General features: G+C 53.4%; 52 protein-coding genes, 1 tRNA gene and 2 pseudogenes (1 of these 55 running past the window's edge). 23 read left to right on the top strand and 32 right to left on the bottom strand.

The window, feature by feature from the left end:
- Both GSQ70_RS10065 and sodA read left to right on the top strand, forming a co-directional pair.
- Positions 1 to 909, top strand: partial view of an aspartate aminotransferase family protein gene (locus GSQ70_RS10065; protein ID WP_158782400.1) — the 3' portion only. It extends 432 nt beyond the left edge of the window; 909 of the gene's 1341 nt are visible here — the last part of the coding sequence; its start codon lies beyond the left edge, outside the window; it ends in the stop codon at positions 907 to 909.
- Positions 910 to 1294: 385 nt separating this feature from the next.
- Positions 1295 to 1912 carry a superoxide dismutase [Mn] gene (gene sodA, locus GSQ70_RS10060; RefSeq protein WP_158782399.1) on the top strand — a complete coding sequence of 206 codons (618 nt, stop codon included), beginning with the start codon at positions 1295 to 1297 and terminating at the stop codon, positions 1910 to 1912.
- Between the two features lie 135 nt (positions 1913 to 2047).
- Here sodA and GSQ70_RS10055 read toward each other — a convergent pair whose 3' ends face one another.
- Positions 2048 to 2296, bottom strand: a complete 249-nt coding sequence (locus GSQ70_RS10055) for a M20/M25/M40 family metallo-hydrolase (protein ID WP_199257251.1) — start codon at positions 2294 to 2296, stop codon at positions 2048 to 2050.
- A gap of 515 nt (positions 2297 to 2811) precedes the next feature.
- On the opposite strand from GSQ70_RS10055, the gene GSQ70_RS10050 reads away from it, so the two are divergent.
- From GSQ70_RS10050 to GSQ70_RS10040, 3 genes are read left to right on the top strand one after another with little or no spacing between them, the layout of a single operon-like run.
- Positions 2812 to 4317: a sugar ABC transporter ATP-binding protein gene (locus tag GSQ70_RS10050; protein ID WP_158782397.1), complete on the top strand. Its 1506-nt coding sequence runs from the start codon at positions 2812 to 2814 to the stop codon at positions 4315 to 4317.
- Positions 4314 to 5309, top strand: coding sequence for an ABC transporter permease (locus GSQ70_RS10045; protein ID WP_158782396.1), 996 nt, complete (start codon positions 4314 to 4316; stop codon positions 5307 to 5309). Before GSQ70_RS10050 ends, GSQ70_RS10045 begins: the two co-directional genes overlap by 4 nt.
- 34 nt (positions 5310 to 5343) lie before the next feature.
- On the top strand, positions 5344 to 6411 hold the full coding sequence (locus tag GSQ70_RS10040; protein WP_158782395.1) for a sugar ABC transporter substrate-binding protein: 1068 nt from the start codon (positions 5344 to 5346) through the stop codon (positions 6409 to 6411).
- Between the two features lie 61 nt (positions 6412 to 6472).
- On the opposite strand, the gene GSQ70_RS10035 is transcribed toward GSQ70_RS10040, so the two are convergent.
- The 12 genes from GSQ70_RS10035 to yihU form a co-directional block, all read right to left on the bottom strand.
- Positions 6473 to 6835: a YibL family ribosome-associated protein gene (locus GSQ70_RS10035; RefSeq protein ID WP_158782394.1), complete on the bottom strand. Its 363-nt coding sequence runs from the start codon at positions 6833 to 6835 to the stop codon at positions 6473 to 6475.
- 72 nt (positions 6836 to 6907) lie between these two features.
- On the bottom strand, positions 6908 to 7444 hold the full coding sequence (gene mtlR / locus GSQ70_RS10030) for a mannitol operon repressor MtlR (RefSeq protein ID WP_158782393.1): 537 nt from the start codon (positions 7442 to 7444) through the stop codon (positions 6908 to 6910).
- A 91-nt stretch (positions 7445 to 7535) separates the two neighbouring features.
- Entirely contained in the window at positions 7536 to 8684 is a 1149-nt protein-coding gene (gene mtlD, locus GSQ70_RS10025) for a mannitol-1-phosphate 5-dehydrogenase (protein ID WP_158782392.1), read from the bottom strand.
- Between the two features lie 99 nt (positions 8685 to 8783).
- Positions 8784 to 10712: a PTS mannitol transporter subunit IICBA gene (locus GSQ70_RS10020; RefSeq protein WP_158782391.1), complete on the bottom strand. Its 1929-nt coding sequence runs from the start codon at positions 10710 to 10712 to the stop codon at positions 8784 to 8786.
- Between the two features lie 598 nt (positions 10713 to 11310).
- Positions 11311 to 12027 carry a DUF3053 domain-containing protein gene (locus GSQ70_RS10015; protein ID WP_158782390.1) on the bottom strand — a complete coding sequence of 239 codons (717 nt, stop codon included), beginning with the start codon at positions 12025 to 12027 and terminating at the stop codon, positions 11311 to 11313.
- A gap of 171 nt (positions 12028 to 12198) precedes the next feature.
- Entirely contained in the window at positions 12199 to 13065 is an 867-nt protein-coding gene (locus tag GSQ70_RS10010) for a class II fructose-bisphosphate aldolase (RefSeq protein ID WP_158782389.1), read from the bottom strand.
- A 16-nt stretch (positions 13066 to 13081) separates the two neighbouring features.
- Positions 13082 to 13975 (bottom strand): PfkB family carbohydrate kinase, encoded by an 894-nt coding sequence (locus GSQ70_RS10005; protein ID WP_158782388.1) that lies wholly within the window; start codon positions 13973 to 13975, stop codon positions 13082 to 13084.
- Positions 13976 to 14003: 28 nt separating this feature from the next.
- The gene (locus tag GSQ70_RS10000) at positions 14004 to 14915 is read right to left on the bottom strand and encodes an aldose 1-epimerase (protein ID WP_158782387.1); all 912 of its coding nucleotides are present in this window, start codon (positions 14913 to 14915) and stop codon (positions 14004 to 14006) included.
- A 2-nt stretch (positions 14916 to 14917) separates the two neighbouring features.
- Positions 14918 to 16327, bottom strand: coding sequence for an MFS transporter (locus GSQ70_RS09995; RefSeq protein ID WP_158782386.1), 1410 nt, complete (start codon positions 16325 to 16327; stop codon positions 14918 to 14920).
- 15 nt (positions 16328 to 16342) lie between these two features.
- Positions 16343 to 17773, bottom strand: a complete 1431-nt coding sequence (locus tag GSQ70_RS09990) for an MFS transporter (protein WP_158782385.1) — start codon at positions 17771 to 17773, stop codon at positions 16343 to 16345.
- 96 nt (positions 17774 to 17869) lie between these two features.
- Positions 17870 to 18877 carry a zinc-binding dehydrogenase gene (locus GSQ70_RS09985; RefSeq protein WP_158782384.1) on the bottom strand — a complete coding sequence of 336 codons (1008 nt, stop codon included), beginning with the start codon at positions 18875 to 18877 and terminating at the stop codon, positions 17870 to 17872.
- 60 nt (positions 18878 to 18937) lie between these two features.
- Complete coding sequence (yihU, locus tag GSQ70_RS09980) at positions 18938 to 19831, bottom strand: sulfolactaldehyde 3-reductase (protein WP_158782383.1); 894 nt, start codon at positions 19829 to 19831, stop codon at positions 18938 to 18940.
- Positions 19832 to 20070: 239 nt separating this feature from the next.
- Between yihU and GSQ70_RS09975 the strand changes: the two genes are divergently transcribed.
- Both GSQ70_RS09975 and GSQ70_RS09970 read left to right on the top strand, forming a co-directional pair.
- The gene (locus GSQ70_RS09975) at positions 20071 to 20853 is read left to right on the top strand and encodes a DeoR/GlpR family DNA-binding transcription regulator (protein WP_158782382.1); all 783 of its coding nucleotides are present in this window, start codon (positions 20071 to 20073) and stop codon (positions 20851 to 20853) included.
- A gap of 203 nt (positions 20854 to 21056) precedes the next feature.
- Positions 21057 to 21350: an HTH-type transcriptional regulator gene (locus GSQ70_RS09970; protein WP_158782381.1), complete on the top strand. Its 294-nt coding sequence runs from the start codon at positions 21057 to 21059 to the stop codon at positions 21348 to 21350.
- A gap of 51 nt (positions 21351 to 21401) precedes the next feature.
- On the opposite strand, the gene GSQ70_RS09965 is transcribed toward GSQ70_RS09970, so the two are convergent.
- Positions 21402 to 22454 (bottom strand): LacI family DNA-binding transcriptional regulator, encoded by a 1053-nt coding sequence (locus GSQ70_RS09965; protein WP_158782380.1) that lies wholly within the window; start codon positions 22452 to 22454, stop codon positions 21402 to 21404.
- A gap of 208 nt (positions 22455 to 22662) precedes the next feature.
- On the opposite strand from GSQ70_RS09965, the gene GSQ70_RS09960 reads away from it, so the two are divergent.
- The 4 genes from GSQ70_RS09960 to GSQ70_RS09945 are packed head-to-tail and all read left to right on the top strand — an operon-like array spanning position 22663 to position 26099.
- Positions 22663 to 23562 (top strand): CoA transferase subunit A, encoded by a 900-nt coding sequence (locus GSQ70_RS09960; protein ID WP_158782379.1) that lies wholly within the window; start codon positions 22663 to 22665, stop codon positions 23560 to 23562.
- A complete protein-coding gene (locus GSQ70_RS09955) occupies positions 23559 to 24386 on the top strand; it encodes a CoA-transferase subunit beta (protein WP_158782378.1) in 828 nt (275 codons plus the stop codon). Before GSQ70_RS09960 ends, GSQ70_RS09955 begins: the two co-directional genes overlap by 4 nt.
- 8 nt (positions 24387 to 24394) lie before the next feature.
- Complete coding sequence (locus tag GSQ70_RS09950; protein ID WP_158782377.1) at positions 24395 to 25279, top strand: CoA transferase subunit A; 885 nt, start codon at positions 24395 to 24397, stop codon at positions 25277 to 25279.
- A 4-nt stretch (positions 25280 to 25283) separates the two neighbouring features.
- Positions 25284 to 26099, top strand: coding sequence for a CoA-transferase subunit beta (locus GSQ70_RS09945; RefSeq protein ID WP_158782376.1), 816 nt, complete (start codon positions 25284 to 25286; stop codon positions 26097 to 26099).
- Between the two features lie 17 nt (positions 26100 to 26116).
- Here GSQ70_RS09945 and GSQ70_RS09940 read toward each other — a convergent pair whose 3' ends face one another.
- The 9 genes from GSQ70_RS09940 to glyQ all read right to left on the bottom strand — a co-directional run bounded on the left by GSQ70_RS09940 (position 26117) and on the right by glyQ (position 37689).
- Positions 26117 to 27124: a LacI family DNA-binding transcriptional regulator gene (locus GSQ70_RS09940; RefSeq protein WP_158782375.1), complete on the bottom strand. Its 1008-nt coding sequence runs from the start codon at positions 27122 to 27124 to the stop codon at positions 26117 to 26119.
- 211 nt (positions 27125 to 27335) lie between these two features.
- Complete coding sequence (locus tag GSQ70_RS09935; RefSeq protein WP_158782374.1) at positions 27336 to 28718, bottom strand: MFS transporter; 1383 nt, start codon at positions 28716 to 28718, stop codon at positions 27336 to 27338.
- Positions 28719 to 28851: 133 nt separating this feature from the next.
- Complete coding sequence (locus tag GSQ70_RS09930; protein WP_199257249.1) at positions 28852 to 29778, bottom strand: MaoC family dehydratase; 927 nt, start codon at positions 29776 to 29778, stop codon at positions 28852 to 28854.
- 19 nt (positions 29779 to 29797) lie between these two features.
- Positions 29798 to 30958 carry a CaiB/BaiF CoA-transferase family protein gene (locus tag GSQ70_RS09925; protein WP_158782372.1) on the bottom strand — a complete coding sequence of 387 codons (1161 nt, stop codon included), beginning with the start codon at positions 30956 to 30958 and terminating at the stop codon, positions 29798 to 29800.
- Positions 30958 to 31590, bottom strand: a complete 633-nt coding sequence (locus GSQ70_RS09920; protein WP_158782371.1) for a dihydroxyacetone kinase subunit L — start codon at positions 31588 to 31590, stop codon at positions 30958 to 30960. Before GSQ70_RS09920 ends, GSQ70_RS09925 begins: the two co-directional genes overlap by 1 nt.
- Positions 31590 to 32594, bottom strand: coding sequence for a dihydroxyacetone kinase subunit DhaK (locus GSQ70_RS09915; protein WP_158782370.1), 1005 nt, complete (start codon positions 32592 to 32594; stop codon positions 31590 to 31592). Before GSQ70_RS09915 ends, GSQ70_RS09920 begins: the two co-directional genes overlap by 1 nt.
- A 15-nt stretch (positions 32595 to 32609) precedes the next feature.
- Positions 32610 to 34349 (bottom strand): acetolactate synthase catalytic subunit, encoded by a 1740-nt coding sequence (locus GSQ70_RS09910; RefSeq protein ID WP_199257248.1) that lies wholly within the window; start codon positions 34347 to 34349, stop codon positions 32610 to 32612.
- A gap of 349 nt (positions 34350 to 34698) precedes the next feature.
- Positions 34699 to 36768, bottom strand: a complete 2070-nt coding sequence (glyS, locus tag GSQ70_RS09905; protein ID WP_158782368.1) for a glycine--tRNA ligase subunit beta — start codon at positions 36766 to 36768, stop codon at positions 34699 to 34701.
- Between the two features lie 9 nt (positions 36769 to 36777).
- Positions 36778 to 37689, bottom strand: coding sequence for a glycine--tRNA ligase subunit alpha (glyQ, locus tag GSQ70_RS09900; protein ID WP_158782367.1), 912 nt, complete (start codon positions 37687 to 37689; stop codon positions 36778 to 36780).
- Between the two features lie 260 nt (positions 37690 to 37949).
- Here glyQ and GSQ70_RS09895 point away from each other — a divergent pair, with 260 nt between their 5' ends.
- The 3 genes from GSQ70_RS09895 to GSQ70_RS09885 are packed head-to-tail and all read left to right on the top strand — an operon-like array spanning position 37950 to position 41237.
- Positions 37950 to 39218 carry a nucleoside permease gene (locus tag GSQ70_RS09895; RefSeq protein ID WP_158782366.1) on the top strand — a complete coding sequence of 423 codons (1269 nt, stop codon included), beginning with the start codon at positions 37950 to 37952 and terminating at the stop codon, positions 39216 to 39218.
- Between the two features lie 29 nt (positions 39219 to 39247).
- A complete protein-coding gene (locus GSQ70_RS09890; RefSeq protein WP_158782365.1) occupies positions 39248 to 40273 on the top strand; it encodes an ADP-ribosylglycohydrolase family protein in 1026 nt (341 codons plus the stop codon).
- Positions 40260 to 41237, top strand: coding sequence for a PfkB family carbohydrate kinase (locus GSQ70_RS09885; RefSeq protein WP_158782364.1), 978 nt, complete (start codon positions 40260 to 40262; stop codon positions 41235 to 41237). The genes GSQ70_RS09890 and GSQ70_RS09885 overlap by 14 nt, the downstream gene beginning before the upstream one ends.
- Here GSQ70_RS09885 and GSQ70_RS09880 read toward each other — a convergent pair.
- Positions 41224 to 41964 (bottom strand): GntR family transcriptional regulator, encoded by a 741-nt coding sequence (locus tag GSQ70_RS09880; RefSeq protein WP_158782363.1) that lies wholly within the window; start codon positions 41962 to 41964, stop codon positions 41224 to 41226. The genes GSQ70_RS09885 and GSQ70_RS09880 overlap by 14 nt on opposite strands.
- A gap of 95 nt (positions 41965 to 42059) precedes the next feature.
- Here GSQ70_RS09880 and GSQ70_RS09875 point away from each other — a divergent pair, with 95 nt between their 5' ends.
- The 4 genes from GSQ70_RS09875 to GSQ70_RS09860 all read left to right on the top strand — a co-directional run bounded on the left by GSQ70_RS09875 (position 42060) and on the right by GSQ70_RS09860 (position 45277).
- Positions 42060 to 42446, top strand: a complete 387-nt coding sequence (locus tag GSQ70_RS09875) for an enolase C-terminal domain-like protein (protein WP_370521108.1) — start codon at positions 42060 to 42062, stop codon at positions 42444 to 42446.
- Positions 42447 to 43258: 812 nt separating this feature from the next.
- Positions 43259 to 43429: a hypothetical protein gene (locus GSQ70_RS09870; protein WP_158782362.1), complete on the top strand. Its 171-nt coding sequence runs from the start codon at positions 43259 to 43261 to the stop codon at positions 43427 to 43429.
- A 91-nt stretch (positions 43430 to 43520) separates the two neighbouring features.
- The gene (locus GSQ70_RS09865; protein WP_158782361.1) at positions 43521 to 43985 is read left to right on the top strand and encodes a CaiF/GrlA family transcriptional regulator; all 465 of its coding nucleotides are present in this window, start codon (positions 43521 to 43523) and stop codon (positions 43983 to 43985) included.
- A 296-nt stretch (positions 43986 to 44281) separates the two neighbouring features.
- A complete protein-coding gene (locus tag GSQ70_RS09860; protein WP_158782360.1) occupies positions 44282 to 45277 on the top strand; it encodes an acyltransferase in 996 nt (331 codons plus the stop codon).
- Positions 45278 to 45280: 3 nt separating this feature from the next.
- Here the strand turns inward: GSQ70_RS09860 and GSQ70_RS09855 are convergent, their stop codons facing one another.
- The 8 genes and pseudogenes from GSQ70_RS09855 to GSQ70_RS09820 form a co-directional block, all read right to left on the bottom strand.
- Complete coding sequence (locus GSQ70_RS09855; RefSeq protein WP_158782359.1) at positions 45281 to 46201, bottom strand: GlxA family transcriptional regulator; 921 nt, start codon at positions 46199 to 46201, stop codon at positions 45281 to 45283.
- A 1-nt stretch (position 46202) separates the two neighbouring features.
- Entirely contained in the window at positions 46203 to 46745 is a 543-nt protein-coding gene (locus GSQ70_RS09850; RefSeq protein ID WP_158782358.1) for a cysteine hydrolase family protein, read from the bottom strand.
- Positions 46746 to 46839: 94 nt separating this feature from the next.
- Positions 46840 to 47562: a fimbrial assembly chaperone gene (locus GSQ70_RS09845; protein ID WP_158782357.1), complete on the bottom strand. Its 723-nt coding sequence runs from the start codon at positions 47560 to 47562 to the stop codon at positions 46840 to 46842.
- The gene (stbD, locus tag GSQ70_RS09840) at positions 47528 to 48862 is read right to left on the bottom strand and encodes a fimbrial usher protein StbD (protein ID WP_158782356.1); all 1335 of its coding nucleotides are present in this window, start codon (positions 48860 to 48862) and stop codon (positions 47528 to 47530) included. The genes GSQ70_RS09845 and stbD overlap by 35 nt, the downstream gene beginning before the upstream one ends.
- A gap of 4 nt (positions 48863 to 48866) precedes the next feature.
- Positions 48867 to 51431: a fimbrial outer membrane usher protein gene (locus GSQ70_RS09835; protein WP_158782355.1), complete on the bottom strand. Its 2565-nt coding sequence runs from the start codon at positions 51429 to 51431 to the stop codon at positions 48867 to 48869.
- On the bottom strand, positions 51412 to 52170 hold the full coding sequence (locus GSQ70_RS09830) for a fimbria/pilus periplasmic chaperone (protein WP_158782354.1): 759 nt from the start codon (positions 52168 to 52170) through the stop codon (positions 51412 to 51414). Before GSQ70_RS09830 ends, GSQ70_RS09835 begins: the two co-directional genes overlap by 20 nt.
- A gap of 57 nt (positions 52171 to 52227) precedes the next feature.
- Positions 52228 to 52518: pseudogene (locus tag GSQ70_RS09825) on the bottom strand (fimbrial protein); the annotation flags it as partial.
- Positions 52519 to 52917: 399 nt separating this feature from the next.
- A complete protein-coding gene (locus GSQ70_RS09820) occupies positions 52918 to 53802 on the bottom strand; it encodes a winged helix-turn-helix domain-containing protein (RefSeq protein ID WP_158782353.1) in 885 nt (294 codons plus the stop codon).
- A 329-nt stretch (positions 53803 to 54131) separates the two neighbouring features.
- Here GSQ70_RS09820 and GSQ70_RS09815 point away from each other — a divergent pair.
- The 5 genes and pseudogenes from GSQ70_RS09815 to GSQ70_RS09795 all read left to right on the top strand — a co-directional run bounded on the left by GSQ70_RS09815 (position 54132) and on the right by GSQ70_RS09795 (position 56747).
- Positions 54132 to 54226, top strand: a tRNA-Sec gene (locus GSQ70_RS09815).
- 197 nt (positions 54227 to 54423) lie between these two features.
- A pseudogene (locus GSQ70_RS26380) lies at positions 54424 to 54588 on the top strand (hypothetical protein); the annotation flags it as partial.
- Between the two features lie 239 nt (positions 54589 to 54827).
- Positions 54828 to 55649, top strand: a complete 822-nt coding sequence (locus GSQ70_RS09805) for an RNase A-like domain-containing protein (protein ID WP_158782352.1) — start codon at positions 54828 to 54830, stop codon at positions 55647 to 55649.
- An 8-nt stretch (positions 55650 to 55657) separates the two neighbouring features.
- Positions 55658 to 55954: a contact-dependent growth inhibition system immunity protein gene (locus GSQ70_RS09800; RefSeq protein WP_158782351.1), complete on the top strand. Its 297-nt coding sequence runs from the start codon at positions 55658 to 55660 to the stop codon at positions 55952 to 55954.
- A gap of 247 nt (positions 55955 to 56201) precedes the next feature.
- Positions 56202 to 56747 (top strand): NUDIX domain-containing protein, encoded by a 546-nt coding sequence (locus tag GSQ70_RS09795; protein WP_158782350.1) that lies wholly within the window; start codon positions 56202 to 56204, stop codon positions 56745 to 56747.
- Positions 56748 to 57196 lie beyond the last annotated feature (449 nt).

Raw genomic sequence — 57196 nt, 5'->3', positions numbered from 1 at the left:
GGTGGTACAGGTATTATCGTCAGTCAGGAAGCCTATCACGGCACCAGCGACCTGACTTCCGGCGTATCACCGGCTTTAGGGACCGGCCAGCCACTGGCGGTCACAACCCGCCTGGTCTCTCCGCCGGATCGCTATCGCGTTAACGCACCGGATCTGGGCGACTGGTTTGCCAACGAAATCCAGAAGCAAATCGACGATATGGCCCTGGCTGGCATCAAGTTCGCCGGTTTTCTTGCTGACTCTATTTTCTCGTCAGATGGTGTGTTGCCTGGACCAAAAGGCTTTCTGAAAAAAGCCGTGGATGTCGTCCATAAAAACGGCGGCATTTTTATTGCCGATGAAGTACAGCCAGGCTTTGCCCGCACCGGTGATGCGTTCTGGGGCTTTGCCCGCCACGGTGTGGTACCGGACGTTGTTACCACTGGTAAGCCAATGGGCAACGGTATCCCTGTTTCCGCGCTACTGGCGAAAAGCGATGTGCTGGCGGCATTCAGTGATGACATTCCTTACTTCAACACCTTCGGTGGCAACCCGGTTGCCATGGCTGCAGCGCAGGCGGTGCTGAAAGTGATTAAAGAAGAGGGATTGCAGGAGCACAGCCGCGTGGTGGGTGAAAAACTGCTGGCTGAACTCTCAACGCTGAAAGATAAATATGAGTGCGTGGGTGATGTGCGCGGTGCCGGTTTGTTTATCGGCTTTGAGCTGGTAACCGATAAGTCCAGCAAGACGCCGGATAAGCAGCTGGCGCTGGATGTCACCGAAAGACTACGTGATAACCACGTACTGACTTCTGTAGCAGGTCCGTATGGTAACGTGCTGAAGCTGCGTCCACCGTTGGCGTTCCAGGAGAGCGATATCGACTGGCTGGTCGGTGCGCTGGATAAATCTCTGGCATCGTTGGGCAAATAATCACCAAACAGCATTACCGCAAGGGCTGAACTTTATTTCAGCCCTTTTTGCTGTGTTTATCCGTTCTCATTATGAAGAGAAGTAAAGAGTCTGAATCAGTCGGGTGATCAGGTGCAGCTGGTTGAAATTAAAAATAAAAAAGTGCAATGTTGGTGAAGTTCACCGATCAGGACGTGCCTGACCAGACGAGGGTTTAGATCGTTTTGTCACCCCCGGTGATGAAAGCGTTATAAAGCAGGGTTGATGCCTGCTGGCAATTATACCCCTATAAACGTCGGGGCATTGATAACCCTTTTACGGATCGTTTATTTAACTATAATGATCCGACTGCTTACGCGGTGCTAACAGAAACGGCGCCGCCCACCATTAAATGGAGATGATGAACATGAGTTATTCACTGCCATCCCTGCCTTACGCTTACGACGCACTGGAACCGCACTTCGACAAGCAGACGATGGAAATCCATCACACTAAACACCACCAGACCTATGTCAACAACGCGAATGCCGCGCTGGAAGGCACCGAGTTTGCCAGCCTGCCGGTGGAAGAACTGATCACCAAACTGGATCAGGTTCCTGCCGACAAGAAAACCGTTCTGCGTAACAACGCGGGCGGCCATGCTAACCACAGCTTCTTCTGGAAAGGCCTGAAAACCGGCACCACCCTGAGCGGCGACCTGAAAGCAGCTATCGAGAAAGACTTCGGCAGCATTGATGCGTTCAAAGCAGAATTCGAAAAAGCGGCAGCGACCCGTTTCGGTTCTGGCTGGGCATGGCTGGTCAAAAAAGGTGACAAGCTGGCGGTCGTCTCTACTGCTAACCAGGACAGCCCGCTGATGGGCGAAGCGATTTCCGGTGTTTCCGGTACGCCAGTCGTGGGTCTGGACGTGTGGGAACACGCATACTACCTGAAATATCAGAACAAACGTCCTGATTACATCAAGGCATTCTGGGAAGTGGTTAACTGGGATGAAGCCGCAGCTCGCTTCTCTGCAGCAAAATAATTTCCCCTCACGGTAAATCATGATGATAAACCGACGGAGTTCGCTTCGTCGGTTTTTTTATCGGAGTACCACCACTCTTTTCAGTACGTTCGCCTGAGTCATGCCTGCCCGGACAGGGTATTGCCCTGCTGTTTGTCACAAATTATCCTGCATAACGTATTTAAAGAGCGTTTTATTCAGCACTGCTGTTGCGTCATTAAAATCTCTTAATTCAATGGCTTCGTGCGGATTATGACTGCCATTCTGATTACGGATAAACAGCATTGCACTGGGTATGCCGCTGCTGGGAAATTGCACGCAGTCATGGCCGGCCCCGCTGGGGAGGATACGGTAAGAAACGTTGATTTCACGGGCGGCCTGTTGCAGATATTGGTTCTGTCGCATTAACGCCATCTGGTTATCAAACCCTTATCGATTCGGTGGTTCGTCGCAATATCCGTCTGCTCTGGAAACGGGCACAGGGTTTTTCACCCGCTGCCGCTGCGCTGGTGGCGTCGCTGAAAACCTGCATCAGCAATGGCGAGATGCAACGTTTTTTCCCAGAAGTCGAATGGGACGACAGCGCTTTAGATATCAATGCATTTAATTAATTGTCTCCTTGTGACAACGCGCCTGAATGAATATCTGTGCCTCGTTGGCAACCATACCGAGTGAAATCCTGGTCATTGTTTTTATACCCCATTTTTATGCTGCCTGAATGCGATTACGAGGCTGGAGATGCTTAAATGTCTGGGTGTCTGGGTGTCTGGGTGTCTGGGTGTCTGGGTGTCTGGGTGTCTGGGTGTCTGGATGGCTAATATCATTTTGTGTTAGCTTATGTGCTTTCGTTCGTTGCCCACCGTGAAAATTCAATAAAAAATACGGCAACACAGTCAGTTAATAACCAGAGAAAGATTCTCATGACCGCGTCTAATCGCTTAGAAATGCGTCAAATCTCCATCGCTTTTGGCGGTTTCTCAGCGCTGACCAGCGTGGATTTTAGTCTTGCAGGCCATTCCGTGCATGCTCTGACCGGGGCCAACGGTGCGGGTAAGTCAACGCTGATGGCTGTTCTGTCTGGCGCTTACGATCACTACAGCGGCGACATCCTGCTGGACGGGCAGCCCGTATCGATTCGTTCGCCCCGCGATGCCAAACAGCTGGGCATTCACCTGGTGCAGCAGGAGGTGGATGTGGCGCTGGTGCCAACTCTGAGCGTGGCGGAAAACATTATGCTGGACCGCCTGGCTGAGGGTGGACAGGTCTGGCGCTGGGGTGAAATTCGCCAGCAGGCTAAAGCCTTACTGGCCCAGCTGGATGTCTCGCTTGACGTTCGTCGCCGTATTGATCGGTGCACGCTGGCAGAGAAACAGCAAATTCTGCTGGCCCGGGCACTGTCACATCACTGCCGTTTCCTGATCCTTGATGAGCCCACCGCACCGCTTGATCAGCATGAAAGTGAGCGCCTGTTTGCCGTGGTTCGTCGCCTGCAAAGCAGTGGGATTGGCGTGGTGTTTATTTCCCACCGCATCCACGAACTGCGTGCCATCTGCGACCGGCTGACGGTGTTGCGCGATGGCCGCCTGATTGAAAGCGGCCCGATGGCCGAGCTGAGCGGCGAGCAGATCGTCGAGAAGATGCTGGGTCATCAGCTCGATGACATCTATCCTCCACGCCGTCCGCCGTTCAGTGATGAAACCCTGCTGAAAGTGGAAGGGCTGCATGATGATTTGCTGCTGCACAATATCTCGCTGACGCTGCGCAAAGGCGAAATTCTTGGCATTGCTGGTCTGGCCGGGGCCGGAAAAACCGAGCTGTGCAAGGCGCTGTTTGGTGCCAGCAACAGCCGCATCACCAAAGGTAAACTGCACGGTAAACCGTGGAAGCCAACCTCGCCGCATGCCGCAGTGGAAAACCGCATGGCGCTGATCCCGGAAGAACGCCGCAGAGAGGGCATCTTTATCGACGAGCCGGTGGTGATGAACCTCAGCGTCACCGCCGATAGCAGCTTTTCGCGCTGGAGCCTGTTTGGTCATCGGCAGGCATGGCGCTGGGCGGAAGAGGTGATCCAGAAACTGGGCGTGCGCACCACCGGCCCTCAGCAGATTTTACGGCGCCTGTCGGGCGGCAATCAGCAGAAAGTGGCAATTGGTAAATGGCTGCGTAACGACGCGGACGTGCTGATTTTTGATGAGCCGACCAAAGGGGTCGATATCAAAGCGAAAACCGATCTGTTTGAACTGATTGACGGGCTGGCCCGGCAGGGAAAAGGGGTGATTTACGCCTCGGGCGAATTTGCCGAGCTGGTTGGTCTGTGCGATCGCATATGCGTGCTCTGGGACGGGCGCATCGTGGCAGAAATGGATGCAAAGCTCGCTGATGAAGAAACACTTTTACTTTATTCCACCGGAGGAACGCCTGCGTGAGCAGCAAAGAACTTTCCCTGAAGGCGACGCCCCTGCGTCACCAGCTGTTTGAATTTCTCTATAAATGGGGGATGTTGCTGACGGTGGTGGCGCTGATCGCCGCTTTTGGTCTGGCTTCGGACAGCTTCCTTGAGCCTGCCAATATCATCAACATCCTGCGTTCGATTGCCATTGTTACGGTGATTGCCGTCGGCGTGTCGATTTCCCTGACCATCGGCGGTTTTGACCTGTCGGTTGGTTCTACGGCCTCGCTGGCAAACTCGCTGGTGATTTCATTGTTCGTCTGGTACGGCTACGGATCGACAGCGGCGATTGCCCTCACTTTATTGCTGTGCACGCTGGTGGGACTTTTTAACGCTTTTCTTATCGTTATTCTGCGCATTCCTGACATGTTAGCCACATTAGCCAGCCTGTTTGTCGTTCAGGGTGTGGCGATGACCTACAGCTTTGGCGGCTCAATCACGGAAAATATGGTGATGCCGAGCGGTGATATGGCGGAAGGCACTATTCCGGCCAATTTTTCGCTGCTGGGGCAGGTGCCGACCATTGTGATCATTATGCTGGTGGTCACTGCATTCGCTCAGTTGGGTCTGTCGCTGACCAGGCATGGTCGCCGGATGTATGCCATTGGCGGCAACCCGGAAGCGGCGCGCCTTTCCGGCATCCGTACCCATCGCTACCGTGTACTGGCCTATGTGCTGGCTTCACTGCTCGCGGGGCTGGGCGGCATCCTGCTGGCATCGCGCATTGGATCTTCTCAGGTCAATGCGGGCGGAGGCTATCTGATGGATGCGGTTGCCGCCGCGTGGATCGGTTTCTCTCTGGCGGGTTCGGGCAAGCCCAATGCGCTGGGAACGCTGGTAGGCGCCATTATTCTTGGCGTGCTGCAGAACGGGCTGGTGATGCTTTCCGTTCCCTACTATGCGATGGATATTATCAAAGGCCTGGTGCTGGCTGTTGCGCTGGCTATTACTTACATCCAGCGCCGCTGAGCGCTTAACACCGTCTGACAGGGTATTAATAATAATGAATAAACTGACCACATCGCTGCTGGCTATCAGTCTGCTGACCGCCATGCCTGCTTTTGCCGATACCGCTGCAGTTCCGGCGGCCATCGCTAACCATAATGGCCCGGTGCGCATCGCCGTTATCCGTAACCTGGGTTCCGATGACAACACTACTCAGTTCGTTGCCGGTGCTATCCAGCAGGGCCGCAAATTGGGCTTCAAAGTCAGCACTTTTCTGAGCAATGGCGACGACGCGCGTTTCCAGGATTTTGTTAATCAGGCTATCAGTCAGAAATATGACGGCATTATCTTGTCACACGGTAAAGACCCGTATTCCACAGCGCTGGTGAAGCGTATTGCGGATGCGGGTATCAAAGTCTCTGTATTCGACACGCCGGTAAACCAGCCTGTTGAAGGCGTAACCGTTACTGCTCAGGACGATGCTTCTCTGGCACAGCACTCCCTTGATCAGCTGCTTAAGGACACCAACGGCAAGGCGAATATCGTCAAGCTCTGGGTGGCTGGCTTCCCGGCGATGGAACGTCGCCAGGTAGTTTATGAAAAAGTTTTGAAGGCGAATCCTGGCATTCATCAGCTGGAGTCGATAGGTGCGGTCTCTTCTGATGTGCAGGGTGATACAGCCAATAAGATTGGCGCCATCCTCGCGAAATACCCGAAAGGTCAGATTGACGCGATCTGGGGAGCCTGGGATGCCTTCGCGCAGGGAGCTTATAAAGCCCTGCAGGAGAATGGCCGTACTGAAATCAAACTGTACAGCATCGACGTGTCCAACCAGGACCTGCAACTGATGCAGGAGAAGAACAGCCCGTGGAAACAGACTGTGGCGGTGGACAGCAAACTGATTGGCGCAACCAATATGCGTCTGGTGGCGAACAAAATCGGCGGGGAGCCAACGCCGGCAACTTACCAGTTTAAAGCCGCGGCGATCTCTCAGGCCCAGCTGGCAGGGCAGTCCGCGCCGGTCAACGTTGCCAATCTGAATAAAATCATCCCTGGCTGGGGAGAATCCACTGACTTCGTGGCACCGTGGTTCGCCACGCTGGAAGCGAAATACGCGAAGAAGTGAAGGTGTTCTGAGACTAAAATGCCCGCATCTGCGGGCATTATGCTACAAAAAGCGGTAAAACTTAAAAAGCCGTTTTCGCGAAGCCGGTCATCTCTTTCAGGCCCATCTCGCGACCCAGCGCGGTCATCGGGTGCACCACCACAATGCCATGCACGCTTTTTTTCAGCGCGCCCATATTGGCCTGCTCTTTTTTAGTGATCGTGCGGCTGAACGGCATCTGCTTCAATTTTTGTGCTTCTTTGCTCAGCTTCTCTTCGCGTACGCCGCGCAGACGCTCCAGCTCTTGAACCACTTTCTCTTTTTCTTTCAGCAGCTCGCCCAACTTTTCTGCATTGCCGGATTCCAGCAGCAGCGGCTCCTTGCGCGTCAGGGCATCCAGCTTGTCGCTGAGGTTTTTAATTTCTGCCTGAACTTGTTCTTTCATTGTCATTAACCGTGATGTGATTCATTGCCGCAAGGATACACGAAAGCGACGGCAAGAGGGAAAGGGCGTTGGCTACTTTTTGAAAGCCTGCTTGAGGCTGATGCGGGAAATCAGTTCGGTCAGCGACAGCACCATCGTGGAGCGAACCACCTGCTGATAACGCTGCTGCAGCATGGCGCGCAGCTCGGCATCATCACTGGAGAGGTCGGGACGGGGAGGCAGGGCAGTCACACAGTGCAGCTCGCCAAACGGGCCCAGCAGCTCGTCGTCGGTAAAGCGATACTCGGTGCCGTCATCGTTCAGGGCTTCACGCAGTGCCATCAGCAGCTCGGCATCTTCGTATTCAGTGCGGCTGATCACTCCCAGGCCGTAGATCAGCTTCAGCCTGACCGACAGTTCACCCAGCGGGCCATCACCCAGTAACAGAGGCTCTACCGCATATTTTACGGCGTAATCATCCTTGCGAAAGACCTGAATGACCAGCAGGTTTACCGCTTCGGCCAGCAGTTCCACCGTCGCGATCAAAAAGCTTCTGACCGTTCTTCCGGCGTTCAGGCGCTCAAGCACCCGATTCTCAAAAGCCTGTGGTTTTTCCATGAGAGCCTGCATATCGTACTAAAACCTCGCGGTTCCACCGCCGTGAAGGGCACGACCAGGTCGTGCCCTGTCCGTTCATCCGTTGAAGCCGGAAGCAATGGCATTATGCCATAGCGTTGTAAGCCTTCACTACGGCTGCCACTACCTCGCTGTCAGCTTCCAGACCAGAAACCTGCGCCAGAGTGGCCTGCACGCCGAGGCGGGACAGCAGATCGACCAGCTCCTGCGCCTGCGGGTCCTGGTCGCTGCGGTAATGCATAGCAGCGGCGATACCGGTCACCAGATTGTTGTGTGGCAAACCATACTCCAGCGTACCCAATGTTGGTTTGATCAGACGATCGCCGGCGCTCAGTTTACGCAGCGGCTGACGGCCTACGCGCTCAACATCATCCTTCAGGTACGGGTTTTCGAAACGTCCGAGGATTTTCTGAATATAAGCCGCATGCTTGTCGGCTTCAAAGCCGTAACGTTTAATCAGCACCGTGCCGCTCTCTTCCATCGCGCCTTTCACCACCGCGCGGACTTTCTCATCGAGGATCGCATCACGGATAGTTTTGTGACCCGCCAGCTGGCCCAGATAGGCGGTAATTGCATGACCGGTGTTCAGGGTGAACAGCTTGCGTTCCACGAAGGCCATCAGATTATCGGTCAGTTCCATGCCCGGAATGGCAGGCAGATCGCCTTTGAACTGCGTTTTATCCACGATCCACTCGCTGAAGGTTTCCACGGTGACTTCCAGCGGATCGGTGGTACCGGCTTCAGAAGGCGGCACGATGCGGTCTACGGCAGAATCGACAAAGCCCACGTTGGCTTCAGCCCAGGCGTGATATTGCTCAGGCAGCGCTTTCATCACGTGGCCTTTCAGCTGCGTGGTACCGCGCACCATATTTTCACAGGCGATGATATTAAGAGGACGGGTATTACCGCTATCACTGCGTTTGGCCAGACCCTTCGCGATACCACCGGCAATGCGCTCGAGGATCTGCGGACCAACCGCCGTGGTAACGATATCAACCTCAGCGATCAGCGGGATGATGTCATCGCTGGCACTGTTAACGGCATTCACGCCCCTGACGATATCGACCTGAGCCTGCTCGCCAACCACGTGGACCGGGTACTCGTGACGGGCATTCAGCGCATCCAGAACCACCTGATTAACGTCGGCAAACGTCAGCTGAATACCGGCGTCAGCCAGCAATTTACCAATAAAACCGCGGCCAATATTACCGGCACCAAAATGAAGAGCTTTCATAATTTTTCCCGTATTAACGATGAGGCCGGACAAACCCGGCCCGAAGAAAGAGCCGGGCATGCCCGGCCCTGGGGTGTAATACTTGCAATTCCTGAAGGCTTACGCTGGCTGTTTGCCAGACAGCAGGTCCAGGACTTCCTGCACGTCAGTGGTGCTGGCCAGTCTGGCGATGACGCTGTCATCATCCAGCGCGTTGGTCAGGCTGGTAATCACCTGGATGTGCTCATTGTTGCGAGCGGCGATACCGATAACCAGACGGGCAATGTCATCTTCTTCTTCACCGAAGCGAACGCCTTCCGGATACTGGCAGAACACCACACCGGTCTGCAGTACGCGGTCTTTCGCTTCAATGGTGCCGTGTGGCACGGCGATGGACTCACCCAGATAGGTTGGGGTCAGTTTTTCACGATCCAGCATCGCCTGAACGTATTCTGGCTCAACGTAACCGCCGCGCACCAGCTGCTCACCAGCAAAACGGATAGCCTGCTCTTTATCCGTAGCCTGGTTGCCCAGGAAGATATTGCGGGCGCTCAGTTTGAACAGGTGTTCCTGGCTGTTATCGTAGCTGTCGCTCAGCGTGGCGCTGACTTTATCACGGTGACCGGCAGTGCGGTTTGCATCAACCAGGCGCGAAGTCAGGTCTGTGTACAGGCCACTGTCGAGGAAGTTAGTCAGCGAAATATGCTGGGCATGAGGAGCCTGGCGCATTGCACGTTCGGTCAGATCGCGGTGAGTAATCACCAGATCCACATCGCCCGGCAGGTTGTTAATCGCGGTATTGGTGACGGAAATATTGGTCAGGCCCGCATCGTTAACCTTTTTACGCAGCACGCCTGCGCCCATGGCGCTGGAGCCCATACCGGCATCACAGGCCACGATGATTTTACGTACGTGGCTCAGATCGCCGTTCATGCCATCAGCTGCTGCTGCAGTACCGGTCTGGCCTTTAGACTGGGCTTTCATTTCGCTGACGCGACGGGCCGCAGCCTCGATATCGTCATCTTCTTTCACTTTGCTGGTTTTCAGCAGGATTGCAGAAACCACGAAGGAGACGGCGAAGGCGGCAATTATCGCTGCGATGTTAGCGAAATATGCACCTTTCGGGGTCATTGCCAGTACCGCCAGGATTGAACCCGGGGAGGCCGGAGAAACCAGGCCACCGTTCAGCAGAGTCAGGGTGAACACGCCAGTCATACCGCCAAGAATAACGGCGATGATCAGACGTGGGTTCATCAGCACATACGGGAAGTAAATCTCGTGGATGCCGCCCAGGAAGTGGATGATTGCCGCGCCGCCCGCAGACTGCTTGGCGTTACCACGACCAAAGAACATGTAAGCCATCAGTACGCCCATACCCGGGCCCGGATTCGCTTCGATCAGGAAGAAGATCGACTTACCGGCTTCGCTGGCCTGCTGGATACCCAGTGGCGAGAAGATACCGTGGTTAATGGCGTTATTCAGGAACAGGATTTTCGCCGGTTCCACGAAGATGGAGGTGAGTGGCAGCAGGTTATTCTGCACCATCAGGTTCACGCCAGCGGCGAGAATGTGGGACAGACCTTCAACCAGCGGGCCGATAGCCAGGAAAGCGAGGATCGCCAACAGCATACCGATGATACCGGCAGAGAAGTTGTTGACCAGCATTTCGAAGCCGCTTTTGATTTTACCGTCAACCATGCGGTCGAAGCGTTTTATCGCCCAGCCGCCCAGAGGACCGGCAATCATTGAGCCGAGGAACATTGGCATATCTGCACCCACGATCACGCCCATGGTGGTGATCGCACCCACCACGCCGCCGCGATCGCCACCGACCAGACGACCACCGGTATAACCGATCAGCAGTGGCAGCAGGTAGGTAATCATAGGGCCGACCAGTTTGGCCATCGTTTCGTTCGGTAGCCAGCCAGTAGGAATAAACAGTGCGGTGATGATACCCCAGGCGATAAACGCCCCGATATTTGGCATCACCATGTTGCTCAGAAAGCGACCAAAGTTCTGGACCTTGATCTTGATATCTGATGAGGACATAAAAACACACCCCTTATTGGTACGCGCTGACAAATAAGAGAGCGCGTTGATTTTTGTTTAGGATAGTACGGCGGGGAGCCGTCAGTATCACTGTATGCAGGCGGACTCTATCACGCGAATATGACGCTGCGTAGTCATCGGGTAAAGTGTGATGTAAATCACTAAGTTAGGGGATAGTGAGGGCTGTTTTTAGTGATGTTGATCACAATTATTCGCTGTAAAAAAAACACGCTGGCGAATAAATACGCAAAATGGCGAATTTTGTGTGATTTTCATCACGAACTGATCCAGTGACTTTCTGTTTAATGCGTGATGCATATCACAATTTATTTTTGGCCGAAAATGAGGCCGATCACACCAGGCGGTTCCCTTAAATCAAATGGTTATCGGATGTAAGAAAATTACGGGTTTCTGGAATGAGTAAGGCCAGGCTGGCTGGCGAAACGACGGAAGCCAGATCGACGCAGATTTAAGGTACGTAAGGGGTGGATTGCTCTGATACGACTGGTGGCAATCTTTGGATCGGGCGGGATCGTCCCCGCCCCGGTAATTGTGTATATCTCACCCGAAAGGGGGGATCAGACCCGCTGGCAATAGCTTACTGGAACCCGCTCTGCAGGGCACTCTGCGCCTGGCTCAGTGCCTGGGCATTGGCCGACAGGTTGCTCATCAGCGCATTGTACTGTGTGGCCTGCTGCTGGCTTGGGAACTGTATCGTCGTGCCGTTAAACGTCACCTGCGCACCCTGCTGCTGCAGGAAATCTCCGGCCTGCACCGCATTCTGGCTCAGCGTCTGCAGAGCTGGCAGCAACGGCTGCAGTGAGTTAGCTGGCAACGTCACCACTTTGTTGTAAACATTGTCGTAAACCGTTTTCAGATCGGATGGCTGTTTCAGTGCGGCTTTGCTGGTGTCTGCCTGAGTTTTGGACGCCTGAATTTGCTGGGTCAGCACGCCCAGCGAACCGCTGGCCTGACGCAGTGAATCACGGCGGGTCAGATAATCCTGCGGTGTACGGATCGCACTCAGCTCATCCACCACCGGCTTCATTCCGGAGTCCACCGCACGGTTCACCTGCTGTGAGAAACCATAAATGATCGCGTAATCGTTAACGTAGTTACCGAATTTCTGCTTCTGATCTTCGCTCAGGCTGGGCAGGTGTTCACCACTGCGCATCACGGTGTTCTGCAGGAAATCGATAAAGGCTTTGCGCTGGTCGGCTTCTTTGTCGCCGCAACCGGTCAGCTGAAAGACCAGAAACAGCGCGGCAAAAGGCACTAACAGTCGCGTCCAGATGCGTGAAATTCCTGTCGTCATGGGAAAGTAACTCCTGTAATAGAAGGGCTTGCAAGTAATGAGGGCGGTCAGTTCCGCGCCTAAAGAATAGTCTAAGTCTGTCAGGGAGGATACGGGAATCCGTGCCGGAAGGGTGAAGAAATTTCACCCTTCCACGGGTCTTGCCTGACAGGCTGCTTTTACCGGAGGATATTACGCTCGTTGAGCACTGCCAAAAATTCCCATCAGACGGGCGACATGCTTTTGCGTTTCATTGACGATTAACAGCTGAATCTCATGGTAGTAGGGCTCTTCGGTGGCATTAACCGCCTCTTTGATCAGCTCTCCCAGCGACTGCGACAGCAGCGTAAAGTAGTTAAGCTTGCGGATACCACAAGCTATCGCCTCCTTATACGCTTCGTCACCCAGCCCGGAGCCACCGTGCATCACCAGAGGCACATCCACGGTTTTCTGAATCTCACGCAGGCGATCAAATTCCAGCTTTGGCGTTTCGCGGTAAATACCGTGCCCGGTGCCAAAAGCTACCGCTAATGCATCCACTTCAGTCGCCTGCCAAAACTGCAGGGCCTGCTCTGGCGTGGTCAGAAACTGCTCATCTGCAGCCAGCTCCACGTGATCGCCAGGCAGGTCGCCGGTTTCAGCATTAGAAACATGGCCGACTTCGCCTTCAATCGACACGCGATGCTGACGCGCCAGCGCCACGGCCTTGCGGGTACTGGCCATGTTTTCCGCCATGGAGAGCTGGGAACCGTCATACATAATCGAAGAGTAGCCCGCCCGGATCGCCCGCTCACAAACATCAAACTGTTTGCCGTGATCGAGGTGGATCACCACCGGAACGCTGGCCTCCCGCGCAAGCTGCACCAGAGAAGGCCCCATAATTTCTGGCGGGGTAAATCGAAACTGCCCCTGCCCCTGACTGATAATGACGGGTGACTGGCGCTGCATGGCGGCGGCAATCACCCCTCTGGCCATATTGATATCGATAACGTTAAACGCACCGACTGCATACCGATGGCTGACGGCGTCAGCGAGAACTTCTCGTAATGTAACCAGCATAGAACTTCCTTATCAGTTAGTGTTGCGCAAGAAATTGCGCGAGTTGCTGTCGGTCCGGGATGCCTTTACGTCCCCCTTCACGGGTGCATTTCAACGCGGCAACAGCATTGGCGAAGCGGATTGCTTCAAAAGTGGGGCGTTGTTCAGCGATGGCGACGGCCAGCGCCCCGTGGAAGACATCGCCCGCGCCGGTGGTATCGACGCACAGCACCGGGAATGAGGGCACATGCCGGACTTCCTCGCCGTCCAGCCAGTAACAGCCTTCGGCACCACAGGTGACGTAAACGGTGCCCTGCGTTTTTTTCTGCGCCGCTTTCAGCGCATCAGCGATATTGTGCTGTTGGGTAAACAGGCGCAGCCCCGGCAGGGAAAACGCCAGGTGATCGCCGTGGGCAACCAGCTCTGCCATCCGGCTGGCCCCCAGATCCAGGTCCAGCACGGCAGGAATGTGACGCTTTTTCGCCTCGGCCATCAGCCACAGCGCGCCTTCCGGCCAGCTGGTATCGCACAGCAGGCAGTCCACCCCCTCCAGCATGTCGGCGCTTAACCAGTCGGTGCTGGTGGGACATCTGCCGTCACGGAAGACGGTAATTTGTCGCTCACCTTCCGAATCGACGTGGATCACCGCATGCGAAGACTGCACACCCGCAAAGGTATGCATCCCGCTGACGTCCACGTCCCACTGCGCCAGCTCGTTGCGGATCAGCTCACCATTACTGTCATCGCCCAGGCGGCTGATTAATTGGGCATGAGCGCCCAGTCTGACGCAGGCCACAGCGGCAGTGGCGGCAATGCCACCCCCATTCTCGAAGTATCCCCTGGCGAAGTATTTGGTTGGCTGCTGTGGGATCTGTTCCATTTCAAACACGCGGTCCCACACTGCGTTACCCAGACACACTATGTTGCTCATCGTTATTGTTCCTTTCAGGAAGACAGGGCTACAGCCCTGGGGGCTGGAGTTTCGCGACCTGCCAGCGGGTGGTAATGGTCAGAGGCTTATCCTTGCTGACCAGGGAGGGGGCGGTATTGATGCTGTTGGGTGGCCCGGAGAGTGGCTCGACGCAGGTGGCATCGGGCTGCTTGTCGAATACCACCAGCGTGTTGCTGTTGGCGGTCATCGTAAGCTGAATTTTTCCCGGCCAGGTCAGGGTCACCGCCAGGTTATCCCGGAAGCCGAACGTGTCATCCCACGGGGCTGGCTGGGGCGGAATACGCTTACCGTCTGGCAGCTCATCCGCGCCGGTTCTTTCCTGCCAGTCGGCGTCAAATGCCAGTTGCAGGCTCTCTTCCGGTGCGCCTTCATCTGCCTGACCGCACCATTTTTTAAACCACGGATGCCAGCCCGCCGCAGCCGGAAAATCATGCTGTTCCGTCTCCACGGTCAGGCTGAGCACCAGCGCGTTCGGTTCCAGTGTGAAGCGCTGGATCACCCTTCCACGCCACGGCCACAGCTCATCAAGCGGGAAGATAAACTTCGCGTGAGTTGGTGAGTGCTCACTGAAATGCCATGGAGCGAAACAGGCCATGCCATGCAGGGCAAACGGCGGCTTGTTGGCCTGCATGGCATGGCTCTGGTTGTTGAAGGTAAACGTTGCGCCATCCATGCGGCCCACCCAGGGAATCATCGGGAAGCTGCCGTACTGAAAGGCGCGTCGTTCGGGATGCCATTGACGCAGTAGCTCCTGACCAAAAGCGGTCAGCGAGGTGATCCGGCAACCGTCTTCAGGGTGGATAACCACCTGCAGGTTGGCGTTTCGCAGCAGAATACCGTCGGCCCGGGGACCGGGCCATGGCGTATCGAAGGCCTGACGAATCGCGTTGTAATGAGCATTTTTGGCGAGAGTGTTCATGTTTATCCTCCTGATCTTTCAGGTTCAGAAACGGTGCTTCCCGGCACCGTTTTTGGGGGGAGCTGCGTGTTAACTGGCCTGATCACCCTGACGCAGAACAGGGAAAGTGCGGCGATGACGATAAGGTAGGTAGCGACATACCACGGGCTACCTTCGCCCAGCGCCATCAGCACCGATGCGATTAGCGGCGTCATACCGCCGAGAATCGCAGAAATCTGGTAGGCCAGTGACAGCCCGGTGTAGCGTACCCGGGTGTCGAACATGCGGGCGTACATGGTGGGCTGAACGGCAAACATCATGGTGGGACCGAAGTTATAACCCACAACCATTGCCAGCACGATCAGTCCGGGATTTTGCGTATTCAGCAGCAGGAAGAAAGGCATTGCGTAGAGGAGGCAGAACGCCGATCCCCACATGTATATCCTGCGCTGGCCGATCCGATCCGATAACCAGCCGAAGAACGGGCAGGAGATCAGGCCGAGTGCGGAAGCGATCAGCATGCCGGTCAACGGGATCTGCTTGTTCATCGCCAGCTGGGTGGCAAGGTAAGCAATACCAAAAGCATTAATGATATTGGATGAGACGGCTTCCACTAATCGGGTGCCAAGCGCCAGGAAGATCTCCCGTTTGTAACTGCGGAAAATCTGCACCAGCGGGATAGCTTCTTCGGTCTTCAGCCCTGTGGCATGACGTTCCTGCATCGGCACCTGAAGCAGGGCCTGCTTCTGGCGCATCGCCTGCTTTCTGGCATCTTTAAAGTCATCCGTTTCCTGAATATGCAGACGGATATACATGCCGACGACCAGCATTGCCGCTGAAAGCAGGAAGGGGATGCGCCATCCCCAGTTCATAAATTGATCCGGAGTCAGCAAGCGGTGGCAGAGGGCGAACACGCCAGTTGCCAGCATAATCCCGGCGCAGGAGGCCATCTGGGGAAGGGAGCCGAAAAATCCCCGGCGATGGTCTGGTACTGATTCAAAGGTCATCAGTGCCGCGCCGCCATACTCACCACCCAGTCCAAATCCCTGGATCAGGCGCAGTAATACCAGCAGGAGCGGTGCTGCAATCCCAATCTGTCCGTAGGTGGGCAGCACACCGATCAGAAAGGTGGAGATACCCACGATCAGCAGAGTCCAGATCAGCATAGCTTTGCGGCCGATCAGGTCGCCATAGTGGCCAAACACGATGCCACCCAGCGGGCGGGCGAAAAAACCGATACCAAACGCCGCGAATGAGGCGATGGTGCCCAGCACGGGGCTCTCTTCCGGAAAGAAAAGTGGGCCAAACACCAGGCCGGCTGCGGTGCCAAAGATAAAGAAGTCATACCATTCCAGTAATGCACCGGCAAAGCTGGCGATAATCACTCTTCTGCGAGCGACGCTTTCCGCGTCTGTGTGGGACAAGGCATCCATAATTGAATCCTCTTGTTATCCCTGCCGCTGGCCTGGCTGCTGCAGGACTTCCTCATCTTCTGCGTCAACGTTACTGCCCACCGGCTCCCACTTGATCAGCTTGCAGACCAGGCTGCCAATGAAGGGGATAACTGCCAGCAGAAAGAAGGCGTCGGTATTCAGCGCGCCCCACAGCATTGGCCAGAAGATTAAGCCGGCGATCCCACCCAGCCGCATTACGCCCCGCACGAAGCCGATGCCCGCAAGACGAATGGAGGGAGGATACGAGAGGGTGGCGATGGTCATGCCCAGGCCACCCGGCCCGGCAGAATGGAAAAAGATAATCGTGCCAAGCAGGAACAGCGACAGCCAGGAGCTGACCTGCGGCCAGAAGCCCAGCGCAATCAGCGCCACGGTGACCACCGCAAAGCCGACCATTGAGAGATAGCGTGCGCCAAAGCGAGTGAGAATGATCGAGCCGATAGCGCCGCCGCTGATGCCGCAAAAGGCATTCACTGCAGCAGATCCCGCCAGTGCGCCCGACAGACCGCCCTGTAAAATAGTGGCCAGCGTCAGCGGCAGATAGAGCCCCACTGCGCCGTACTGCCAGGCCTGCATTACGGAAACCACACTGCCAATAAGGGTGCGCTGGCGGTATTTTTTGCTGAAAATCATCCGGTAAGCGCCTTTGACGCTCTTCTTCGGCTCGAGGGTCTGTGCGGTCTGCTGATGACCAGGCAGGGCCTTCACACCATATCGTTCAGCGAGGATTTTGCACGCCAGGGAATACTTGCCGACTCGAGCCGCCCAGACGGCGGACTCGCCGATAAAGATCAGGCGTAGCGCGATCACCACCATCGCCACTATCGCGCCGATGAAAATGCCGTAGCGCCACAGTTGTTCATCGACGATGTGGGAGAAGTGCAGGGCAATCAGGACCAGGTAAACCAGAGTGGTGCTGATGTACCATACCATTTGCCACAGGTTGACCGAGGTTCCTGACTTTTTCGATGCCGTACCGCGAAATTCAGCAATCGCGCTGGCCGCCAGCGGGAAATCAATCCCCAGCCCCAAGCCCATTACGATACGGCAGACCAGTAGCCACCAGATATCGGGGATAAAACTGACCGCCACCGATGCCAGGCTGCACATGCCCAGCCCAACCACAAAAGCGAAGCGCTGGCCGAAGAGGTTAATCACCCGGTTTGACAGCAGACCGCCAAACAGCGCCGCGACAATTACCGAGGCGTTGACCGTGGCCGTCAGACCTGGTGACAAACCAAATTCAGCAGCGATATATTTGTTACCGAAACCGATCATCGCCGACTGATAGGCATCAATCAGTACACCACCCAGCGATATCATCACAAGCATCCCCGATCGGGCCAGCGGATTCTGGCTGATTAAATTAATAACATCCTGCGGGGAAGTAATCTCAACAGGTGGATCTTCCGTGACATGGCTCATTATTAAACCTCAATTTATTCTCTTCAGAGAAGAAGAGGGAATATAATATCCGGTGCTTATTTATTTCATTCAGCACCGGGAGGATATTAATAAAACTCAGGCTTCTCTGAATTTAATCAGCACTTTTATTGAATCGACTTCCTGGGCCCGAATATAAGCCTCTGCCGCTCGCTCTATCGGGAACACATCGGTGATGAGGTCTTTGGTATCAAACAGCCCTTCAGCCAGCCACTGGATGGCCACATCAAAGTCATCTGGCAGGTACATACCGGAGAAAATCAGGTCACGTTCAAAGCGCTGCATATGCGGCAGAGGAATTTCCACGTTGCCGCCCGGCACGCCCATACACATCACTGTTCCACCCGGTTTTACCTTGAGGCAGGATTCCATAATGGTCGCCTGGTTGCTGACCACATCGATCACGCCGGTAAAGCTCTCATCGCCCAACTCGCCTGGTTTCAGCGTGCGGCTGGCACCGAATTTTTTCGCCAGTTTACTTTTGTTCTCATCCGGCTCAACCACGGTGATTCTGTTGGCTCCCATGATTTGCAGCGCCTGAACAATCGACAGGCCAATGGTCCCTGCGCCAATGACCAGCACGTCTTCCAGCGTATGTTTCGGCATACGGTTGACGCAGTGACGTGCGCAGGTTGCTGGTTCAGCAAAGGCCAGCACTTCCCAGGAGAGCGATGCTGGCGCAGGGTGCAGATTGCGGGCAGGCAGCACCTGTGAGGAGCGGGCCACTCCCGGCGCACGGAAACCGGCAACGTAAGGCGGAATGCACAAGTTAAAGCGGCCGGATTGGCAGGCCGGACATGTCATACAGGCCATAATAGGATCGACCACCACATGATCGCCCACTTTTACGTTAGTGACATCGGCCCCGACTTCAGTGACCAGCGCGGCAATTTCATGGCCGGGAACGATGGGCGGTTTACCCACCGGATGGTGGCCTTTTAATACGTGCAAATCAGAGCCACAAATACCGACATAAACAGCCGAAATACGGGCTTCATGTCCTTTTAGTGGTTCGGTTTTAATTTCTTTTTTTTCGGTAATAATTTTATTGACTTTCGGGAACAGAATATTGGTCACGACATTCATCTGGTTATTCTCCATTTTTTTAATTTAAGGATGATTTAATTTCCATTCTTGCGTTACTTTTTATTCAGCGAGCGGCCTCAGGCCGGAAAGCGTTCTGACGTGGGCTAATAAAGCGGTCCAGTCCTGTTTGCCGCGTCCGGCGGCGCGGGCCTGACTGTAAACTTCTCTGGCGGCGGCTCCTAACGGCACCGAAGCGTTTAGCTGACCGGCCACATCCAGCGCGATGTTCAGATCCTTGTGCGCCAGATCGATCATAAAGGCGGGAGAGAGATCGCCTGCCAGTACCTTGCCAGGCCAGCTGGTGGTGAAATGCCCTTTTCCTGCTACCGTGCCGGACATCACCTGGATGGCTTTTTCCAGTGGCAGATCCATCGCTTCGCACAGTACGGCGGCTTCGGCTGAGAGGGCATTCAGGGCGATGCTCATGAAATTATTGACAATTTTGACTTTGATCCCGTTACCCGGTTCACCACAGCGGATCAGTTCAGAACCCAGACACATCAGCAGATGTTCTGCCCGATCAATTTGCTGGTCCGTACCACCGGCCAGGATGGTCAGCGTGCCGGTCACGGCGTGGTCGGACGTTTTCCCTACAGGCGCATCCATATAGCTGAAGCCAGCTTGTGCCATGTCATAATGTAATCTTTCGCTCTCCATGGGATGGATGGTTGACATATCGATGACAAGTGCGCTGTTTTTGAGTGCTTCTGTAATGCCGTTTTTGCCAAAAAGAACCTGCCTGACCAGCGTGCCGTTGGGTAACATGGTAATGATAAAGTCGGCTTCTGCCACAGCCTGAGCCGGATTTTTTGCCGACTTCGCGCCCTCTTTAACCAGCTTTTCCATTGCTGAACTGCTGACGTCATACACTGTCAAAACATGACCTTTTGCGATCAGCCTGGACGCCATCGGCGCCCCCATCTGCCCTAAACCGATAAATGCAACCGCTGACATAGGATCCCCTTGAGCATTTGATTACAAAAAAAGCTGTTGATGGCGATACTATGTGTTGTTTTATGTAATTAAAGTGAAATGAATCACAAAACGAACGCAGTTATGGAATTTGATGTAATTGTTTGTAATGTTTTGATCTTTTGACCGAACCGGGCACAGAATGGGAGGGACTTTTGCAGTGACTCCCGTACAATAAGTCATCTTTCTGACAACCCTGACTGAAGTCGTAAGGAGCAGCGATGGACCCTCAAAAGTTAACCGGTAACCCACGCCACGATCGGCTGATCTCGCTGGTTCATGAGCGCGGGTATATGAATCACGACGAGCTGGCGGATATTCTCGGGGTATCTGTTCAGACCGTGCGCAGAGACATCCGCAAGCTGAGTGATTTGGGGGTAGTCTCCCGTCATCATGGTGGCGTGGGCCGCCCGGCGTCCAGTGTCACCAATATGGCATTTGAGCAGCGTGAAGCGACCTATGTACATGAAAAAGCGATGATTGCGCGGCGGATCGTGGATTACATTCCCAATGGCAGCACCCTTTTTATCACCATCGGAACCAGCGTGGAGCACGTGGCCAGAGTGTTGGTAGAACGCCAGGATTTGCGCATTATTACTAACAGCCTGCGCGTGGCGAGTCTGTTATATAAAAACACCTCGTTTGAAGTGGTGATGCCAGGTGGCACGTTGCGTCCGGTGAATGGCGGTATTGTCGGGCCGGATACCATTTCATTTGTGGAAGGTTTTCGGGTGGATTATCTGATCACCAGTGTGGGGGCGGTAGAGAATGATGGCAGCCTGCTGGAGTATTACATCAATGAAGCTGCGGTTACCCGGGCAATGATGGCGCACTCCCGCCATATTTTACTGGCGACAGACCACTCAAAATTTGCCAGTTCGGCCGCGGTTAAAATCGGCAACATTACGCCTGCCATGACGGTGTTTACCGATCGTCCATTACCCGATCCCCTGTCACAATTATTACAGCAGCAGCAGGTCGAAGTGATTATTGCGACCGGATGAGTGGGTAACCGGAAACGCAAGGTTGAAAAATAGTCAAAAAATATGACGCAAATCGGCTGTTTTGATCTAATACTTTAAATCCTGGCGTTTCCCTGCACTGCCTCCCACGAGCTCTCAGGCTGTTGTCCGCCAGCATTGTGAGCCTGAGATTCAGGCTCTTCCCCTCTGGTCGTTCACATTAGTGATTTTATGAGGAGTGCTCTATGGAATATAAAGATCCAATGGTCGAGTTGTTGTCCAGTCTTGAGCATATTGTGTTAACACGTGAAGTTATCCAGGCCGCTCCCGCTTTAAAGGGTGAAGTGTCGATACCCGAACCAAAACGCATACGCGAGATTACCGGCATGGAGATTGATGAGTTTGCCCTGGCGATGGGCGTCAGTGTTTCTTCGGTTAAGAGTTGGGAAGCTAAGCGCAGCAAACCTTCGCGCAGTGCTCAAAAATTGATGCAGTTGATTCAGTCGAATCCTTGTCTCAGCCGTGAGTTGCTGGGGTAGTATGAGAAACCCGCCAGATGGCGGGTTTTATGTTTTATTCCGCTGAATCCCTCACTTTTTTGCCGGACCGGTAGTCTCCCTGACTTTCAGTGTGGTCGGTAAAATTTTCTCAGAAACAGGTAACAGTGGGTTGGCTATGCGTTTAAGCAATGCTTCGCCCGCCAACCTGCCCAGCTCTCTTTTGGGTTGGTCGATGCTGGTCAGTCCCTGATTTCTCAGAGCGTTAAGTCCATCGAAGGCGGGCTTGAACGTGTCGTCAAAGCCTGTCACCGAAATATCTTCCGGAACCCGCATACCACGCTGATGCAGGAAGGCGATGGTATCAAGTGCCACAAAATCATTGGCAGCCAGAATCGCGGTAGGCGGCAAATCGCAGGCCAGCAGCGCCGCAGCGCCGCTTCGCCCGCTGTCGCTGTGATAAGAACCTTCGATAATAAATGTTGGGGGGATCTTGCAGCCCAGCCGCTGCATTTCCCGTTGGAAACAGCGCTGACGTTCGCGGGCGGTGGATGAGGTCTGAGGCCCGCCCATATAGGCAATCCGGCGATGACCCAGCCCATAGAGATGCTCAAGCAGTTGTCGCACGCCCTGGTCGTTATCCGGACCAATATAATCTCCCGGTAGTTGCTCCGGCTGACGATTAACGAACACGCACGGTGGACCATCCTGCAGCAGTGCCAGCGTCTCCTCACTGATTGACTGCGATACCAGAATCAGGCCATCCACCTGCCGTTCCAGCAACGAGCGCACAATATTCTGCTGCTTTTGTTGGTTCTCATCGGTATTGCACAGGAACAGCGTATTGCCTGCTGCCGTAAGCACCTCATCAATTCCTTTGACTATTTCCGGAAAAATAGGATTGGTGATATCAGCAATCAGCACGCCGACGGTGGCGGTTTTTTGCGTGCGTAAAGCCCGGGCAATGGTAGAAATCCGGTAGCCCATTCCGGCAGCGGTCTCATGGATGAGTGCCTTGCGCTGCGGTTTCACATAGCCTTTGCCGGAGAGCGCTCGCGCCACGGTAGCCCGCGATAGTCCACACTTTTCCGCAATATCATTGATGGTCGGGCGTCTGCTGGGCGGATTGTCGTTTTGCCTGCTCATGATGTTTTTTGCTCCTGACCTAATCTGAGATCGTTCTCACATTCATCTTTATTCAGAAAGGATAATTTATCAACAGCGCTAAATGAGGATTCCATCATGTCTGCCACGTTAGCGCGAAACCTCATCCTGAAATGGATGATTTTTTTGGTTTCAATGTGAGAACGATCTCACATTGCACCTCAAAGCCATCGCAACAAGGGAAAAAAACGTGAAACGCAGAGCAAAACTGACGTCTCTGGCTGAGGCGGCGCAGACGATTCAGGAAAGACAGCGACTTGCGCTTGGAGGATTCGCCATCTATCAACGCCCGATGGCGTTTACTTATGAACTGGTTCGCCAGAAAAAGAACAATCTGACGTTGGTGGGCATCGTTAACGCGATTGAGGCCGATCTATTGATCGGTGCTGGCGCGGTTTCACGGATCGAAACATCTTATGTCGGACTGGAAAAGTATGGCCTGGCCCGTAACTTTCGCCGCGCAGTGGAGGCGGGAGAACTGGAAGTGGTGGATTACCCCGAACTGCTGGCCTGGGACAGATTTCGTGCCTCACAGGAAGGGCTCCCGTTCTGGCCCTGCACATTTTTGGGTGGCAGTGGCATCGTGAAATATAACCAGGATATTAAACCTTTTACCTGTCCGGTGACGGGGCGGCAGATGTGGGCCGTTCCTCCGGCCGCTCCGGATGTGGTAGTGGTTCATGCGCCGATTGGTGACGAATATGGCAACGTCGCGATTCATGCGAGGAAAATGTTGCCACAGAGCGTGGACATCACCCTGACACGCGCCTGCGATACGGTGATTGTTACGGTGGAAAAGATTGTCACCTCTCAGGAACTGAAAAAGCAGCCTCATCTTGTCGAAATCCCTGCTTTTCGCACCAGCCATATTGTTGAAGCACCGTTCGGAGCATATCCCACCGCTGTGCCGGGCATTTATGACGCGGATGAGGATGCGCTTGCCGAATATGTCACGGCTTCCAGCACCGTTGAAGGTTTTGCTGACTGGCTGGCAGAGAGCTTCCCGGCACAGAGCAACCATTCCCGCTGGCTGGATCGCATTGGCGTGGCGCGTTTGCTGGCGCTGCGAAATACGGAGATACCTGCATGAATGTCAGCCCTGAAGAGATTATTACTGTCGCGTTGGCAAAAACCTTTCGTAATGGTGAAGTCGGATTTACCGGTCTGGCAACCGGTGGTGCGGCTGCGCTGTATATCACCGGCATTCCGCTGGCAGCCATGGCTTTTGCTCAGCATACTCACGCGCCGGATCTCACCATTCTTCTGGCAGGCTGGTGTATCAATCCTGATTTGTCAGCGATGAAGGCGTTACCAACGGCGGAATTTGACAGAGCGCTGCAGGATTTACCCTGCGAAGCGCAGATGCAGACCTATCCTGGACATTATGCTGTGCGACGTGGAGATGTGGATTTCGGCTTTGGCTCAGGCGTTCAGGTGGATCAACAGGGCAATATCAACAGCACCTGCATCGGTGATTATCAGCACCCTGATGTCCGCCTGGTTGGTTCTATTCTGCTTCCTGAACATTTGACCTGTTTTGGCCGTGAATATCTGATGATGCCGCATCATCAGCCGCGCAGTTTTGTTGAGCAGGTTGATTATGTTTCCGGTGTTGGCTATCCGGATGGGCTGGCTGGACGACAGGCTCTGGGACTTGAGCATGGCGGCCCGGCCTGGATCGTTACCCCAAAATGTATTTTCGATTTTTCCCGGCCTTCAGGTCGGGTACGGCTGGCCAGTATCCACCCTGGTATCGATCCCGAAGAGATCATTCAGGCCACCGGTTTTTCAGTGGACGTAAACGATGTTCCCGTCACGCCGCTACCTGAAAAAGAGGAGCTGGCTATCCTGCGCCGCTGCGTTGATCCGCATGGGGTACTTCTTCCCCGGCGTCACTCCCTGCAACTAACCTGAGGATTCCCATGAAATCAAAACTGATCGCGCTTCCGGACGCGATATCGCGCATTCCTTCCGGTTCCACCGTAGCGCTGGGCGGTTCGCTGCTGCGTCGACAGCCAATGGCGATTGTGCATGAAATGATCCGCCAGGGGATTACCGACCTGACCTTACTTACCTGGGCCACCACGCTGGCGACCGATATGCTGGCAGCAGCAGGAGCGATCCGCCGCTGGGAAGGAATATATGCCGGTTTTTTCCGCCACGGTCTGGCACCGAACTTTCGCCGTGAGGTGCAGCAGGGGAAAATTGAAACCCATGACTATTCGGAATCAGCTTTCGTTGCCCGATTTCGGGCGGCAGGAATGGGATTAAGTTTTCTGCCTTCCAAAGCGCTACTGGGTACCGGCATGCAGGGCAAAAGTCCCGATGAGATACAACCCATTACCTGTCCGTTCAGTGGCGAACGCTATCTGGCGTTGAAGGCTGCTGAGACGGATTTCACCCTTTTGCACGGTTATGTTGCTGATGAGTATGGCAACGTACAGTGGCCTGTTGTGCGCGACAGTGATGATATTGATCAGATGATGGCTTCCGCCTCCCGGCGTCTGATTGTCACTGTTGAAAAGATTGTGCCTCATGCGCAAATTTGCCGACGCCCTGCGCTGACATACATCCCTCACACACTGGTTGAAGCCGTGATTGAAGTGCCTTATGGCGCGCACCCTACCGCGACTGATGGGTTTTATAACGAAGATGAGACTGAATTACAGTCCTGGTTGAGTGCATCAGCAGAGCCGGGGGGCAGCGAGCGTTATCTGCGTGATTACATCCTTAATATTCCTGACCGTGCGGGCTACCTGGCAAAGGTGGGGTCGCTGGCTGCCTTAGATGTTAAGAGGGAGAGTTAAAACCATGCGTACACCTGACTACACTACGGAAGAATTGATGATCAGCAGCATTGCCCGTGAACTACGGGATGATGAGCTGGGTTTTGTTGGTCTTGGTACTGCAGCCCGTGCATTTACTCTGGCTGTCGGTATCCCAATTGCTGCCGCACGGTTGGCACAGCTTAAGCACGCACCCGGATTTTCCATCTATTGGGGAAATTTGCTGACGCCAGCACTGGATGCTATTCCGGATGCGCTATTACAGGATGCGTATACGCACTGGCCTGCAGCCGCTTCGCCAGCTGATGTAGGGTATAAGATCGATATGGTGACCAGAGGCCGTTTCGATGTCTCTTTTGAGTCGGCTCCGCAGGTCGATCAGTATGGCAATCTGAATATCACCGAGATTGGCGGCAGTCAGCCACCAGCAACCCGGCTGGTTGGCTGCCTGGCACAGACGGAACACCTGGCATTTATTAAACGACCCATTATCGTCACTGATTTATCGCGCAGAGGGTTTGTGAAAAAAGTCGATTTTATTACCAGCGTGGGCTATCTGGAGGGGGGAGAGAGCCGTGCAGATCTGGGGTTGCCTGGTCCCGGCCCCAGCTTGTGCGTAACTGACAAGGCGATTTTCGATTTCCATCCACAGTCGAAAAGAATGCGCTTACGCTCAGTCCATCCGGGCGTGACGCTGGATGAGGTGCTCAGCTTAATGGGATTTGAACCGGAAATTCTGCCGCAATGGCAGGAAACGCCAGCACCATCCGCTGAGGAAATTCACCTGATCCGCAACGTGATTGATCCTCATGGACAGCTATTTCAGGCGAAAAAAGCTTAAGCAGTTTCACACTCGCCTTACGGTGTTTTAACCGGCCCGGTGGAGCCACGGACAATGAGCTTCATCGGGAATATTTTCTTTTTCGGGCTGGGCTTGCTTTTTTGCCGGATCATTTTCATCAGCATCGTGGTGGCCGCTGCGCCCATCTCGCGGCGTTGCAGCGCAATGGTGGTGAGATTAATCGGTGAGAACGAAGCCATTTCAATGTCATCAAGGCCGATAAGAGAGAAATCATCCGGGATTTTCAGTCCCGCTTCATGAGCTGCATTCATGACGCCGATGGCACTCATATCATTAGCTGCCAGGATGGCACTGGGGCGGGGAGACATGGCAAAAAAACGCTTAGCCGCCTGATATCCGCCCCTCACGTGGTAATCACCCTGCACCACATAGTCCGGGGCTGGTGCCAGCTGGTAGCGCTGAAGTGCGTGCAGGTAGGCCTGATAGCGCTCATCTGCCGTTGAGGAGTCTGCCGGCCCGCGGATCAGCCCAATCCGCTGATGGCCAAAGGCGACCAGATGCCTGACTGCGGCATCAATACCTTCTTCATTATTGGCCCCCACATAAGTATCCTCATGCTCAGTCGAACGCCGTTGCAGCAGCACATAAGGCGTGTCCCCTGCCAGTAATTCGCGGACTTCCTCCTGCTGACAATGTTGCGAAAGCATGACCAGGCCATCCACCTGACGATCAAGCAATACGCGCATCTGAGCCAGCTGTTTATCAAGCTGGCCATCCGTATTACAGACCAGCAGGCTGCACTGTTCCTGGTCGGCGATATCTTCAATACCGCGCAGAAAGTCAGGGGAAGAGGGGTTAGCGACATCAGCCAGCAGCACGCCGAGGGTAAAGGTTCGCTGCATGCGTAGGGAACGGGCTACCACCGACACCCGGTAACCAAGCCGATCTGCGGCAGCCTGCACTCGTAAGCGCGTCGACTCGCGCACATTATCTTTGCCGCTCAGGGCATTGGATACCGTTGACAGTGCCACTCCGGCTTCACGGGCGACATCAAAAATGGACACCTTTGTCCCGGACAAAGCGTTTCTGTTCTGCGCTGATTTTTTTGCCATTGGAACGAACCTTGCTGACATAAACGGTATTAATCAATTTAATCCGCACGATTATTACACGTCCAGATAAAAAAAACGTTTTTATCCGCATCTAACCCTGAAAAGAGGACACCGGGGCAATCGCCGCCGGTGCCGAAACTCCATTTTTATCAGGCAAAGTCACTTATCTTGTTTTCAAAAGCATTGATTTACTGCGACTACTGGGTTTGTCTGACGGGATCATGCTGCTATTCAGGTCGCGACCTAAAGTTTCACCCGCGCCCAGCGCACAAAGTGCTGTAATCAGACCGGATACGATTATCATGATGGCGATCGGCCAGAATTGTCCGTCAGCCCAGGCCACTAACGCAGTGGCAACGGCTGGGGTAAAGCCACCAAAGATACCCGCCAGCTGTGAGCCTACGGATACGCCAGTGTAGCGGACTTCCGTAGAGAAAAGTTCCGACAGGTAGCAGGGTTCAATGCTGTACATCGAGCCAATCACAAAGCTGTAAGCCAGGATCAGACCAAGGTAAATCCCCCACAACTGCCCGGAGTCGATCAGCCAGTAGAAGGGATACGCCAGCAGGCAGGAACCAATGGAACCGATCAGGAAAACCGAGCGGCGCCCTATTTTGTCAGCGAGCAGGCCCCAGAGGGGAAAAGCAATCAGCCCGGAGCAGGCTGCCAGCATCACCCCAATCAGGACGGTATTACTGTGCATGCCAAAGCGCGAGGTGCAATATTGTAATACATAGCTGATAACCAGATAACCGACCACGCTCTCACTGACACGCAGGCCTGCTGATAAGAATATTTGTTTAGGGAATTTTTTAAATACCTGCACGATCGGGAGTTTATTTTTCTCGCGATCTTTCGCCATCTTACGAAACATCGGGGGTTCTTTAATTTTCAGGCGAATAAATATCCCAATCAGCATCAGGAATATACTGGCCAGGAAAGGAACACGCCAGCCCCAGCTTAAAAACATCTCGGAGGGTAAAGAGGAAGCCAGGGCAAAAGCCATCGTCGAAATCAGTACGCCCAACACATTCCCTAACTGAACAAAGGTGCCATAAAAACCACGGCGGTGTGCGGGGGCATATTCAATCATCATAGTGGTTGCTCCCCCCCATTCTCCACCAACGGCCAGGCCCTGAATCAGGCGGATAATGACCAGCAAAATCGGTGCGGCAATCCCAATTGTCTCATAGCCTGGCAACAGGCCGATCACCACTGTTGCTCCGCCCATAATCGTTATTGAGGCCAGCAGCATCGCCTTCCTGCCGATTGTGTCACCAAAATGGCCGAAAATGACGGCCCCAATGGGGCGAGTGACGAACGCCACTCCCAGCGTGGCGAAGGAGACGATAGTCGCGACGGTGGGGGGCATATCGCTGAAGAAAAGATGAGGGAAAATCAGTGCTGCAGCGGCACCATATATAAAGTAATCATAAAATTCGATGAACGTCCCAATTAAACTGGCGAGAGCAACTCGTGACAGTTCTTTCTTATCTATTTGTTCATCTTCATTATTTCCAGCTGGGTTGACTGTATTGCTATTCATAGCGTTCTCCTTCAAAGGAGTGATTGAGTAGGGTCATTTTTTTTATGCGCAGGTTGTCCCCACGCTTTTATAATTCGTAGTCAAAGGTAAAAATGTCATGCTTCCATTTATTGGACCAGATAAGCGCTGCTAATTAATTTTTATTAGCACTTGCCCATCCCGCTGCGGTTATTTCACCATGCTGATTTTCTGCCCAGACATGAAATTTTATTAACTCATCTTCCACTTCCTGTACTACGGCCTTACAGATAATGGTGTCGCCACGGAACACCGGTTTGACGTAGGCCATTTTTATCCATCCTGAGGTATGCCAGCTTTCGCCAATAAATCGTGCCAGCATCTCCGCAATCCAGCAGGTTTCCATCATGCCCTGTGCCAGCGTGTCGCGAAATCCGGCCTTAAGCGCCACTTCGCGGTCGGTATGAATGTTGTACCACTGGGTATTGCCACCAGAGAAAACCGTCATTTGTGCCTGCTGTGGACATTTAATCAGCGGTTTTACCGGTGTTCCTGGCGCTAAGTGTTCACTCGCCCGCTCAACTGGGGTCAGGTGTTCAGGCCAGAGAGGCTGCACATGGCCTTCTACTGGTGTCTTGCTGGCTCCACCAGTGCCGAGCTGGATGTTGTCAGGAATGCGCATAATCTCTGTGCTGATCTGGCGAACATACAATTTGCCGCTTATCGCATCACGTGCTTCGGTATCAAAGACGGTATAACCTTTCCCCCGTTTCATATATTTATCGGTATATTTGCCGCTGTAATGCAGTTCTGTATCCAACGGAATTGGGTTTACAAACCAGATCTCTTCTTTCTGATGCAGCCCCACGGTACGGCTGGGGTCATAAACGCTACAGAACAATGCGACCAGGTCACGCCCCGCCATTGGAGCAGGAACGAAGGCCGCCGTTTCACCAAAATAGTCCGGGCTGTAATCATCCAGCGCGAAGCAGGCGCGGCGGCGCCAGGCTTCATCAGCTTTCACCGTTAACGGGCCAATCGGCTCATCAACCACCACATTTTCCCAGGTCGGTTCCCGCAGTTCAGGGTTAATACGCGACATCATTTTTTCCTCGTAGTCATCAGGGTTGATGCGGTTTACCGCACCATTCCGCCAGAATTTCATCGGTATGTTCGCCCAACAGCGGTGGCGGACGGCGAATCTCCCCCGGCGTTTCTGAAAGGCTGACAGTCACGCCATGCGTGGTGTAGGTACCTGCGGTGGCATGCTCTATGTCCACTAACTGATGACGGGCCTTCAGCTGTGGGTTTTCCAGCACTTCATCAATGCTCGCTACTTTGGAGCAGGGGACACCGGCGACATCCATCAGTGTCACCATCTCTGCAGCACTCTGTGTTTTCGCCCAGGCGGCAATTTCTGCATCAATGGCCGGGCCATTTTCCAGCCGGGCGTGATAGGTGTTGAAACGGATATCTTCCAACAGGTCCGTGCGTTCAATCGCCTTCACCAGTCTTGAAAACAGCGCGTCGGTACCGGCGGATAAATAGACCCAGCATCCTTCCCTTGTCTGGTAGCTGTTAACTGGGGCAGAGTAGCGATCCAGATTACCCATCCGCGTCATGGTGCTGCCCAGCTGTGCCTGCTCCGGAATGGCGGAGATCAGCATACTGACCGCGCTCTCCAGTAACGATGCTTCAACCAGTTGACCACGTCCGGTGAGATGCCTGGCATTGAGTGCGGCAAGCGTGCCAATAGTGGCGTACAGCGCAGAGGCGTAATCCACCATAAAAGTACCTGCCATAGTGGGAGGCCCATCCGGCTGGCCGGAAATACTCATCAGGCCGCTCATCGCCTGGGCAATGGCATCAAAGCAAGGGCGCTGAGCCAGCGGACCCGCCTGACCAAACCCGGAGATCCGCACCATAATCAGGCGGGGATTGAGTTGTTTTAAGGTTTCCCAGCCACAGCCCATTTTTTCCATGGTGCCGGGACGGAAGTTTTCAATCAGCACGTCGGCATGGGCAATCAGCTCACGCAGTTGCACCTGATCATCAGGGTCACGAAAATCCAGTGCCAGACTGCGCTTATTACGGTTAAAAGAGAGGAAATAGAGGCTTTCACCGTTAAGCTGAGGTTTATTCTGCCGGGTGTCTTCCCCTTTACCTTTACGTTCGACTTTCACCACATCGGCACCCATATCGGCCAGCTGCATAGCGCATAGCGGGCCAGCGATAAAGCGGGACAGATCGAGGACTTTCAGCCCTTCAAGTGCTCCTGACATTACGAAGTCTCCTCTGAGGAAATTAGGGGGCTGACGGCTGCGGCAACCAGATGGGAAAAGGCCACCATGCCGGGATCGTTCATCCCCTTCGAACGTTCGGAAAACATGCGTGCCCGACCGATCTTATTTGGCTTTTGCCGGAAATCATTCAGTGCCTGGTCAATCGCCTGCGGGGCTACTTCTCGCCAGCGGTCGCTGTTGGGTTCATTCGCCAGCGCCTGCTGCAGGGCATTAATTGCATCCAGCACCGTTTTATCTCCAAGGCTGGCGCCGCCACGAGCCATCAATGCCGACAGAATATCCTGCAGGAGCGGACTGATTTCGGTGTCCTGCAACATGGTTTTATCGCTACATTTTTGTGCTGCCGTCAGCAGTGCCACGCCAAGCAAAGTCCCGAAACTGGAGCCAGATGCCCGGACACAGGCCATTGAAGTCAACTGGAAAAGTGCACCGATATCCTTCGGCTGGGTTTCCAGCGCCTGTTCAATCAGGCGGGCACATTTTTCCAGGGTGGCCCCCAGATCGCCGTCGCCCAACTGGCCATCCAGCTCATTCAGCTGTGGCGCTACCTCGTGGATTTTTGCCGTACAGCGCCTAAAAATCGCCACCAGCTCATGTGTCGTGAAGGTCATCAGAGGTTACTCCAGTAAGGGCATTGCGCCGGTGCCAGCAGCAGAGACTCCAGTTCGTCATCCAGCGTCAGTAATGACAGTGAAACGCCCGCCATCTCCATTGAGGTGGCATAGCGGCCAATACGGGGGAGCACAATCGTGAAGCCTTTGTTCTCAAGCTTGGGTGCCAGATAGCGGTAGAGGATATATAACTCCTCCAGCGGCGTTGCCCCCAGCGAGTTAACCATCAGCGAAACTCGTTTACCGGCATCCGGACCACGATCGTTAAGCAGAGTGGTTAACATCTCTTCTGCCAATTCATCGGCAGGTAATAACGGGCCACGCCGGATCCCAGGCTCACCGTGGATACCCATGCCGATTTCCATTTCGTTTTCCTCCAGGGTAAAGGTGGGCTTACCCGCTTCCGGCACCGTACAGGGAGAGAGTGCGGCACCAATCGTAACAGTGTTGTCCACTGCACGGCGGGCAATGGCCGTCACGTCTTCCAGGGTTGCGTCCGGTTGCTGTGCTTTGGCTCCGGCCACTTTCCAGGCATATATCACCCCGGCAACTCCCCGGCGTTTCTCTTTTTCCACCTGTGAGGCGCTGCCCACATCATCTGTCGCCAGTACAGTCGCGGTTTGGATGCCCTCTGCGGAGAGCATTTCGCTGGCCATGGCAAAGTTCATTTTGTCGCCGCCGTAGTTACCAAACAGCAACAGCACACCTTTCCCCTGGTCCGCACTGCGAATCGCCTCTATACAGTCCATCACCGCCGGGCCTGCAAAGACATTGCCGACCGCGCAGGCATCCAGCAATCCTTCACCCACATAGCCCGTGAACGTGGGCAGATGACCACTTCCCCCGCCTGAAACCAGTCCCACCTTTGCCATGTTTGCAGACTGCGCACGAACAATAACTCGCCCATCTTCACCTTGCTGGCGATAAATATGAGGATGGGCAAGACACATGCCTTCCAGCGCCTGATCGGCATAAGTCTCGGGGGAATTAAGAATCTTTTTCATGATCTTCTCCGCCTCTCAATACTGTAAATTTTTCTGGCCATCAAACATCGTTACAGGCGGCCAGGCTCGCTGATCCGTAGTCACATCAATGACTGTTGTGTTGGCGGTACTGAATGCTTTTTTCAGTACGGGAAGGAAATCGTCAGGCCGATCGATTTTTACTCCTTCACAACCACAGGCTATGGCGATAGCAGCATGATCGACAGGCTGGAAATCACAGGCATCGGAATAGTCGCCAAACAGTGCTTTTTCGGCATGTTTTTCATAACCGAGGATCTGATTATTCAGCACTACCAGAACGACGTTAATCCCCATGCGCCGTGCCGTTTCCAGTTCTGACCAGACATGGGCAAAGCCGCCATCGCCAACCAGTGCAAATACGGGGGCTTCCGGACGGGCCAGTTTGGCACCCATGGCATAAGGGAAGCCCCAGCCCAGCCCAGCCAGACCGCGAGGGGTAATGAAGCGGGCACCAACGGCACGGGCGGTCAGGAAGTTGGCCACCCAAATTGAGGAGTAGCTGGCGTCAGAGACCACTACCGTTTCTGGGGTGAGAACGCTGTCCAGATCGCGCATCAGGCGTTCAGGACGGATTGGGCTGGCCGTAAGATCGAGCGTATTGTTCACCTCAGAAAGCCAGGTTTCATGGGCCGCCGCAATTTTTGACGCCAGCGAGGAGCGATTTGCCTTGCGCTGCGACAAATCCTGCTGTTTGAGTGCAGCTGACAGTGCCTGTAGCGTGAGTCTGGCATCGCCCACCAGACGCAGTGCATCGTAGTTACGGCCTACTTCAGCGCCATCAATATCAATATGAATATAACGGGCGTTTTGCGGATAGAGGTTCCAGCTATCGGTGCCATTTTGGTTGGTACGATTGCCAATCAGCAGAATCACATCGGCTTCGGTCACCATGTCGCGCAGATGACGTGTGCGTCCACGGGTTCCCATAAAATAGCCGACCACACCGAGGGAAAGTTCATGTTGTTCGTTCACCGAACCTTTTCCCATCGCGGTAGTGGCTACCGGCAGGCAGGCTGTCTCCTGCAAATCCGCAAGGTCCTGTGCGGCATCGGAAATATGCACGCCGCCCCCGGCAATAATCAGCGGTGAGGCGGCACCGGCCAGCAGGCGGGCAGCTTCTTCAATAGCGGCTGGATCCGCAACAACGCGGTCGAGAGGAAAGTGCCCCAGCGAGCTACCGTGCTGGCGGGGTGTCTCTTCTGCGACTTCATTGAACAGATCGATTGGCACGATAATGACCGCCGGGCCAGGGCGTCCCGAGGCTGCGGCGGTGAAGGCCATATCAATATAATCATTCAGGCGCCCGATCTCGCTGACACGTCTGGTCCATTTGGCAACGCCTTTGAACAGATCCAGGTGATCCAGTTCCTGGAAAGCGTTCTTATCGGTCATCTTGCGGTGCACATCCTGCACAATCGCCACCACCGGTACCGAAGCTTTAAAACATTCCGCCAGGCCCGCCACCAGCAAGGTTGCGGCTGGGCCGTTCTGCGCGGTGACTACAGCGACTTTGTGCGTTAAACGCGCATAGGCATCTGCCATATAAGTTCCGGCATTTTCCGCACGGTAGCCCACCTGACGGATGCCGTAGTGTGGGGTTGCCAAAAATAACGCAGCCGGAATACTTTGCCCAAAAATCACTTCCACACCGTGGCGTTTCAGTGCGGCGGCACAAATATGCGCTCCGGTTCTGCGCTGTTCGTCATTCAGAGTTACCGCTTGTTCACTGCTCATCATTCGCTCCCACTCATGTTTCTTGTTGCGTTCACCACCTGGCTATCCGGCCGGTATTAACAAGGTAGTAACCTGTGTTTAACTTTTAAGCAGACTCACATAAAAACGTTTTTATTAGAAACGTTTTTATTCAGTTTTGTGGGGACTGATCACGAATTTCACAGACGGGAATGATAGAGGTTAATTTTAACCTATTGTTAAATATATATTTTAAGGATTAAGCGTTTTTTCAGAGTTTAACCAGAGATAGCTATGGGGGGGATAAGGCTTGTTTTATCCTTGTCAGGGTTGAAAATCGGATTTGGAATGAAACGCGGGGGAAACAGATCCCCCGCATCATCTTCCCGGCTTACTGCAGCAGAGAAATGTCCGCCACCTGCAGGAACAGCTCACGCAGTTTCGACAGCAGCGTCAGGCGGTTGATCCGCACTTCACGCTCTTCCGCGTTTACCATCACTTTCTCGAAGAAGTTATCCACGGCGGTCCGCAGCTGCGCCAGCTCAATCAGCGCATCCTGATAGCGGCCTTCTGCAAAGTAAGGAGCCAGCTTGCTGGTCAGCGCCGACACGTAGGTTGCCAGTTGGATCTCTTCGTTCTCTTTCAGCAATGAAGCCTGCACGCTGTCGTTCAGCGGCTCGGTGGACTTCGCCAGAATGTTGGAGACGCGCTTGTTGGCTGCGGCCAGCGTGGCGGACTCTTCCAGCGTACGGAAGTGGGAAACCGCCTTCATACGCGCGTTGAAATCCGCCGGACGGGTAGGGCGACGGGCCAGCACGGCCTGGATGGTGTCCACGCTGTGGCCTTCTTCCTGATACCAGGTGCGGAAACGACCGAGCATAAAGTCGATCACTTCATCGACCACTTTGGCGTTGTTCAGCTTGCTGCCATACAGGCGCACCGCCTCTCCGGTCAGCGTCTGCAAATCCAGCTGCAGATTCTTCTCAACGATAATACGCAGCACGCCCAGCGCGGCGCGGCGCAGTGCGAACGGGTCTTTATCGCCTTTCGGATGCTGGCCGATACCGAAGATCCCCGCCAGGGTATCCATTTTGTCAGCAATCGCCAGTGCACAGGCCACCGGGTTGGAAGGCAGCTCGTCACCGGCAAAGCGCGGCTGATACTGCTCGTTCAGCGCCACGGCCACGTCTTCTGCTTCGCCATCGTGGCGCGCATAGTGCATGCCCATCACGCCCTGGGTGTCGGTGAACTCGAACACCATGTTGGTCATCAGGTCACACTTGGACAGCAGGCCAGCGCGGGTCGCGTGGTTGACGTCTGCCCCAATCTGCCCGGCAATCCAGCCAGCCAGCGCCTGAATACGGTCAGTTTTATCGCGCAGCGTACCCAACTCTTTCTGGAACAGCACGGTTTCCAGACGTGGAAGGTTATCTTCCAGGCGCTTTTTACGGTCAGTGTTGAAGAAGAACTCCGCATCGGCCAGACGTGGACGCACCACTTTCTCATTACCGGCGATAATCTGCTGCGGGTCTTTCGACTCGATATTGGTCACAAAGATAAAGTTTGGCAGCAGCTTGCCCACAGCGTCATAGACCGGGAAATACTTCTGATCGCCCTTCATGGTGTACACCAGCGCTTCAGCCGGAACCGCGAGGAATTTCTCTTCAAACTTCGCCGTCAGCACCACCGGCCACTCGACCAGGGAGGTGACTTCTTCCAGCAGGCTGTCGCTGAGGTCGGCAATACCGCCCATTTTGCGGGCAGCGGCTTCAGCATCTGCCTTGATCTGCGCCTTACGCACTTCATAATCCGCCTGAACTTTGCCGCGTTCCAGCAGGATCTGAGGATACTGATCGGCGCTTTCAATGGTGAATTCCGGCTCGCCCATAAAGCGGTGGCCGCGGATTGTACGGGTTGAATCAATGCCGAGGATGGTGGCCGGAATGCTCTCGTCACCCAGCAGCAGCGTCACGGTATGCACCGGGCGGACAAACTGCACGTCAGAATCGCCCCAGCGCATCAGTTTAGGGATCGGCAGCTTCGCCAGTGAAGTACTGACCATGGCTGGCAGCAGCGACTGGGCGCTTTCGCCTTTCACATGGGCGCGATACAGCAGCCATTCACCTTTGTCGGTGCTCAGACGCCCGGCCTGATCGACGGTGATACCACAGCCTCGGGCCCAGCCTTCTGCGGCTTTGGTTGCCACACCGCTGGCATCAAACGCAGCGGCAATGGCCGGGCCACGTTTTTCGACTTCGCGGTCCGGCTGCGCCGCGCTCAGGTTTGCGACCTTCAGCGCCAGGCGGCGGGGGGCCGCGTACCAGCTGACTTCACCGTGGCTCAGGCCTGCGGCATCCAGCTCAGCGGTAAAGTTAGCGGCAAAAGATTCGGCAAGGTTACGCAGTGCCTTTGGTGGCAGCTCTTCGGTGCCGATTTCCACCAGAAAAGTTTTCTCAGTCATGGCTGCCTCTTATTTCTTGTTATTGCACATCGGGAAGCCCAGCGCTTCACGAGACGCATAGTAGGCTTCAGCCACGGCTTTAGTCAGGGTGCGAATGCGCAGGATATAGCGCTGACGCTCGGTTACGGAGATCGCTTTACGCGCGTCCAGCAGGTTAAAGGTATGACCCGCCTTAAGGATGCGTTCGTAGGCTGGCAGCGGCAGCGGTTTCTCCAGCGCCAGCAGGCTCTGGGCCTCTTTCTCATACTGCTCGAAGCAGCTGAACAGGAAGTCGACATCCGCGTATTCGAAGTTGTAAGTGGACTGCTCCACTTCGTTCTGATGGAACACGTCGCCGTAGGTGGTTTTCCCCAGAGGACCGTCACTCCACACCAGATCGTAAACGCTGTCCACGCCCTGGATATACATCGCCAGACGCTCCAGACCGTAGGTGATTTCGCCGGTGACGGGTTTGCACTCCAGGCCGCCAACCTGCTGGAAATAGGTGAACTGCGTGACCTCCATGCCGTTCAGCCACACTTCCCAGCCCAGGCCCCATGCGCCCAGCGTTGGGTTTTCCCAGTTATCTTCCACGAAACGGATATCGTGAATGGTCGGATCCATACCCAGCTCTTTCAGCGAGCCCAGGTAGAGTTCCTGAATATTGTCCGGTGAGGGTTTGATGATCACCTGGAACTGATAGTAGTGCTGCAGGCGGTTCGGGTTCTCGCCGTAGCGGCCGTCAGTAGGGCGGCGTGAAGGTTGCACGTAGGCCGCGGCGATTGGCTCAGGGCCGAGTGCGCGCAGGCAGGTCATCGGGTGAGACGTTCCCGCACCTACTTCCATGTCCAGTGGCTGCACGATGGTACAACCCTGACGTGCCCAGTAATCCTGTAAGGTCAGGATCAGTCCCTGAAATGTCTTGGTATCAAACTTTTGCATGTTGAATTCGCACGCGAGACGGTTTTAAAAAGTGGGCGTCAGTATACCCTTTGACCGCCAGATAGTCAGCCCGATGTTAATTAAGCGAAGTTATCCGTTCGGTTTCTGCCATTCTCGCGATCTTAATCAGCCATTTTCTCAGACAGAAAGGCAGACTTGCTCTGAAAAAGCGATTCAGCTCTAAGAATCGACCATTGGTATTGCAAAGGTATTATTCAAAGGTACTATTGGTCTGGTACCTACACCCGGGAATCACCCACATGAAAAATAAAATAGCCTCTTTGTCTTTAATGATGTTCATCGAATGGTTTATCTGGGGAGCATGGTTCGTGCCGCTCTGGGCCCTGCTGCACAGCAAAGGCTTTACCCCGGTAGAGATCGCCTGGTGCTATGCCTGCACCTCGCTGGCGGCCATCATGTCCCCCATTCTGGTCGGGTCACTGGCCGACCGTTTCTTCCAGGCACAAAAGGTGCTTGCCGTGCTGATGCTTGCTGGTGCTGTGCTGATGTTCCTTGCCGCACAGCAGGATCATTTCGGGCCGTTCTTTATCCTGCTGCTGCTCTACTCTCTGACCTACATGCCGACCATCGCACTGACCAACAGCATTGCCTTTTCGCATGTTGGTGATGTGGAGCGCGACTACCCGCGCATTCGCGTTCTCGGCACGCTGGGCTGGATTGCCTCCGGTATTGTCTGTGGTTTCCTGCCGCCAATGCTGGGCTTTGGGGATATCTCGGCCAGCAATATTCCTCTGCTGATCGCTGCTGCCAGCTCTGCTGTTCTCGGGGTCTTTGCTCTGACGCTGCCAGCGACAGAACCGAAAAGCCGGGGGAAATTCAGCCTGCGGGTGGCGCTGGGACTGGATGCATTGCATCTGCTGAAGGATCGCAGCTTCCTGGTCTTCTTTGTCTGCTCATTTATGTTCAGCATGCCGCTGGCCTTCTACTACATCTTTGCCGAAGGCTTTCTCAGCGAAGTGGGGTTGCAGCACGCTACCGGCTGGATGACGCTGGGTCAGCTGTCTGAGATCTTCTTCCTGCTGGCGTTGCCGTTCTTTATCAAGCGTTTTGGGATTGGCAAGGTCCTGCTGCTGGGGCTGGTCACTGCCGCGCTGCGCTATGTGTTCTTTGTGTTCGGCAGCGATCAGAACGTCCTGACCTACGGCTTGCTGTTTATGGGCATTCTGCTGCACGGCGTCAGCTACGACTTCTATTTTGTTACCGCCTATATCTACGTGGATAAAAAAGCCCCTGTTGAGATGCGCAATGCGGCTCAGGGGTTGATTACCCTGGCCTGCCAGGGCGTGGGGAGCCTGTTGGGTTATCGCCTCGGGGGTTACCTGATGCAGGAGATGTTCCAGTATCCGCAGCCTGTAAATGGCTTAACCTTTAACTGGAGCGGGATGTGGCTGTTTGGCAGCGTGATGATTGCGATTATCACCGTGGTCTTTGTGGTGCTGTTCCGCGATGGTCGTAAAAAAAGTGACGAGCTGAGTGCGTTAGTCATGTCGACCGACAGTGAAAAGTAGCCACTTTGCATAACTTTGAGGGGAAAATTATGACAGTCAGTCAGGAAAGCAGAATTTTGGGTGCGTTCTATGGTCAGGCTCTGGGCGATGCGATGGGGATGCCCTCGGAGCTGTGGCCCCGCACCCGAGTGAAGCAGCATTTTGGCTGGATCGACCGCTTTTTACCGGGACCAGCTGAAAACAATGCGGCCTGCTACTTCCGCGCCGCCGAGTTCACCGACGACACCTCCATGGCACTGGCGCTGGCCGATGCCATCATCAGCTGTGACGGGGCGATTGAACCGGAGGTGATTGGCCATAATATCCTGCGGTGGGCGGAAGGATTTGATGCCTTCAATAAAAATGTTCTGGGGCCAACGTCGAAAATTGCCCTTAACGCGATGAAGGCAGGAACGCCGATTCAGCAACTGGAAAATAACGGCCTGACCAACGGCGCTGCGATGCGTGTTTCGCCACTGGGGTGCCTGCTTCCGCCGCGCGATCTGGCCGGTTTTATCGGCGACGTTGAGCTGGCTTCCAGCCCGACCCATAAGTCAGACGTGGCAATTGCCGGGGCAACAGCGATCGCCTGGGCTGTTTCGCTGGCCGTTGAAGGGAAGGTGTGGGCGGCGATCCGTGATCAGCTCCCTGCAGTAGCAAAAGCGGCGCAGGAGAAACGTGTCACCACCTTCAGCCCTTCGATGGCGGCACGTATTGAGCTTGCGCTACAGGTGGTGGATAACGCCGTGGGCGTGGAACAGGCGATGGAGCACATTTATCAACTGATCGGTGCCGGAACGGCCACCATAGAGTCTGTTCCGGCCGCCATTGCCATGGTAGCACTGGCGGATACCGATCCCACACGTTGCGCCGTGCTTTGTGCCAACCTGGGCGGGGATACGGATACTATCGGTGCTATGGCGGTCGCCATCTGCGGCGCGCTGCACGGCATCGAGGCCATCGATCCCGATCTCAGGGCACAGTTGGACGCCGCCAACCAGCTCGACTTTACCCGTTACAGCCGCGCCTTCCTGGGGTTCCGGCAGCAGCGTCAGGAGGCGTATGATCACGCATAATGACTTGCCGCGTCTGGCTGGCTGTACGCCGGTTTGTGTGATGGGTGCCGCCGTAGTGGATGTGATTGCCGATGCTTATTCGCTACCCCACCGGGGCAGCGATATTGAGCTGCACCAGCAGGGAATAAACGTGGGCGGTTGCGCGCTGAATGTGGCAATTGCCCTGCACCGGCTGGGGATTGAGGCGACCAACGCATTACCGGTAGGCAAAGGCATCTGGGCGGGAATTGTGGCGGCCAAAATGGCGGAGTACGGCATTACCTCTCCGGTTCATACCGATAAAGGCGACAACGGCTGGTGCCTGGCGTTGGTGGAGCCTGACGGTGAGCGAACCTTTCTTTCGGTCAGCGGGGTCGAGAATCAGTGGGATGAGGCGATGCTGGCGCAATTTGTACTGCCAGAGCGGAGCTGGATCTACCTCTCAGGCTATCAGCTGACTGCCGCCAGCGGCGAGAGGCTGGTCGCGTGGCTTGAAGCGCAGCGTGGTTTACACCAGTTGTTGATCGATTTCGGCCCGCGGCTGGCGGTTATTTCAGACAATTTGTTTCAGCGCGTGATGGCCCTGAAGCCGCTGGTCACGCTTAACCGCCAGGAGGCCGGGCTGATGAGTGAAAGGCTGGTGGGCAAAGGAACGGCTGGAAGCCAGCAGCTGATGGCAGACTGGCGCGAGCATTTCGACAGTGGGCTTATCGTCAGGATGGACAGTGAAGGGGCGGGTTATGTCAGCGCCGATCGTTCAGGTTGGGTGCCGGCGCTTACCACTACGGTGGTGGATACTATTGGCGCTGGCGACAGCCATGCAGGCGGGGTGCTGGCTGGCCTGGCATCGGGATGGACGCTGGGAGAAGCGGTGATGTTAGGTAACGCAGTGGCGTCCTATGTGGTGGCGCACCGTGGCGGTGACTGCGCACCAGACAGGAGCGAACTTTCCGTCCACTGGCAGCGGCACATTACTCAGCAATAAACGTGTACATATCGCTGCGGCAGTAGCTGATGCTGTACTCCAGCGGCGTGGCCTGCTCATCCAGAGCCAGCTGGCTGATAACCAGGATCGGCACGTTATCGGGCAGGGAAATGTGTGAGCGGATGTCTTCATCGGGCATCCGTGCACTGACGCGACTTTTAGTTTGTACCGGCCGGATGTTGCGCTGCAGAAAATAGTCATACAGCGAAATATCAATATCCTCGACCCGATCTATCAGCGCGGCGGGAACCCATGACTCCTCAATCGACACGGCCTGATCGTCAACGTAACGAATGCGCTTCAGCAGAAAAACGTCGCTGCCTGGCTCCAGCTTCAGCCAGCCAGCGATCTCTTTATCGCAGGGGACCACGCTTTTGTTAATCCAGGTGGTGGCAGGCGTTTTTCCCTTCATCAGGACCTGACGGGAGAAGCCTTTTGGTTCCTTTAGCGAATATTCCATTGGGCTGGCGATCTGTGTACCGTAACCACGCGCCCGCACCACCACACCTTCTTTTTCCAGTTCCGCCAGCGCCTTACGTACGGTAATTCGGGATATTTGCAGCTGCTGGCTGAACTCGCGCTCGCTGGGCAGAATATCATCCTGACGCAGCGAACCCTGAAGGACTTCATTTTTAATCACCGCGACAAATCGCTGGTACAGCGGTTTTTTTTCTCTGGCGGTGAGCTGTAATTTCAGTCGGTCGAGTAGTGGGGCGAAGTCTTTCATCAGGAGAGGTATCAGTTAATTTTTGCCAATAATACGCGCAAACCTCTCATAACGGAAATCGCAGTAATACCCGAAACGGACCTGTTTTATCATCGATTAAAGCAGGAATAAACCGGCGCAGGTCTGTCATCAGAAAATCGTTTACGTTCTGCGCAGGTCGGATTTCGTTCATTGCAGCGGGCGAGCAGGAGTGTACGGTGGTGGGCTTCCAGCGCCTGATCGATGAAGGGGGTATCGATATCGTGCCTATTGACCTTACCCGTACCGGCTTTACCCAGGCGATTGAAATTGCTCACTATACCTACAGTCGTGGCCGCAAAGTCTGCAATCATAACTTCAACACTGACATCAATACTGCAGCCTCGCTGCACTTCCTTTGCGCTATCGAAAATGCACGGGTATTGGAGTACCGCGTTGAGCCGGGTGAAATCAGTCGCTCGCTGGCGAAGGACCCGGCGCTTTTTTACGTCGGGCTGCGGTGATCTTCCGCCACACAATTCCCTCACCGTGTTTATCCCAGGCTATAAATGAAATTTATAATACATCTTGTCAAATCAGAGCAACATCAGATCTATTAACCTGTTGTGTCAGGCATATTCTGGTGGTCAGTTAAAATATTATTTCAAAATTGGGATCGGTGCCTCAATTATGGTTGGGGTCTATAGTAAAGTCGCTAATCAAAGAATGTTGAAATTATCATTTCTATTCATATTCCTGTTCATGAATAATGTTTAAATAGGGCTTGTTGTTATTTTTTATTGTAAAAAATGGAGTAATTATTTTTATGGACAACCTGCGACTCAAAGGATATCTACCCTCATGCCGCGAGAGGTTTATGCACGGATTTTTTCAGTGGGTATTTGTTTAATAAATTGATAGTTATAGAAATAATATGAAATATTCGTTGGCGACGTGCGTCATTATTGTCAGTCCAGTTTGATTAAAAATGCATTTATTTTATGCAAGTTGCATGAATAAGGTTGTTATTAAATTTTGATTAATTTATTGTTTTTATCAATAATATTGATCATGACGATTAAAATTACTTGTTTTACACTCTTTGCCTGCAATTTTCAGACTCACCTTGATATTTAACCTGACTGAACCCTTTGTCGGGAAATATAAATGGTCTCTACCCCAGGTTTCCTCTCAACAACCCCTCTGGTTAGAGACGCTAAATCGGCATTAATTAATCAGGAGATTCATTCCGCCGATTAACCTACTTCCGATAATAAACAAGGTCTATTTAAACAAGTCCATGTGCGTCTTTTTTATAAGAAAAGGAATTGCAGTGATGAAAAAAAGAGGAGCGGATTTGGCCTGGGCCAGTGGTGCAGCAAGCGGGACTTCCTGGAAGCAAATCAACACGAATACCGCTGGTTTGGCTGAACTGAAGCTTAACGAAAGCATCAGTGGCTATGCCGGATTCGATTACACCAAAGGCGGAGACATCGAACGTCCATGACAGGCGGCCGTGGGCACGGGCTACAACTGGTAAAAGTGTTATCACCCACCCTGCCTCGACGTCTTTATTGGGGACAGGGTTTTTTACACCGTTGGAGGATAAGGATGTGAATTTACATCATGAAGGGAATTCACCTGCACTGCGTAAAGCAGTGAAACAGCGAAACCATGACAGTGCAAATGTGCCACTGTCCCTTCAGTCTCATGCTGACAAACCACTCTATATCCTGATTGCACTGTGGTGTTCACAGCAGAATGACTGGGTTGATCGTCAGCAAATCTCGGATGTCTTTGCCATTACCGAACGGCGGGCTTCCTTTCAAATCTCATACATCCTGCGCCACAATGAGCGGATTGAATGCCTTACCCGCAAGACAAGGATGCAGAATACAGGCAGATACCGGCAACAGCTGAAAGTTCAGCGAGTTTGCCTGGAAGAAAGCCATGGCAAAACAGAACCTAACGTCAGACGAAGCAGCCTGAAAGCGCATCAATGTCTGGAACGGAAGGAAAATTGGCGTTGGGTTCTGTCCCGACAAGCGCCTGTGATTAAATAAAAGTCCGCAGCGTACCTGAGAGCCTGAAAAACAGGCCACATTGTAATGTCAGGGCGTAATAGTTTTAATTTTCTTATTCTTTGACTTCAACTACACAGAGATTTCCGCGCCGACCCAGGGAAAGCCCGGAGGAGAAAAATGAGTGGGTCGAACACTTCGACCCCGGCGATTTACCGGTCAGTTACTTTTTTTCTCCGTCCCTTTCCGGGTCTGTCTGATTTCTGGGTTCTGAGGTTGTTGAACACTCTCCACCGCGCTACGCTCAATACGCATTGATGCACGGCAATGAGGGTGTAATGAAGGAAAAGATCGGCTGGGTTGATAATCTGCGGGCCGTGGCCTGCCTGATGGTCATCATGATCCATACTACCACCTGGTACGTAACTAACAGTACGGCCATCGGCGAACACACCTGGGACCTTTCCAATCTGCTCAACTCCGCTTCGCGGGTCTGTGTGCCGCTGTTTTTTATGGTTTCAGGCTATTTGTTTTTTGGTGAACGCAGCGCTCAGGGCCGCCATTTTCTGCGGATAGTGCTCTGTCTGGTATTTTACAGCGCCGTCGCACTGGCTTACATCACCTGGCTGACGCCAATCAGTGAAGGCCTCTCAATTCGTCATCTGCTGCAAAAACCGGTGTTCTATCATCTTTGGTTTTTCTTCGCCATTATTGCCATCTACATGCTTTCGCCGCTGATCCAGGTCAAGCCAGCACGGGCCGGGTATCTTGCCATGGTCACGTTAATCCTTGCGGTGCTGGCCAACCCCAATACTGTCGATCAGTCCATCGGGCCGTTTCACTGGCTGCCGCTGAATCTGTATATCAGCGGTGACAGTTTTTATTACGTGCTGTACGCGCTGTTTGGCCGGGCAATTGGCGTGATGGATACTGATAAGCCGGGCGTGAGCTGGATTGCCGGGGGGGTCTTTCTGGCCTGCGTAGTGGGAATTGCTATGGGGACAAAGAAGCAAATGGCGATAAATGGCGCCTTTGCCGATACCTGGTATCTGTACTGTGGGCCGGTGGTCTTTGTGGCTGCAATCAGCCTGCTGATTTTTTTTAAAAACTGCCTCAATCAGCGACCATTGCCGATTTTAGCCACCATTTCGCGTAATTCTTTGCCCATATACGGTTTTCATGCACTGTTTATCCACTTTATGCGCACCCATCATCTCGATAACACCTCGCATCCGCTGCTGGATATCCCGGTAGTGTTTATTGTCACGCTGGCAGGGAGCCTGCTGCTGGCGGTGGGATTAAGGCGGCTGGATACACGTCATTACGTAAGCTGACTGCTATTTTTGCGAACGCTGCAGTGCGCGGCGAAGCTGGCGGGAAGAGGAGAATCCGGCCGACAGGGCGGCTTTTTCTGCCCCTTCGCCCTGCTGCAATCTCTGTTGTGCAATCGCCAGCCTCAGTTGCTCATGATATTCCCTCACGCTGATCCCCAGATGCTGCCGGAACAGGCGTGCCAGATGGCGGGCGCTGACATGCACGCGGGAGGCAATCTCTTCCATCTGCCAGTCGTGTTCGGGCTGGTTCCCCAGTAAATCCTGGGTTCGGTGGATGGCCGGGTGCAGATGATTACGATAGCGCAGCCAGGGTGAAAGCTGCGGGTCATCGCCTGAACGACGGAAATAAACAACCATTTCCCTTGCCACGCTGAGCGCCATCTGCGAGCCGCACAGGCGATTAATCAGATGCAGTGAGAGATCTATCCCGGCAGTAATTCCGGCGCTGGTCCAGATGCCACGATCTTCGATAAATATCCTGTTTTCTTTCACAATCGCGGCTGGTTCGGCGATTTTAAGCCGGGTTATCACTTCATGATGGGTGGTGCATTGCACCCCGTTTAGTAAACCTGAGCGGGCTGCCAGTAGCGCTCCCGAGCAAATGCATAGCAGTGTGATTTTTCTGTCATGAATGGCGGATTGCATGCGCATCAGCCAGTTGCGTGCGCTGATGGCCTGAGGCGTGTCAAACCAGATGCCGGAATCACAGACGCCAGGCACTACCAGCAGGCAGCCTTCAGGCAGGTTTTCCGGCAGCGGTTCAATGCCGCCGATCTGCATATCAGTGGAGGTCATTACGCTGGCATCCGGGCCGATATAACGCAGTGAGAAGGCACCGCCGGCCAGTTTCAGTGTTTCTGCCGGGCCGGTAATATCCAGCGTCATCACGCCGGGCAACGTCAAAAACCACACCGATGTCGTCATTTTATGAAAGTTCCTGCAGGCACTCCTCAACGTCACGAATAACGGCGAAGCGGTTAATCAGTACGCTTTCGGTCCGGTGACGCAGGTCGCTGATGCTCAGAGTTAAACGGTTATGGCAAATCGGGAACGTCAGGGTTGCTTCGGTCACAAATGTCACCCGGTAACCCAGATCGGAAGCCACCCGCGCCGTGGTTTCACAGCATTGCTCGGTACGCAGGCCGCAGATGATCAGATGATCCACCTGCTGCTCGCGTAGCCAGGGATCGAGTACGGATTCAGTCAGTGCATTATGAACACGCTTCTGCACAGTTTTAACGGCTTTATGGTTAAGAAAGGGCAGCCGTTCAACCAGCCCGGACGCCAGTGAAAAAGCACCGTGTTCCTCAACATGGAAGACATCAACAATTGGAATGCCGCGAACGTGGCAGCCCCCAATCAGCGCGCTGAGGCTGCGCTCAAAGGCTGGCATTTCCACCGTCTCTTTATAACCACGATGATAGAAGGACTGCTGGGCGTCAATCACTAAAAGAACACTTTTGGACATTTCCGGACTCCTGACAACTTGCTGTAACGCAATAATGTCAGGGATGGGTCGTGATAATAAGGCCAAAAACGGACATCATGTTGCCAGCCAGGGACTAGTGCGTCCGGGTCTGATAAACCCAGCGGTTGCCTGTGTCGTTAATCACCTCATAGGTCATCTCTTCTCCGGCTGAAATGACCTGAGAAAGTGGCACCGTGAGGCTTTCTCCTGGGGCGACCATCAGATTGCCAATGGCTGGTTGTCCCCGGGGCTGGGCGGTAAAACTGATGTACCAGGTGGTTGGGTTAGTCACCTGTAACCGCATTCCTCTGGTAATAAATTGCAGCTTTTCAGCGTCTTTTTCCTGCAAAGTTGCCACGCCGGATGGCCGTACCAGCACCTTTAAACGCAGCCGCAATGGCATAACAACCTGCTGCTCAGCCTGATCGCTGGCCCGCTGGCCGGGTGGGATTTGATACAAATTAAGCCAGAAGAGATTTTCCCGCCCGGCCGCCAAGTTTTGCCTGGATGAGAGCATCAGACGCAGGGATTTTACTTCTCCCGGCAGCATTCTGAACACTGGTGGCAGAGCGACGACCGGAGTGTGGTTGTTGTCGGGTGAAGAAACGGGATCGCCCTCATCCAGCCAGACCTGCATAACCACCGGGGCGATATCGTCATTCGCCAACAGCAGCGACTGGGCCATCTCATCGGAATTGAACACCACGCGCGTACGGTCGGTGTTCACCACCGCGTAGCCCGGTATTGCTATACAAATCAGTAATACCGCCATACTGTGGGTATTACTGAAAACTGACCACCACCTGTAATTGCGCATTCACGCTCCCTGCCGTTATGGTTTGCCCGTCGATCGCTTCAAGCGAAGCCGTGAAGTCGCCGCTGTAAATACTGGTGCCGCCTGTCGAAACCAGACTGGTCAGATCCTTGTAGCCATACCAACCCCGTGCGTTGCCGGTGCCCATACTGGACTTATCTGGTAAGAGGTTGATTGCGCTTCCATTTTGGTTATAAATACGGATGCCCACACCGGAGGCCACGCCGCTGCTGCCGTACTGATTATCCAGTAGCCAGGTCAGGCCCCCCGAGCTGTTTGCCAGCCCCAGCGTCCTCGCTGTACTAACGGCGGTAGGCTGATTAACCAGAAAACCCATCGCCACATTGGCAGCCGAAGCGGAGGATTTGTTGGTACTGGAAATCGCACCTGATTCGCACTCAATACTGACATTGAAAGGGGCCTGGCTGCTGCCTCCTGCCCGCAACACATTGGCGCTTATGGCCGGCAGCGGTACTCGCGAAGGATAATCGTTGACCTGGCAGAACGCACCGCGCACCCAGGTCACTTTCTGGTAAGTGTTCCAGCTGCCCGGCCAGTTATGATAAAAACCATACCAATAGTATGCAGAGTCCATTCCCGCTTTCAGGGAGTTGGTATCCAGCCCGGGCCCTTTGAATGCGATATAGCCTCGCGGCTGATAGTAGCCATCCACATAGTAAGCGAAGCTGTTGTAGTAGTGAGCCGTGGAGTCAATTTTAAACAGCTCATACAACACGTTACTGAATGCACTGGCCGGAATATAAATATACTGGCTGTCCTGATACCAGTCGTCGGCGGTGAACGCCCGCTGTTTCCAGTAGCGGGAGTAATACTCACCGGTTGAGAGATTGGTCAGCCTTGCCGCGACGTTTTTCACAACGTCGTAATAGGCTCCATCCACTTCGGAAGCGGCGTACATGCCGGTGTATTCGTTGTCTCCATTGGTGGCGTACATCTCAAACAGACTGCTTGCATCTGCCAGCTGGCAGCGGAAGAGGATCTGATTACTGGAATAGGCAACATTGCTGGCACTGGTGACGAAGTTGCCGACGCTACTGGCAATCAGCGTTCCTGAGGGCTGAAAATGGCCACCGGCGTTGATGCTGATCACCGCTGGCAGGCCGATATTAGCGTTACAGGTATCGCAGGTTCCGGCCCAGCTGGCTGCGGTGTAGCCCGCCGCAATGGCATCGCTGGAGAGCGAGCTGGTGCTGGTCACTTTAATGCAGTTCGCCATCAATGGCGTACTGATGCTGAACAACCCCAGGCAAAGCAGCCTGGCGAGTCGTAATAATTCGCTCATCGGATTATCCCTTTTCACAGGTTTGAGTGAGTTCAACAAAGGCCTCGTCCTGACCCCCCGGTAACTGATAGCGCAGCAGACATTGCTGACTGTCACTGTTTCCCCACTTCACTTTCAACGTGCCGGAGGCACTGGCAATTCGTGCATAGATCTGTCCACCCTGACCAACCATACCCACAGCAGTGCCGTTGGCATCAAAGACCTCTGCGCCCATTGGGGGCACCGTACCGTCACGGTTGCTAACGTTAATTAATACCGCCTTACCTTTCAGAGTGGCTAAATCAACGCGGGCAATTGCCCCGGCATAAGGCACCACCAATTTGCTGCCACCGTTTAACTCGACGTCCGCATTCATGTTTCTGGTATCCAGTGTGATGGTGTTTTTCCGGTAGGGAGACAGAGAGGGCAGAATGGCGTAACCAGCACTGTCGATGACCGCGCCCTGACCGTTCAGCACGGTAGCTCCCTGCGCACCGTCAGCATGGATCAGTGCAAAGGTATCGCTGGCATAAGGCCCCAGAGTGGCACCGCCGGAATGCAGCACCAGCGTACCGGAAGCGCCAAGTCCCAACTGACGATAGCCGCTGCCCTGATCCCAGGACGCGCGCAGGCCACCCACGCGGGTGTTTTGCTGAGCGTTTGCTCCCCAGGTGGTTGCCTGGCCACTGCCATCGCGATAACGCTCGTAGCCTCCATAGCCTGACCATAAGAGATCGCTATTTTCTCCGGCGGAGCCGGTCAGGCTGGTGGTACCTGAGCGCGAGTTGCGAGACTGGTTGTAATTAAAAGCCACGGAAGAGCGGCTTTCTGCCCAGTTCAGCGGCATTGATATGCTCAGCGAAAGGGTGTTCTCGGTATAACGTCGTTTGCTGCTGCTGCCTGTGTCATCGTTAACGCTGTAGTTGAAACGGCCGTTGTCCCAGCTGGAACGCTGGCGGGCAACGTTGATGTTGTAGCCGATCTGACGCCACTGATTGCTGTACCCCAGTTGTAGCTGAGTGATACGCGACTGATTGTTGTAATAATCAGCGGTACTGGCCGACAAATTCAGGGTGCCAAAACTGTCGAACGGCTGGCTGACAGTGGCCGACAGCCGGTTACGCTGACTGAGCGTATCCGAATAATAATCTGTGCCGTCGTACTGCTGGCGGCGCACGCCGAGCACATCCTGCAGATCGCGAAAGCCGCTGGTCGAGTAGTGGTAGGCCGCCAGCACCAGGTTGGTACCGGAGCTGAAGGTTTTGCTGTAGCTGGTTTCCGCGCGCCATCCCTGTTCACTGCTATCGTTTTCCACCCGGGCTTGAGACCAGGTGGTATTCACGCCAAACGCGCCCATGCGGGTTGCCCAGACGCCGCCCAGTAACAGTGCCTGATAATTATCGGCAACTCGCGATCCGACGTTGGCAGTCACGCTGTTGCTGATCCCGCGCTGCAATACGCCTTCGAAGAAAGTGTTTTCCACACTGTAATATTGACGGACGCGGCCCAGCGCCAGCGAATAGTGCCAGTTACCGGGACGAACAGAATCCGGAACCGCCGAGTAGGGAACGGTGAAGGTTGAGGATTTCCCGTTTGCTTCGACGATTTCAACATCAAGATCGCCCTGATTTCTGGTGTTGTAGAGATCGTTAATAACAAACGGACCAGGAGCGACAGTTGTCTCATAAACCACCTTGTCTAGCTGACGGACAATAACCCGTGCGCTGCTGCCTGCGGTTCCCCGTACTTCGGGCGCATAGCCACGCTTACCCTGCGGCCACATTCGTTCATCAGTTGCCAGTTTGATGCCATTGAAAGCGAGGCTGCCAAACAGACTGCTGTCGGTATAGCTGTCACCCAGCATCAGTGTGCTGCTCAGTGCGGCAATCGGGTGCTGAATCCAGCTTCTGACTGCGTTATAGCGGTAGGCGCTGCCACCGGTGCTGCTGTCAACGTAGCGAAGATTTCCCTGGTGTCGTATTTGCCACAAACCGAGGTTGGCCCCGGTGTGAATTCCACTCCATAAGTATCTGTAATTAAAATTATTATCAGTATTTTCGGTATAGGTGTAATTGGTGTTATGGCGTAAAAAAAGCGCCAGCGTTCCGCTGTCCCACTCAGAGGGTGGGATGTAGCCACGAGGTGTTCTGACCAGATATTGCATCGGAACCGACAGCTGCAGGCGCAGACTGGATTGCTCAAATTGCCAGCTTGCTTCAGGTAGCCAGTCGCTGAGAAAACGGCACTCTGCAGTAGCCGCGCCAGTTTGATCTGCAGGGACAATTTGCGCGGCATGAATCAGAGTGGCAGGCAGGCACGGTTCCGGGCGGTTTTGCTGGCGTGGGTTCGCCAGAAAAGCGATTTTTTCACTGCTTTTGACCAAATCCTGGTTAACGAAGATATCCACTTGCCAGTTGCCTGGCGTGATCGTTTCGGATGTCTGATTAAACTGCGCCAGATTCTGACCATAGGCCGATCCCTGAAACAGTGAGGGATCGAACCAGTAATCCTCAGCCCATCCCTGAGCAGGAAGAGAAACTGATGCCAGCAGTGTCAGCCTGATACCCGGACTAAGGGAAAGTAACATCATAGCGCTCACTGATCCGTGCACCCTGATCGTTAACGAGGGTCACCACTACCTGAGATTTGCCCCTGAAGGTTTTACCTGCTGGTAGTGCAAAAGACTTGCTGCTGAAAGGCGCGATCATCTCTGCATCCAGCATCTGGGTGACGCCGCCTGCAGTCACCTGAAGAGTGGAAAGAGAAGCGTGCCAGGGGCGTGGATTGATAATTTCAACCGCCATTAAGGAATTTGCTGTTCTGACAACCCGTACTTTCAACTCATGGGATAAATTATCCGGAGCACCGAGTGAAGCCGGGCGATAAAATAATTTAATTCGGGTGCGAAGTGTGATCAGGATTTTATTGTTTTTTCTGCCAGCGTCGATATTAGCTGGCGGAATTTGCAGGACGTTGAACCAGAAAACGGATTCCCGATCCTGAGGCAGTATTTTATTCTTATTCTGAGCGACGCGAATAATCTGACCATTTTGGGGCTGGACACGAAATACAGGAGGTGCAGCAATAAACGGAACGTTGCTTACTGCATCCGGTTTAGTGTTTATATCTCCATTGTCAAACCATGTCTGAATAACATAGGGGAAATTATCGTTATTTTTTAACTGCACATCTACCGAGCTGGCAGAGCCGGGATAAATAATCCGGCTGCCGGTCAGAGTGACGCTTGCGTTGACAGCAGGAATAAATAACCCGCTTACCAGCAAAATTAACCTGGCATAAATAAGCGGACGAAAGTGAAGCGAAAACATGGCGAACTCCCTGTGCCTGCCAGGGCGTACGGGATAACCGCACGCCCTGTACTTAACTTACTGGTAGGAAACGGCGTATTGCAGAGTGGCTTCTACCGTACCAGCCCTGGCAGCGGCGTTAGCGTAGTATTGCGCGGTATAGGTTGCAGAGGCTTCTGTCGCATCTGCGGCCAGAACCAGGTCACCTTTGCCGGTAAAACCGTTGGTCAGATCGATCTCTTTACTGCTGGTATCCAGGATTTGAACTTCCACGTTTTCAGCAGTACCTGTGTTACCCAGGTTGCCATTACTGGTGACCTGGTTGCCGACAAATACCGTTGAGATATTCGTTTCGGTGCTGCTGCCAGTGTGTACTTAGTCATTATGAGATTTCCTGATTAAAAGCTTAGATTTCCATGGCCATTGGCCTGGTCTGTATCTTAATTACCCTTGTGGTAGCGGATCAGACCTTTCCTGGTGGGGCGGAGCAGAATCCTACGCAGGAGTCAGATAATTCTCATCATTAACTGCGAATGTTCTGTTATTAAGTTTTTTATTCTGTTTTTAAGGTTTTTAACAGTAACAAAAAGAATATAAATCACGGTATAAAGAGAGTGTATGTTAAAAACAATGTGCGTTTAATCTTCACCAGAAAGGTAAAAAAGGAGCATCTGTGTTTCTGTGCCCTGGAGTGGGTTTCTGGTAAAACGGCAGGCAAAAAAAACCTCCTTATAAGATAAGGAGGCCGTTCAGAGCGGTTTTCGGCGGTCAGGAAAGGGGAGCGTAATTGGCCGGTTCGTTCAGGCTCCAGCAGACCTCTGCTTTACTCTCGCGCAGATAGCCACAGCGCATAAAATAAAGGCGGGTCAGGTCATTTATCCAGGGTTTTATCGAGCTACTTTTTATCACCAGCATGTATTCATTACTGCCGCATTGTGGAGCCAGACGTCGGGCATAGTTCATCACCCCGGCTTTTAATTCTGTCTGATCTCTGTCTGCCATAATGTCTTGTGACATCAGTACCTTACAACCACCAGCAATACCAACGTAGATTTCAGTTCGCTCAGCCGGTACCGGGGACCAGACCAGAGTGGCGGCAATGCCCAGCAGAATGAGGCTGAGCGACAGGATCATCCATGACCAGTTGCGTGATAAGCGGCAGCTAGCCTTTAAGCGCTGCAGAAGTGCTTTTTTCCCGTTGGCGGACCCGGAAGAGGTTTGCGGCGCCTCTGTTTTAACCGGGATTTCCTGTGAAGTCAGATCCGGTTCGTTCACTTCCGCTTCGCTGGGGAGTTGTTCGTCGGGTGGATTTTCCTCTGACAGTTCCATTACAGGGATTTGTTGCAGCAGCATAAACCCTAACTTAGGTACGGTAGAGATAACCTCTTCTTCTGCACCGAGATTTTTCAGTACCCGACGTAATTTGCTGATGCACTGATTAAGATTGTTATTGCTGGACACCATACCAAAGTCATCCCAGACTTTTTTAAAAATCACCTCTCTGCTGACAGCTTCTCCCTGATGATAAATCAAAAGCAATAATAAACGTTTGGCCGGATTGGAGATTTGAACCAATTCATCATTGCCCCCGACAGGGCTAAGCGAAGCGGTATCTGAATCGAAATATATCTGGCCATTAATAATGAATTTCATTTTCACTGACTCAACGATGTGTAAGTCGGCGCACCTGTGAAAGATCGGTATCCATGATATTTCAGTCAGGTAAACAGAATCACTGGTTTTTTTAAAAAGTCGATCTTAATCTTTCATTTAACAGGGGGGAATGTTAAATTGAGTGTATCCTTACATTTGGAATTATAACAATAATCCATAGATTATTTCAGCATTTTTTACTCTTCTGGATTTACGGGAAACATTTTTATAGGTTAGAAAAGTTTGCTTTAACTTTTTTTAATATTTGATAGTTAACTGAAAGCAGATTTTGAGTGAGTGAGAGTGCTATACTCGCCCGCTCAAAGAGAGGAAGATCGTCGTTTCCGGTGAGACGGCTGGACTTCAAATCCAGTTGGGGCCGCCAGCGGTCCCGGGCAGGTTCGACTCCTGTGATCTTCCGCCAATTAGCCCCCCTGAATTCCCCCACAGTCAATAAATCCCTTATACTACCTGCTATTGCAATCAGTTATGTTCTCCTGATGTCAACTGATGTCAACTGATGTCAACTGATGTCAACTGATGTCAACTGATGTCAACTGATGTTGACCCTTGACCTTGACCTTGACCTTGACCTTGACCTTGACCCAGACCCATGACCCGCTGAGCATGAAGATGTTCGGCCTGTCGCTTGACGGGATTTTACGGGAATACGGGCTGAACTACCTGAAGCGGTGAATAAAGCTGGGTATCCAGACCAATCTGGATCTGACGGAGGAAAGCAACACCGACTGGCTGCCGAAGTGTGATGAACCCACAACAGTCTGAACTGAGAGGAACCGGCGAAAGCCGGTTTTTTTACGTCCATTCTACACCTGGGGTGAAGGATATGCGTCACCCTTCACCCATGCTTAACCGTTTAAGAGATTGATTTTAGATGAAAATAATGAAAGGTGTTGAGTATGAAGGATTTTCCATAAAATCTTTTTTTATGTAGGGTGGATATGATTTAGCCAAAACCGGGATACTACCCGCAAGGATATCTTTTAATCAGAAAGGATTAAATTATGGATGATGGCATAAAAATCGTGATGTCCCCGGTTCAACTCGCTGCTGCACTGTCTGATAAAACCGTTACTGAAGGCGAGACGCTGAGTAATCGTTTATTGGGCGGGCTGGGTCTTGTTATGGGTTCTCTGGAACTGGCAGGGGCAACCGCTCTGTGTATTGCGCCTGAACCCACGGGCTTAACGAAAGCAGGCTGTGTGGTTGTGGGTGCTCACAGCCTGGATAGCATCAATACTGCTGCAAATCAGATGATTATGGGGAGAGATACACGCACGGCCACTTACAAAGCCGCTACTGCAATGGCAAAAGCCTTTGGGGCAGACAATAATACAGCGATGAAAATCGGTATGACTGTCGATGTTGCAGTGCCTTTGGGATTCGCGTTGGCTATCGGAGCTACGAGGGTAGCGGCAGTGAGAGCAGGGCGTATCAGGCTGCGTGAGCACGAGTCAGCTACAAATCTGAAGCCGGGCGGCCATACTATTTCAACTCATATAGGTAAGAGCGACAGCGAGCTGTTAGCCAGGTTTGAAGCAAACAAACGATTGCAGTTTTCCACGACGTTTAGCAATGTGCGTATCGCTGAAGAGGCAGTCTCCAAAGCTCTCTTTGCCAACCGAAGTACCATAAAATCCGTATTGGCCGGAGGGCAGCATGGAGCCAGGCTTACCATCCGTTATCCGGTCGGTAAAGTTCTGGGCTATGGGTTTAAGCGTGGAAGTACTCAGCGGATTGAAATGAGCAGTGTAAGAATGGTTATTGAATTTCAAAAATATAACGGCAAGCCTTATTACATTCTCACTGCATTTCCAGATATTTAAGGCTAAAAATGCAAAAATTCCATTTCCTTGACCAACTTATTTTTGGTTATTTCAATCAGGATTACGACATCATCAATAATGGCGAAGATACGATTGAAGGCATTGTCGGGCTTTTTAAGCAATCCGCGCCGGACTGGATGCTGAAAGATCTGGTAGAAGAGGTTGATGATTTCCTGTCCGCATATGGTGATGAAGTCGAATCTGAGTTTAAGCGGCGATATGATTTTGATTTCTCACCAGAGCTTTGGGATACGACCGCTTATGAGTTTTTAATGACTGTACGCAAAATTGCATCTGCACCTTAAAAGCAGCAGGAAAAAGAGAGTGTGCAATGTACACTCTCGTTAATGTGTATACTGTTATGTATAAGATGAGTTCTGTGTTTTAATTTAAATGATTAAAATCAATAAATTACTGCGCGAATGGCACTCCTGTGATCTTCCGCCACTTCATCTCCATCTCCATCTCCATTTCAGACAGAACCACTTGGGCCATCCATCTCGGCCATGAGATCATCCTGCACAGCTCAACAGACCTGATGTGGGAGAACCGATGAAGAAAGAACTGACCGCCGCAGACATGCATGACGCAGAAGTACTGGTGAAAAACCCCTGGTTTAGCGTACGCAAAGTGAGCATCGACGTCGCTGAACAACAGCGCCGGGATTTTTATTCCATCCATCATCCCCGACCCGCTGTGGGCATTGTGGCTATGCAGCAGGACAAGGTGCTGCTGATTCGCCATTACCGTTATTTAATCGATAAAGTTGTCTGGGCAATCCCATCAGGTGGTGTTGATGTCGGGGAAGATCCTGAAGTTGCTGCTCTCCGGGAACTGCGGGAAGAAACGGGTTATCAGGCCGGTCAAATCAGGGAAATTATCCGTTTTAATCCTTCTTATGGCAGCAGCGATCAGCTGTTTATCACCTGGCTGGCAACCAATCTTGAATTTGTCGGGATGGAAGAGGATCAGGATGAAGTGATGGAGACTGGCTGGTTCACGCTTTCGCAAACAGAAGATCTGATTGCGCAGGGTGAAATGCCCGATGGCCTGTCCCTGGTTCCTTTGCTGCATGTGATGAAATCTCGCCGGGAATGATTCTTCTTGCCAGGCTGGCATCGAATGCCAGCCTCAAACCTCAAACCTCAAATCTCAGGCCATCGCCAGAAAGCCTCTTACAGGTGTTCCCGGAAAAATTTCCGATGCAATGGCTGGTCATCAGGCCAGCATTTTTTGATCAGGCTCATTAAATCAGTTTCTCCTTACTGAGTAAGAGTGATGAGGTTTTTCGGTTTACTCAATGTTTAGTCTGCCTGGCGTTTAATAGCGGCCAGAAAGAATGATGTTTACTGATCGGATTCTGGCCGCAGAGGCAGACAAATTCGCTATCATTTTTGTCTGGATTGTTACAGGCAAAATCGGAGCATTTTAGAATTTTAATCAGGAATCGAACTAACTGGTTTGTAACAAAATTCTGAATATTTTCCTTATCTCCTAAAGAGTTACTGAGTGAAGTGACCGCCGAGCCCCCCTTTGATCAGGGGCTA

This window comes from Pantoea sp. BAV 3049, assembly GCF_009765445.1.
Lineage (GTDB): Bacteria > Pseudomonadota > Gammaproteobacteria > Enterobacterales > Enterobacteriaceae > Erwinia.
This window is presented reverse-complemented; position numbering and strand designations above follow the sequence as displayed.

What these genes read in the sequence shown, in the direction of transcription:
- sodA (WP_158782399.1), top strand. Translation starts at nt 1,295, where the DNA reads ATGAGTTATTCACTGCCATCCCTGCCTTACGCTTACGACGCACTGGAA.
- GSQ70_RS10055 (WP_199257251.1), bottom strand. Translation starts at nt 2,296, where the DNA reads ATGCGACAGAACCAATATCTGCAACAGGCCGCCCGTGAAATCAACGTT.
- GSQ70_RS10050 (WP_158782397.1), top strand. Translation starts at nt 2,812, where the DNA reads ATGACCGCGTCTAATCGCTTAGAAATGCGTCAAATCTCCATCGCTTTT.
- GSQ70_RS10040 (WP_158782395.1), top strand. Translation starts at nt 5,344, where the DNA reads ATGAATAAACTGACCACATCGCTGCTGGCTATCAGTCTGCTGACCGCC.
- GSQ70_RS10035 (WP_158782394.1), bottom strand. Translation starts at nt 6,835, where the DNA reads ATGAAAGAACAAGTTCAGGCAGAAATTAAAAACCTCAGCGACAAGCTG.
- mtlR (WP_158782393.1), bottom strand. Translation starts at nt 7,444, where the DNA reads ATGCAGGCTCTCATGGAAAAACCACAGGCTTTTGAGAATCGGGTGCTT.
- mtlD (WP_158782392.1), bottom strand. Translation starts at nt 8,684, where the DNA reads ATGAAAGCTCTTCATTTTGGTGCCGGTAATATTGGCCGCGGTTTTATT.
- GSQ70_RS10020 (WP_158782391.1), bottom strand. Translation starts at nt 10,712, where the DNA reads ATGTCCTCATCAGATATCAAGATCAAGGTCCAGAACTTTGGTCGCTTT.
- GSQ70_RS10015 (WP_158782390.1), bottom strand. Translation starts at nt 12,027, where the DNA reads ATGACGACAGGAATTTCACGCATCTGGACGCGACTGTTAGTGCCTTTT.
- GSQ70_RS10010 (WP_158782389.1), bottom strand. Translation starts at nt 13,065, where the DNA reads ATGCTGGTTACATTACGAGAAGTTCTCGCTGACGCCGTCAGCCATCGG.
- GSQ70_RS10005 (WP_158782388.1), bottom strand. Translation starts at nt 13,975, where the DNA reads ATGAGCAACATAGTGTGTCTGGGTAACGCAGTGTGGGACCGCGTGTTT.
- GSQ70_RS10000 (WP_158782387.1), bottom strand. Translation starts at nt 14,915, where the DNA reads ATGAACACTCTCGCCAAAAATGCTCATTACAACGCGATTCGTCAGGCC.
- GSQ70_RS09995 (WP_158782386.1), bottom strand. Translation starts at nt 16,327, where the DNA reads ATGGATGCCTTGTCCCACACAGACGCGGAAAGCGTCGCTCGCAGAAGA.
- GSQ70_RS09990 (WP_158782385.1), bottom strand. Translation starts at nt 17,773, where the DNA reads ATGAGCCATGTCACGGAAGATCCACCTGTTGAGATTACTTCCCCGCAG.
- GSQ70_RS09985 (WP_158782384.1), bottom strand. Translation starts at nt 18,877, where the DNA reads ATGAATGTCGTGACCAATATTCTGTTCCCGAAAGTCAATAAAATTATT.
- yihU (WP_158782383.1), bottom strand. Translation starts at nt 19,831, where the DNA reads ATGTCAGCGGTTGCATTTATCGGTTTAGGGCAGATGGGGGCGCCGATG.
- GSQ70_RS09975 (WP_158782382.1), top strand. Translation starts at nt 20,071, where the DNA reads ATGGACCCTCAAAAGTTAACCGGTAACCCACGCCACGATCGGCTGATC.
- GSQ70_RS09970 (WP_158782381.1), top strand. Translation starts at nt 21,057, where the DNA reads ATGGAATATAAAGATCCAATGGTCGAGTTGTTGTCCAGTCTTGAGCAT.
- GSQ70_RS09965 (WP_158782380.1), bottom strand. Translation starts at nt 22,454, where the DNA reads ATGAGCAGGCAAAACGACAATCCGCCCAGCAGACGCCCGACCATCAAT.
- GSQ70_RS09955 (WP_158782378.1), top strand. Translation starts at nt 23,559, where the DNA reads ATGAATGTCAGCCCTGAAGAGATTATTACTGTCGCGTTGGCAAAAACC.
- GSQ70_RS09950 (WP_158782377.1), top strand. Translation starts at nt 24,395, where the DNA reads ATGAAATCAAAACTGATCGCGCTTCCGGACGCGATATCGCGCATTCCT.
- GSQ70_RS09945 (WP_158782376.1), top strand. Translation starts at nt 25,284, where the DNA reads ATGCGTACACCTGACTACACTACGGAAGAATTGATGATCAGCAGCATT.
- GSQ70_RS09935 (WP_158782374.1), bottom strand. Translation starts at nt 28,718, where the DNA reads ATGAATAGCAATACAGTCAACCCAGCTGGAAATAATGAAGATGAACAA.
- GSQ70_RS09930 (WP_199257249.1), bottom strand. Translation starts at nt 29,778, where the DNA reads ATGTCGCGTATTAACCCTGAACTGCGGGAACCGACCTGGGAAAATGTG.
- GSQ70_RS09925 (WP_158782372.1), bottom strand. Translation starts at nt 30,958, where the DNA reads ATGTCAGGAGCACTTGAAGGGCTGAAAGTCCTCGATCTGTCCCGCTTT.
- GSQ70_RS09920 (WP_158782371.1), bottom strand. Translation starts at nt 31,590, where the DNA reads ATGACCTTCACGACACATGAGCTGGTGGCGATTTTTAGGCGCTGTACG.
- GSQ70_RS09915 (WP_158782370.1), bottom strand. Translation starts at nt 32,594, where the DNA reads ATGAAAAAGATTCTTAATTCCCCCGAGACTTATGCCGATCAGGCGCTG.
- GSQ70_RS09910 (WP_199257248.1), bottom strand. Translation starts at nt 34,349, where the DNA reads ATGAGCAGTGAACAAGCGGTAACTCTGAATGACGAACAGCGCAGAACC.
- glyS (WP_158782368.1), bottom strand. Translation starts at nt 36,768, where the DNA reads ATGACTGAGAAAACTTTTCTGGTGGAAATCGGCACCGAAGAGCTGCCA.
- glyQ (WP_158782367.1), bottom strand. Translation starts at nt 37,689, where the DNA reads ATGCAAAAGTTTGATACCAAGACATTTCAGGGACTGATCCTGACCTTA.
- GSQ70_RS09895 (WP_158782366.1), top strand. Translation starts at nt 37,950, where the DNA reads ATGAAAAATAAAATAGCCTCTTTGTCTTTAATGATGTTCATCGAATGG.
- GSQ70_RS09890 (WP_158782365.1), top strand. Translation starts at nt 39,248, where the DNA reads ATGACAGTCAGTCAGGAAAGCAGAATTTTGGGTGCGTTCTATGGTCAG.
- GSQ70_RS09885 (WP_158782364.1), top strand. Translation starts at nt 40,260, where the DNA reads ATGATCACGCATAATGACTTGCCGCGTCTGGCTGGCTGTACGCCGGTT.
- GSQ70_RS09880 (WP_158782363.1), bottom strand. Translation starts at nt 41,964, where the DNA reads ATGAAAGACTTCGCCCCACTACTCGACCGACTGAAATTACAGCTCACC.
- GSQ70_RS09870 (WP_158782362.1), top strand. Translation starts at nt 43,259, where the DNA reads ATGAAAAAAAGAGGAGCGGATTTGGCCTGGGCCAGTGGTGCAGCAAGC.
- GSQ70_RS09860 (WP_158782360.1), top strand. Translation starts at nt 44,282, where the DNA reads ATGAAGGAAAAGATCGGCTGGGTTGATAATCTGCGGGCCGTGGCCTGC.
- GSQ70_RS09855 (WP_158782359.1), bottom strand. Translation starts at nt 46,201, where the DNA reads ATGACGACATCGGTGTGGTTTTTGACGTTGCCCGGCGTGATGACGCTG.
- GSQ70_RS09850 (WP_158782358.1), bottom strand. Translation starts at nt 46,745, where the DNA reads ATGTCCAAAAGTGTTCTTTTAGTGATTGACGCCCAGCAGTCCTTCTAT.
- GSQ70_RS09845 (WP_158782357.1), bottom strand. Translation starts at nt 47,562, where the DNA reads ATGCGCAATTACAGGTGGTGGTCAGTTTTCAGTAATACCCACAGTATG.
- stbD (WP_158782356.1), bottom strand. Translation starts at nt 48,862, where the DNA reads ATGAGCGAATTATTACGACTCGCCAGGCTGCTTTGCCTGGGGTTGTTC.
- GSQ70_RS09835 (WP_158782355.1), bottom strand. Translation starts at nt 51,431, where the DNA reads ATGATGTTACTTTCCCTTAGTCCGGGTATCAGGCTGACACTGCTGGCA.
- GSQ70_RS09830 (WP_158782354.1), bottom strand. Translation starts at nt 52,170, where the DNA reads ATGTTTTCGCTTCACTTTCGTCCGCTTATTTATGCCAGGTTAATTTTG.
- GSQ70_RS09820 (WP_158782353.1), bottom strand. Translation starts at nt 53,802, where the DNA reads ATGAAATTCATTATTAATGGCCAGATATATTTCGATTCAGATACCGCT.
- GSQ70_RS09805 (WP_158782352.1), top strand. Translation starts at nt 54,828, where the DNA reads ATGGATGATGGCATAAAAATCGTGATGTCCCCGGTTCAACTCGCTGCT.
- GSQ70_RS09800 (WP_158782351.1), top strand. Translation starts at nt 55,658, where the DNA reads ATGCAAAAATTCCATTTCCTTGACCAACTTATTTTTGGTTATTTCAAT.
- GSQ70_RS09795 (WP_158782350.1), top strand. Translation starts at nt 56,202, where the DNA reads ATGAAGAAAGAACTGACCGCCGCAGACATGCATGACGCAGAAGTACTG.